Here is a 57671-nt window from a genome sequence, read left to right on the forward strand (position 1 = left end):
GCCGGAGCAATCATCTGCTCGCGCTTTGTCGAGCGGTCGTGTTAGCCGGTCTAAGTCATTCTTTTTGTAGCGTCTCGCAGTTCCATGAGCATGGAACTGCGACGGCCTTGGCGGCGCGCAGGTTCCTCAATGAGCCAATGCAAGGCCAAGGAGCTAGCCAACAACCCCCCCAGTGCTACTGATATGCCTGTAGGCAAGCCCCATTGTTTTGACCACGCCAGCGCTGGTGCGAGCCAAGCCATGTGCAGTAGGTACACGCAGTAGCTTAGCCGTCCACTCCACTGAGCCGCAGCCATTGTGACTCTGCCTGGCACTGGAATGTGCAGGCTACTTAATAACAATGCGGCAAAGCACGCTGCGGCGCCTAAGCCCAATTGACCGCTCACCCATGGTGGCACTGCTTCGGGTAATTGCACAAAAATTACTGCCAGTACGCACCAACCTACTCCCCCCGCTAAGCCCCAAGCCCAAGCGGCGGTGCACGTCATTGGCTGCTGAGCGCGCTGCCACACCCACGTACCTAACAAGAACTCTATGAGCAAGCCTGGTATATGATTCAGTAACACATAAGCGCGGTTCTGTGTTGCACCATCCGCAAAGACTAATAATACTATCCGTACAGTCATCGCCAGCATGCAAAGCAGCGGCCAGCGTACCGACGCTTCTGCTCTCCGGCCCTGCGCCAGCCAAGCGCCCAAGAATGGCAGTATTGCGTAAAACCCTACTTCTACTGGCAAGCTCCAGAAGGCGGGGTTGTAATAAAAAGCCATCTCTCGCGATTGAAGGTGAGCCATCAGCAAATGTTCTGGCAAGTAAGCTAGTGGCCGGCCGGTCATCCATGTCAGCGCTACATACAGCGCCAGTGCTGCAAGATATGCCGGGTAAATACGTAGCACACGCCGCAGTACATATGCCCTTAGCGAGGTCACCGGCCGCTTCATAAGCAACGGTGCAAACACAAATCCGCTCAGCACGAAGAACAAATCCACTCCAGTGAACGCAAAGGCTGTAAATCCCGTTGGCAATGCCAGTGGGATTGCCCAGTGCGCCCACAACACCAGAGCGGACGCCACGCCGCGCCATGCCTCCACTACCCACAGCATCAGCGTTCTTCTCCGCGGGCCAAATCGCTCAGAAGATCGCGGCGCTCGATTAGCCACAGATCGCCATCGCGACGCAAAACACCATCGGTGAGTAATCTCTGGAGTACGCGGGTCACTGTCTCTCGGGTGGTATTTAAACGCCAAGCAAGCTCTGCATGGGTCGGTATGCGCAGTGAAGAATCTGCCGCACTTTGGTGCTGAATCCACGCGCACACCCGCGCGCTCACAGGGTGCACTGCTTGTATTTTCTGCCAGCTCAGAAATGAACATACATCCTGCGCCAGAAGACGCGCCGCACCCAGTGCCATTTCTGGGAAGGTCATAAGCTCTTGCGCGGCTTGGCTGTTCATTACCGCCACTGAGGTGGCGGGGCTGGCGGCAACCCATGTTAGCGCTACCGGTTGGGCTGCTAGTAGGTTTGCGTGCCCAAACGCTTCGTGAAGAGTGGTCGTTAGCAGTGCCGCCTCACGTCCATCAAGCGTTAAGTCTATTGCCTGCAGGCTTCCATGCAAAACCACACCCAATCCATGAAAAGGCTGCTTCCCATCACCTAGGACCTCGCGGCGTTTTAAATGCACTAGTTGCATTTGGGAGGCCGCAAAATGCACGGCAGCAGGCGATGCATTCGTAAAAAAGCCACACGGTGCCAGTGCAAGGTGATGGATGGCCACCTCAATGGCCTCCGGCTGTCATGATGGGGGGCAAGGCTTTAAAATGCAAAAAAACCTCTGATTGTTCTTTTTTAGTTCCAAACTTGGGAGCAAACCATGCTGAAAAAAATCCCAAAAATACTACTGGCGACGACTTGCTGCTGGACTTTTGCGCTTCAGGCTGGGCCTCAGCCTGTTGCGCGGGTAGGCATGGCTGTAGGCGATGCTCAGCGAATTGGTGCAACCGGTCAGGTGACACCCCTGTCACTGGGGACCGAGCTGTCGGAGCAGGATCGCATTATCACCGGCAAGGATGCCATGGTAATCTTGATTTTCTCTGATCAGGCGCGCGTGGCATTGCGCCCTGATAGCGAGTTGCTAATCCGCCGCTACAAGGTGGATTCCAAGGGAGCGGACACTCAACTGCAGCTCGACCTTGTGCGAGGAACAGTGCGGCAGATTTCGGGGCATGCGGCCCAGAAGCAGCCCGAACGGTATCGGCTCAATACCCCGATTGCAGCGATTGGCGTGCGGGGGACAGACTTCCTTGCCAAGGCTGGCGAAGGGCTTGTCGAAGCTTATGTTCACGAAGGCGCTATCGTCGTATCTCCTCTGACTGGTGCGGGCACTTCAGGTGAAATCCCTTCGGCGAATCTCGGTGCGGGCTTTGGTGTGCAGTACTCCCGGGTGGGGCGCTCCCAAGACTTGGAGCGTCAGAATGTGAGTCAAAATGACGTGGAGCGACTTTTTGGTATGCGCATTGCTATGTCTTCTGGCGGTGAAAGGAGTACGGGACAGGCGGTGACGCAAGCTGAAAAAAAGGATAAGACGGATCAGGCGGTCGTGGCTAGTCTTGTGCCTTCTCGAGATAGGGATGCACTGGGGATCTCGGTTCAGCCCTCCCCTTCGGGATCCCTGGTTAGCGGCGTTATGTCGGTGCCCAACGCTCCCGGCCTACCCAATCTACCCTCTGTTGTGCCGCCCGTTCCAGAGACTCCGGTGATCCCGCCCGTTGCACTACCTACGCAACTGGTTTGGGGTAAATTCACCAACCCCCAAGCGCTGCCATTCACATTGCCCATAGCCTACGCAGACGTCAGTGAAGGGCGACACGCCACGGTAGGAGAGTTGGGGCAATACGCGCTTTGGCGCGAAGGCGTCAATGGCGTTCTCGATAAATCTTTGCGTGGTCAAGCGCAGTTTGCGCTGGCAGCGGGAGAGGCGTTCTACCAGCAGGCGAGTAAAACGCTCACCGTCAACCTTGTCGATCCTCGGCTGCACGTGGACTTTGATCGGCTCAGTTTTAGCACCCAGATCGGCCTATCGGGGATTGGCGTTCCGGCCCAGCAGCTCAGCGTGGGTGGCCGGGTGAACGACGAAGGCGTATTTCTCGGCACCGCACCCGGCCAGCGCGTTGCGGGTGCTCTGAGTCGTAATGGCACAGAAGCAGGTTACTTGTTCAAGATTGACAGCAGTGCAGGGCAATACCAGGGCATCACTCTCTGGAATGCCAAATGACTCTTTCTGACGAGGGAGGGCGGGGGCGGCGTATCGTTTGTTTGACAGTTTGGCTATTTTTCGTAGGTCTTGTGGCCAGCCTGTTGGCACAAACTCGTGTGCTGCGGGCGATGGATCAATACCTGCAAGACGGTTTGACGCGTATTCAGGCGCCTCTTGCGGCGCCCGAAGGCATTACCCTCATCGATATCGATGAACGCAGCCTGCAAGAGTTGGGGCCATGGCCTTGGCCAAGACCTGTACTTGCGCAGCTTTCCCGTGCACTTCGCGAGCGTGGTGCTCAATTGCAGGTGTGGGATCTTGTGTTGCCGGATCAAGCGCCTGGCAATGCCTTGCTCGCGCGCGAGCTTTCTCGCCCCGATGTTGTGATCGGCCAGATCGCGGTTCTTGACCCTCAGGTGGACTCACCTCCGCGGGAAGGGCGGCTGCAACACTCGTCGCAGGCGCCTGACCTTTGTAGTCGCCATGCTCCCATAACAGGCCACTTGGGGCTCTCGTCTGACTTCTCGGTAACTCACGTAGGTCACCTGAGTGCTACGCCAGACACTGATGGACTCCTGCACAGTATCCCGGCTGTCATCTGCAACCAAGCTGAACGCTACCCCCAGCTGGCGTTAGCCACAGCTATCGCGGCCGCGCCCGACCAAGAGTGGCACACAACGCGAGGTGCTTGGCCGTTCGGGCCGTACCAATGGCTATCGCGAGGGGCATGGCGCTTTGCGCTTGATGCGGATGGCTATCTGCCGATCCCATACCAGCGTCCACATTCGGCTTGGCCTGCCATAAGCGCTAGTCGTCTGCTCGATCCTTCTGCCTCTTTGCCCTCGTTGAATGGACATATTGTGCTGATTGGTGGGTCGGCTATGGGCTTGGGCGATGTGGTTAGTACTCCTTATCACCCCAGTGCCCCTGGTGTCAGCGTACACGCCGAGCTTTTGGCTGCAGCGCAAAATGCACAGAGTTGGCCCGGCTTCGTGCCGCGCGGCAATACTGCGATAGCAGCCCTGCTGGCGCTGCTGGTCGGGTGGTCTATGCTGCCTTTAGGCAAGACCCAGTTGCGCTTGCTGTGGCTTTGCTCGGGTATAGCACTCGGAATGTGTGTCCCGTGGGTGGCTGCGGTACTCATGCGTAGCTACGGATTTATGATGCCTGTGGCTGCTCCCAGCCTCACGCTGCTGGTGCACGGCCTTGCCTTACTTGCTTGGCAAACCCAGCAACAGCGCCTGAGCACCAAACGCCTTGCTCGTCACTTGGAGAGCTTCCTGCCGCCCACATTGGCCCAGCAGGTTGCCATGCAGACTCCCAGCGGCCAAAGCCTTGGACATCCCTGCGACGGCATCTTGGTGGCGGTTCGCATAGCTGGCATGGATCGCTGGGTCAGCCAAGTGGATACGCTACAAGCGCTAGCTATGATCCACGCACTGCACACTGCAGCCCAGCACAGCGCTACTCTTCATGGCGGCTCTCTTGAACATGCCCAGGGCAGCACTCTCTATCTAACCTGGCCGCAATCAACTCCCCAAGCCTTGGTCGCCTCTTTGCACAGCGTGCAGCACTTGCACGCACTGCTCATGCCCGCGCTGATACAAAACGAAACTCTCTCCCATCCTTTAAGCGCGTACGCCGCCATCGAAGCAGGTGCTTATCTGCTCGGTATTGTGGGTGAATCAGGCAGCCGACGCAGTGTACTGCTTGGGCCTGTGACCAATGACGTCATGGGCATGTTGAGCTTGGGTGAAGAATTAGCGAGCCCCATTCTCATAGGGCCGAAAGCTGCCCAGGCCTTTGCTGACGGTGCTCTGCAGCCGTTAGGGCGTTTCCTTTTGCCCGACCAACTCCAGGCAAAGCAGCTCTACCGCAGCGCCCCATGAGTCAGCGAGTTGCGAGAGTCGGGTGGGCTGCGGTCTGCGGAGCGTTGCTGGCTGGGCAAGTCTGCGCTGCGTCCGCCATCGTAGGCGACGAGGCGGACTGCGTTCAGACCGTCACCGCAGAGTCTAGTGAGGCGGTCGACAATGCCCAATCAGCTGAGCAGGCGCAGGCAGCCTACCGGCAAGCGTTGCAGGCCCTAGAGCAAAAGCAGTGGACGCAGGCAGAGCTTTTGCTTGAACGTGTCCTGATGTTTCAGCCTGAACACGCTGAGGCGCTGCTGCAATTGGCCACTTTGCTTGCCCAGCGTGACCGCCTGGAAACCGCACAGGCTCTTATCGGCATGCTGTTACATGACCCGCGAACTCCGCCTGCACACCGCCGCCATCTGCAGGCGCTCTTGGATGGCAGCTATCTCCACGCTGCAGCAGCTTTGGCAAGTGCCGCTGCGGCAGCAGCGCCAGTACCTACTGCGCGTACCCAGGTTCTGCTAAGCGCGGGGTACATCCGCAACCCCTTGGGTACCACCAGTGCGACCCAGCTCACACTCACCCTGCCAGACGGTAGCGTCAACTTGCCGCTAGCTGCACAGGCGCGAGGCAGCAGTATTTCAACCGTTGCCTTGCATCATCAGAAAGCAAGTGGACTAGAGCTGTTTGCTCAGGTTCAGTCTTCTACTCTGCCTCAGGCCCGTACTTCCTGGCGCATGGCTTTGGGGGCGCCGCTGGGTCTGGAAAGCCATAGCTGGAGCGCGAGCGCGCAGCGCGCACTTGACGGTAGCACGCGCTACAGCGTCGCCGTGTTGCGTGCGCTTGATAGTGACACCCAGCTAATGGCAAGTCTCTTTCATGACTCCACCTTTCAGCGCACCGACTGGCTTGTGCGCGCCCAGCGCAGCGGCGTGTTGGCTAACCGTTGGCCGATCACCACTTGGGGGGAGTACGAACATGGACGCGGCAACGCACCTGGCGCTGCACGTGGGGGCCTGCAGGCACTCATGCCCATAGCGCCGCGCTTGCAACTGCAGAGCTTGGTGTATGGGCAATGGGATACCAGTGGCTATAGCCCGTTGCTTGACGGCAATGCAGCCCGGCGACTGCTCACTGGTCAGCTCCAAATTGAGTACCGCTGGGGGGCGCCACATTTGGGCGGCCAGATCAGCGTCAGTGCCTACGCCGCTCGGCGCTGGGCCAACTTGGCATTGTTCGACTGGCGCGACAGTGGCGTTCGCTTGTCTTGGTTGCGCCAGTGGTAGGGCTGTCTTCGGTGGTTTGATGAATTGGTTGGCTTAGAGCGTTTGCATAAAGCAAGGCCTTAAGTTGGAGTCGTTGGCGGCATCTTTCGTAGCTGCAGGGCTGCAGGCCAAATCACTTTTTTTAACTCCTATATGAAATTCATATACGAAGATGCTATACTCACTCCGCTGAGCTGATTGCAGTGTTGTGGCCTGGCTGTAAGTGGTGCGGATGAGCAAGCAAATCGTGCGCAACTGCCTGCATGGTCTTTCGGCGCAGGATGGCTAAAAAAGGCTGGTGCTGTTGTGGTTGCGCAACGGGTGCGCTGTCATGTGTCGTTTGAGGTGATGCTCATCACATGGAGTTGTGGGGGGGGGGAGGGGTGTGCTTTAGAATGTGATTCAGCCGAAGCCCGAGTTGGGTTACGGTTCAATTCACCATTTGGAGTACTCAATGGCAATGACCAATCAGCAGCAAACTGAGGCATATCAGTTCTTCGCCATCGCTTTCGGCGCGGCCCCTGGCGTCGAATACATGACTCAGATCAGCGATGCTTACAATGCTGGTTTGACGACTAAGCAAATCGTCAACATCTACACGACCAAGGCGCAGTTCACTAACACGTACCCCACGTTCTTCACGAGCGCTCAGTTCGCTGCTGCGCTGGTTAACAATGTCGTGGGCTCCAGCGCATCGGCCGCAGCCAAGGCGGAAGCCCAAGCGGACATCATTGCCGCTCTGAACGCTGGTTTCTCGCGTGGTGACGTTGTGTATCAGATTTTCACCAATCTGGCCGCCAAGGATCCAGCAGACCCAACGTGGGGTGCTACTTCCAAGCTGCTGGCCAACAAGGTTACGGTGGCTAAGTACGTGACTGAAGTGCAGCTCAACAGCAGCACCGATGTGAACGTTCTGAAGGGTGTGCTGGCTGGTGTGACCGCTACGTCCGACGTCTCTACGCCTGCGAAGATTGAAGCCATTATTGGCGGTGGCACTTCCGCTGGTGCGGCTTTGACAGTGGGTGTGGATCACATCTCTGGCACGGCTGAAGGTCAAACCTACACGGCACCTATCGTGCAAAACCAGAACGGTGCTGTGACCAACACGCTGGAATCTGGCGACGTGATCGCAGCAGTGGGCACGGGCAACAAACTGGTTGCTGACCTGGCTCTGACCACCTCTGGTGGTATCCCTGTGGGTCCCGCCATCAGCGCTGCTACCAACAATATCCAAGTAGTTGAACTGCGTGCTCAGACCAGCAATACTGACATTCTGGGTGGCGTGCATCCCAACCTGTCTCACATTGATGCCGAAAACTTCAATGGTGTGCAGCAATGGTGGACTGTCAACAGCCGCAGCTCCATCCAGATCGAAGACGTGCGTTCGCGTCCCGAAGACACCACAATCGGTATGCGCAATACCGATCCGGAAGTCGGTTTCTTCGTGTATTTCGATCCCGAGCAGCTGACCAACGAAGCTCGCGCTAAGGATTCGGCGCTGACGCTGAAGCTTGACGACATCACCAAGCCCGGCGATCTGACTGACGTGCCGGTGGACGCTGTGTCCTTCAAGCTCGATGGCGTGCTGTACGCTCTGAAGTCTACTGCTATCGGCGCTGCCAAGACGCACGCTGAACTCGTTACTGCGCTGCAAGCGGCCATTGCTGCCCAGCCTGCTCTGGCTGGCTTGACTGTCAAGCTGAACGCTAACACCACCATCACTATCGAAGATCCTGCTGGCAAGACCTTCGAAAAGGGTGCATGGGGCTTTATCGATGGCGTCGTGCCCGCAGATGGCAACATCGTGTTCCAACAAACCGTTGGTAACCCTGCCTTGGTTGAACTGCCCATCACCACCAACGTGCTGTTGGATAACGTTGGTCGCACCAGCGCTGGCGGTGCCCTGGACATCGGTTCGCTCGGCGAAGGCGGTGTGGAACAGTTCAACGTGGCTGTTGACCGCACCAGCTGGGTGCAGTCGATGGAGTCCAGCTCGCACCTGGGACGTTTCGTTCCTGGCATCCAGCTGCAGCACCTCGAAATCGTCAACTTCACCAGCACCGGCGCTAAGGGTGATCTGAAGGTTGGTCAACGTGTTGAGTCCCTGGATGGCCGTGTTGCAAATGGCCTGACCGATGTTCGTCTCGTGAATGGCGCAGATTTTGCTGGCAAGCTCAACCTGGGTATTGTGCTGACTGCTGATAGCGTTGGTCGTTATCTGGATGGCGCTACTGCACCTGTGCAGTTCAAGTTCGAAGGCAGCGCACAAGCCGACATCTTCAATGTCGATGTGGATAGCGACGTGTCTGACGATCCAGATTTCCGTCTGGATGTGCTCATGGGCGCTGGCGACGACCGTCTGATCTTCGGTGGTGCCAACTTCCTCAAGAACATCAGTGTCGATGGTGGTACGGGCAACAACACTTTCGTCGTGTCTACTAGCGTTGGTGTGGGTGCTACTCCTACCGACATCGCTAACCACGAGTTCAAGAGCTTCAAGAACTTCCAGAACTACGAAATCGAAGGCGGCAGCACCAACCACGACTTCACCACCCTGAATGGCGTGACCAGCGTGGTGGTGGCTACCCAAGGTGGCGCCAGCAACAACCTGATCGACCTGGCTGTTAACAACGGCATCGTGATCTCTGGCAAAAACCAAACCATTGGTAATAACAGCAACGCTGCCCAAACCTTTGGCACGATCAATGCCCAAGGTGCTGACGGTGCAACGCTGGCTGTGAAGCTGGACAACACCGCTCGCATCAGCGGCAAGCTGACTGTAGATGAGTTGGCCGTGACGGACTTCAGCGCAACTAACCAAAGCGCTGTCCGCACGCTGAACATCGAGTCCGCTGGTCGCCGTGACACCACTAACGAAATCAGCTCCATCAATGCTGAGCGCGTCGAAACGTTCAACTTCAGCGGCACCCAAGCTCTGAAGGCCACCATCGATGCAGCAGCACACACGGCCGGTGCGCCTGCCGACATCACCAACCTGGTGGTGAACGGCGCCGCCCTGGCCGCCAAGCTGGACCTGACCATTGACTCCGCCATCGTGACGGCAGTTGACGGTACGAACCACAGCGCTGCCTTCACGGGCACGGCTGGCGCTACTGATGTGCTGACCTTTGACGGCGCTATCGTTGCCACGGGTCGTACCTCGGTGACAGGGTTTGAGACTATCCGCTTTGACCAAGTGCAAGGTTCCGACTTTGACGCCTCCGGTGTTACTGGCGCGACGGCATACGAGTTCCTGGAAACGGCTCATGCCGGCGGCACGTTCAGCCTGAACCATCTGCGCAGCACTGAAACGGTGCGCATCGATATCGACGACCGTGGCGGCCACAACCTTGCTTCCGACGTCGCTTTCGAATTCGCCACTTCGGCTGCTACTGTTGGCAGCAAGCTGAACCTCGAGTTCTTCGACACCAATGCAGCCAACCCAGGTACTGACGTTGCGTTTGCTACCAACGGCATCGAAGTTCGCGGCTTCCAAACCCTCGAACTGAAGCTGGGTGGCGGCACCGCTACGGCAGAGAACTACACCTTCGACTTTGGCTTCCAAGACAGCGAAGGCTTGGTGTTCGGTGATGTGGGCTTTGACTTCGCCAAGGTTGCTGCCAAGACGCTGGTGCTGACCGGTGGCCAAGCTACTGCTACGAACCTGGGTGACTCCGCTGACCTCGGCACGCTGAGCAGCACGCTCACGCTGGTGGACCTGTCGGGCTACAAGGGCGCTGTGACTGCTGCACTGGCTGAGCCGTTTGTTGCTGGCGATTCGCCAAGCGCACCTACGGCTGTTAGCGGCAACACGCTGGTGAAGGTGAATGGCTTTGCGCTGAACTTCACTGACGCTACTCATGGAGTGGGCGTGGAGACGATCACCTCGTTCGAATTCACCGCTGATGCCGTGAACGCAACGCAAGACTGGACCATCGCTAACTTCCAAGGCTTCAATGCTGGTGGTTCGCTGTCCAATCTGAGCATCCTGGACCTGAGTGCCTTGGGTGTGAACGGTCTGGTCGATGTGATCATTACAGACGTTGGTCCCGACGTGCACATCACCTCGAACGAAGGCAAGAACTTCGAAATCGTGCTGACGGGCGTGGCTGCGGCTGACCTGTCCAACGAAAACTTCAAGTTCGCTGTCTAAGCGGTCTTGGTTTTCAGGAACCTCGGTTCCATTTAGCAAAGGCTGCGCCCTCACGGGCGCGGCCTTTTTTCCATTTCAAAGGCTTTGTTTTGTCATGACCGCTACGTCTACTGTTTCTCTTTTCAAACAGCCCAAGCCCCTGGACAGCCAGGCCCATCGCAGTCTGCGGCTGCAAGCCCGCCAGCCTTACCACTTCGCCGCGCAGCAGTCGCTGGTTCCCGTGATGGCTGGCGAGATGGCCCAAGTGGCGCGTGAGTACGCTGTGGTGTTCTCTGATGCGCCTGGCTCTCTGCCTTTGGCTTTGCTGGGAATTCGCCAGGGACACAACGCCTATGTGCGTCCATCTGGGCATTGGCTTGCGCGCTACGTGCCGGCACATGTGCGCCGGTATCCATTTGTGTTGGCCGAGCACGTACCTGCGGATGGCCCTGTGGGGACGTCGAGCAGATTGGTGCTGGTCGATGCCGATGCGCCTCACCTGGTATCGGAAGGGGGGCTGCCTTTGTTTGATGACGACGGAGCTCCCTCCAAGGTGCTACAGCAGGTTCAGCAGGTCTTGGTGATGTTGGAGCGCGATAGCGAACGCACGTTGCAACAGATGGCACAAATCGAAAGTGCTGGGCTGTTGGTGGAGCGTGTGTTGCCGGTGACTCCTCGTGCTGGTAAACCGGTGGGTTTGCAGGGTCTGCGGGTGGTGGATGAGGCCCGTTTGGCCGCGTTGGAGCCTGCTGTATTGCATGCGCTACAGCAGTCTGGCGCCCTGAAGTTGGTATATGCACACCTGCTGTCTCTGGTCAATCTTCAGGATGGTCCGCTGGTCGAGGCTGCTTCGGACGCCTCGGGTGCAGCCACTTCGGAAGCCGGCAGTGCGGGTAGCATCAGCTTTGAAGGGATCGACTGGAGCAAGTTCTGATCATCTAAGGATGATGGGGACACCGCGATAGTGTGGTGAGATAAATTCTTATAATAGCTATCAATATAGTAGCATCCAACGCTTTTTCTATAAGCGTTGGATGCTATTTCTATATAGCGTTCGCACGCTCACGTTCATGCGCATGCTGTACGTGTGAAGGGGTGAATTGAATGGGGGCTGGGCATGAGATTGTCCGAATTGCTGAAGCGGGACAACAACAATCTGGACATATTTCGTCTGTTGGCCGCGGCGCTTGTCATTTACGGGCATGCCTACGCGATAGCGCCGCAAGAGGGGCGCAGTGATGTGTTTGGGCGCTGGTTGGGTTATGACTACTCGGGCTCGCTAGCGGTCAAGGTTTTCTTTTTCCTCAGCGGGCTGGTGGTTACCAACAGTTTGTTGAGCAAGCGCGACGTTGCTCAGTTTGTCATGGCACGTTTCTTTCGCATCTGGCCAGGTTTGCTAGTGGTCATAGTGCTGTGCGCTATGGTACTGGGTCCTCTGTTGACGGTCTTGCCCCCCGGGGCCTACTGGACTGAGCCACAGACGTGGCGATATGTGACGTACAACCTGCTACTGGTGCCGCAGTATGCGTTGCCAGGGGTTTTTGCGGGCAATCCTCATGCCAATGTCGTCAATGGCTCGCTTTGGACAATTGTGCTGGAGGTGGGGGCCTATCTGGGGCTGCTTGCCTTGTTCATGGTGGGGGCCTTGCGCTCGCGCTGGTTGGCGCTGGGCATTGGAGTGCTGATTCTGTTGGACCCTGTGATGGGCAATCGATTGTTGTTTACTTGGCGAGCGCCACACAGCGGCACGGACTTGCTGGCACCTTGTTTTGCTGCTGGCGCTCTGCTGGCCCTCTTCAAGGAGCAAGTGGAGGTGGGCTTGCGAGAAGCGATAGGGTTGGTGCTGCTTTTCTGGCTGTTTCGCGCCTCGTCCTATGCCTACTATTTTCTTTATGCAGCTCTGTTTGGTTGCATGTTGTATCTGGCGGGCCAGCCTTGGCTGGTGAGGTGGAAACCAAGTAGCGACGTGTCCTATGGGGTGTACTTGTGGGGCTTTCCTGTGCAGCAGACGCTTCAATATCTATGGCCTGAGCAGGGACTGCGCTTTAACCAACTGGCCTCGCTAACGCTGGCGTTGTTGCTGGGATACCTTTCTTGGCATGGCGTGGAAAAGCATGGCATTGCGCTGGGCCAAAAGGTCTATGCGCGGTGGATGCGCTGTTTGGGCATGCGCGAAACCTGACACGCAAAAGCGTTTAGTTTCGAAGAAAAATGCTTTGAGAGCCTGTTGCACTTACGTTAACTGCTCTCAGAAATGTAGCAGTCAGATTGCTGCAGCGTTGGTGAAGTGTGGTTTGTTGGGCACCAGTGCTTCTCTTATATGAAAATTCTGTAAGAAGCGACTACACTACCTCCTATATGAATACTGTGCTGCGCATTCCTCTGCACGTCGAACCCGAGCAAGTCAAGCGTTTGCAGGCTTTGCAGGTGGGGTTTGCTCGGGTGTGCAATGCATTGGCCCCGTTGGTGCAACAAACCCAGGTGTGGAATCGGGTTGCGCTGCACCATCTGGCGTACAGGCAATTGCGCGAGCAGTTTCCCGAAATGGGATCGCAAATGGTTTGCAACGCCATTTATTCCGTTTCTCGAACAGGGCGGCTGATTTTTCAGCACCCTCAAAGCCCGTTTCACCTGACGCGCTTGGCGGGCAGGCCATTGCCTTTGCTACGGTTCACGGATAGCTGCCCTGTGTATTTCGACAGGCATACGCTGAGCCTGAAGGGGGGGCAGTTGTCGATGTTCACCCTGGACGGGCGCATGCGTTTCCAGCTCGCGCTGGCTGCGCAGGATGAAGAACGTTTTCACGCACTGAAGCTGCGAGAGATTGTGCTGTCGCGTCGCAGGGATGGCGTTTATGAGCTGGCTTTTCTGCTGGTCGATGAGCAGGCGAAGGACGGAGGGGGAGCGCACGACGCCGATGCTGAGAGCGAGAGTGCAACCGGAGAAATCCCTGAATACATCATGGTCGAAGAAGTTCAATGAATCCGAAACAACAACATTCTGAGCTGCGCCAGGAAATCTTTTCGCTGCGGCCTTATTTCGTGCGCTCTGCCTGGTTCAGCCTGGTTTGCAGTCTGCTGGTACTGGCTCCATCGGGGTACATGCTTGAGGTGTATGACCGTGTGGTCAACAGTCGAAGTCACACCACGCTACTGATGCTGACCATTGTGGTGCTGGGGGCTTACGTGGTGATGGAACTGCTGGAATGGGCGCGCAGTGAGGTCATGCGTGCAGCCAGTGTAGAGCTGGACCGCAAGATGAGTGTGCGTATCTTCAATGCGATTTTTGAGGCCAACCTGCGCCGCCTGCCCGGCGGCACGCAGCAGCCGATGCACGATTTTCGTCAGGTGCGGGACTTTCTATATGCGCCGGTATTGTTGGCTGTGATGGAGGCGCCTGTCTCTCTGGTGATGATGGTGCTGTTGTTCGTGATCAGCCCGATGCTCGGGTGGTCGGCACTAGCGTTCGCTTTGGCGCAGACGTTGGTGGCGTGGTTGAACGAGCGCAGCACCAAGCCCCCACTGATGCAAGCCAACCGCGCAGCCATCGAAGCGCAGCAGTATGCAGACAACACACTGCGCAATGCCGAGGTGATCGAGTCGATGGGGATGCTGCGCGACACGCAGCGCCGCTGGCTCGGTAAGCAAAGGGACTTTCTAGGCTTGCAGGCGCTGGCCTCGGAGCGTGCCGGCGGGTTTCAGGCTATTTCAAAGCTCCTGCAGAATATCCTTAGTTCTATGCTTTTGGGCTTTGGCTGCTGGCTTTTCTTGCAGAACGAATTGCGTGGTGGTGGCGGCATGATCATTGTGGCCTCCATTTTGGGTGGCCGGATGCTTGCGCCACTGGTGCAGGTTGTTTCACAGTGGCAGAGCGTGGTCAATGTGCGCGATGCTTGGTCGCGGCTGGATCAGCTTTTGGTGGATGTGCCTGCGCAACAGCCAAGCATGGCTTTGCCAGCACCCCGCGGAGCGCTTTTAGTGGAGCAGCTGGTGGCAGGTGCTCCAGGTAATTCGACGCCTATTTTGCGTGGAGTGCAGTTTTCTCTTGAGCCTGGCGAGGTACTGGCGGTGATCGGCCCGTCTGCAGCGGGCAAGACAACGCTAGCGCGACTTCTTGTAGGGCTTTGGCCCGCGCAAGGCGGGAAGGTCCGCTTGGACGGCGCCGATATACACACATGGAACAAGTCTGAATTGGGCGCTTACGTGGGGTATTTGCCTCAAGGGGTAGAGCTTTTTGAAGGCTCGCTGGCCGAAAACATTGCCCGCTTTGCGAAAGTAGAGTCCGCCAAGGTTGAGGCAGCTGCGCGCGCAGTGGGTTTGCATGAGTTCATCCTATCGCTACCCGATGGTTATGAAAGTCAGGTGGGCCCTAGCGGGGCAAGACTGTCTGGCGGGCAGCGTCAACGTGTCGGTTTGGCGCGAGCTTTGTATGGTGACCCGGTTTTCGTTGTGCTGGATGAGCCGAATTCAAGTCTGGACGAAGAGGGTGATGCGGCGTTGGCACGCGCTATTCAGGAAGCGAAGCTGCGCGGTACGACGTTTGTGGTGATGACGCACCGCACCAGTGTGTTGAGTGTTGCTGACAAGATTTTGGTGCTACGTGATGGCATGCAACAGGCCTTTGGTCCGCGTGATGAGGTGCTTGCAGCAATGCAGCGCGCCATCACGCCAACGCCTACGACTATGGCAACCCATTCGGTTCGTGGCAATGCCATTGCCGCATCCTGATTTCCAAGAGGTGACCGTTCATGTCAAAACCTGGTTTTTTTCAACGCAGTGAGCTGACCCGGGCGCTGTGGGTGTTTCGTCGTGAGTTTCTGGTGGTGGGCGCTTTCAGCATGGTTGTCAATGTGCTCATGCTCTCGCCTACGCTCTACATGCTGCAAGTTTTTGATCGCGTAATGAGCAGTCGCAGTGAGCTGACGCTTTTAGCGATGTCGCTGATTACCCTATTTTTGTTTTGCGTGATGGCTTTCGCGGAATGGATGCGTTCGCGCGTGCTTGTGCGGTCTGGCGTGCGGCTTGATGCGTTGCTGAGCACTCGTGTTTTCAATGCCAGTTTCGAAGCAAATCTTGCACCTTCCGGTGTCAATCCGGCACGGGCATTTGGTGATTTGATCCAGATCCGCCAGTTTCTGACGGGGAGCGGGATCATGGCTTTCTTTGACACTCCGTGGACGCCTGTGTATATGGGGGTGCTGTTCATCCTCCACCCTGTGCTGGGATGTTTGGCGCTATTTTTCGCGGCAGTACAAGGTGCTTTGGCTTGGTTTGGACACAGGTACACCGTTGCGCCATCTGAGGATGCTGCGAAGGCGTCGAGCGAAACCAGTAGCTACCTACAAGGGAAACTGCGCAATGCAGAAGTGCTTGAGCCCATGGGGATGGTGCACAACTTGCGGCCGCACTGGGCCAAACGCCATGCGCAAGCGCAATTGCTGCAAGGCAAGGCGCAGGCGCTTACGCACCGCGTGACGTCGTGGAGCAAATTCATCCGCTACGCGCAACAGTCACTCGTTTTAGGCGCTGGAGCTCTGTTGGTCATTGATGGTCAGCTCTCTCCCGGTGGAATGATTGCTGCGAATGTGCTGATGTCGCGCGCTCTGGCGCCTATCGACATGCTGGTTGGCGCGTGGCGCGGGTTTATCGGAGCGCGTGGTGCTTTCGCTCGTCTTGAGGCATTGCTGGATGCGCATCCGGAGCGTGATCCCGCTTTGACCCGTGTTGCTCCAAAGGGGGCACTTACGTTGCGAGATGTGGTGGCGGTGGCTACCGGGCGTGCAGAGCCTATTCTCAAAGGCGTGAGTTTGTCGGTTGAGCCGGGTACGGTAACGGCGGTGCTCGGACCATCGGGCTCGGGAAAGTCTACGCTTGCGCGTTGCATGGTGGGCATTTGGCCAGGTGTCTCTGGAGAGGTACTGTTGGATGGACTCCCTATAGGAGGCTGGGACCGCAGCGATCTGGGGCCACATCTCGGTTATTTGCCCCAGGACATCGAGCTTTTCGAAGGATCCATTGCAGAGAACATTGCGCGCTTTGGTGATGTGGTGCCTGAGAAGGTCATTGCCGCGGCGCGCAGTGCAGGACTTCACGAAATGATCTTGCGCTTCCCCAAAGGCTACGACACGCCTATTGGAGAGGCGGGGCATTTGTTGTCTGGCGGTCAACGTCAACGCATTGGTCTGGCGCGTGCGATCTATGGGGACCCTGTGCTGCTGGTTCTGGATGAGCCCAACGCCAATCTAGACGATGTGGGCGAGGCGGCTTTGGTGCGAGCAGTGCAAGAGCTCAAAGCCAAGGGGCGCACTGTTTTTCTGATTACGCATCGCCCCGGCATCGTCGCAGCGGTAGATCGTGTCCTCATCTTGCGCAACGGCTCGCTACAAGCTGAAGGACCTCGAGAGGAAGTTCTGGCAGCGTTACGGTTGGCAAGAGCTGCACCGTCAGCCCCCCCTCTCCGTCCACAGGCTGCGTGATATGACGGTGCTTGCCAATACTGCTTTTTTATTGATGCCTCTTTCAGTCAGGTAATGACATGGTGAAATCTTTGATGCCCTTGAAGAAAACGGATACAGAGCTCGCAGCGTCGGCTTTGAATGCCCAAGGAAATGAATCGAAAACGGATCATGCTCGTCCGGGGCGCATTGGCCTCTGGGCCCTCGTGCTCGGTTTTGGGGGGTTTCTCGCATGGGCTGCGTTAGCGCCGCTGGACGAAGGTGTGCCAGCCGCCGGTATTGTTGCCATAGATACAAAGCGTAAGGTGGTGCAGCATTTGACCGGAGGAATCGTGCAAGAAGTTCTGATTCGCGAAGGCGACGAGGTTGAAGAAGGGCAGCTACTTATTCGTCTTGACGGAGCTGTAGCGCGCTTCAATTACGAGTCTGCGCGTCAGCGATACTTGGGACTTCGCGCGATGCAAGGTCGTCTGGTGGCTGAGCAAGAGGGGCGGAACTCCATCTCTTTTCATCCTGACTTGGTTGCTGCCGCTTCTGATCCATTGATTCGCCAGCAAATGCAGAATCAAGAGCAATTGTTCAACACACGTCGCAGCTTGCTGCGATCTGACCTGCAGTCCATTGAAGAAAGCATTCAAGGTCAGGAGGGGTCGCTCCAGGCGTACAGTGGCATGTTTGAGAATCGAACGAATCAGTTGCGCTTGTTGAACGAGGAACTTGGACATTTGCGCGAACTGGTCAAAGAGGGTTATGCGCCACGGAATCGACAGCTTGAAATGGAACGCATGGTTGCGGATACCAGTACCGCAATTGCCGACCTTCAGGGCAATACTATCCGTGCCCGCCGAACCATCGGCGAGTTGCGTCAGCGCTCGCTCTCTCGCCAGCAGGAGTATCGCAAGGAGGTCGAATCGCAGTTGGCCGATGTGAATCGCGATGTGTTATCTGAGCACGAAAAATTAAAGGCGGTTGCTGATGATTTGGCTCGGACGGAAATAAAAGCACCTGCTGCTGGGCAGGTCGTGGGATTGGCTATACAGACCGTAGGAGGTGTTGTTCAGCCTGGGCAAAAGCTCATGGATATCGTTCCGAAGGGCGCTCCACTACTCTTGGAGGCGCGTGTCGCACCACATTTGATTGATCGCGTACATGATGATTTACCCGTAGATGTGCGATTTTCATCTTTTGCGCATTCGCCTCAATTGGTAGTCGGAGGGCAAGTTGTTTCGGTATCTCGAGACCTGCTGACCGAGCCACAAACTAATGCGAGCTATTACCTTGCACGTGTGCAGGTTACCGAAGAGGGGCGCAAGCATCTTGGAAAGCGACAGTTGCAACCTGGTATGCCTGTGGAGGTTATTTTTAAAACCGGCGAGCGATCTATGTTGACTTATTTGCTGCATCCGCTAACCAAGCGACTCGCCGCATCGATGACAGAGGAGTGAGTGCGTTATGTATCGAATTGTCATTGCGAAACTTGATGTATTGCGGTATTTGGGGCTGTCATTTTTTATTGCGTCTGGTGTGGTTGGCCCAGCTTGGTCAATGGATTTGTTGCAAGTTTATGAAGCAGCAACCATTAACGATGCCACTATTAGGACCTCACGTGCTGGTGCGGAGGCCAGTCGTGAGCGCTTGCCGCAGGCGCGCGCTCAAAGATTGCCCAATGTGAGTTTTAGTGCGGGCCGCAATTACAACGATTTGACGAGTAAGACCAATAATGTCCTGGGTCAGCCAGTAACTACCGAAAATAGGTATTACAGCGATAACCAAGTACTACAGGTGCGTCAGCCGCTGTACCGTCCGTCTCTCAATGCTCTTGTGCGTCAAGCAGAAGCGTTGGTTGAAGATGCGGATGCGACGCTGGAGCGCGACGAGCAATCGCTGGTAACCAGAGTCGGTGAGGCTTATTTCGATGCCTTGTTGGCCCAGGATCAACTGGTTCTCATTGAAACGCAGAAAGCTGCATATAAAACGCAACTTGATGCGGCGCAGAAGACTTTTGCCGCCGGTAGCGGCACCCGCACTGACATTGACGACGCACAGGCACGACTTGATCTCACCTTGGCCCAAGAACTTGAAGGGCGACAGAACGTTGAGTTTACTCGTCGACGGCTGGAAGTGTTGGTGGGTGGTGATGTTGGTACCTTGGCTCGGCTTGACGTACAACGGTTTAACCCTACGGTACCCACGCCAGCTAATGTGGATGAATGGACGGAGCGCGCCGAGCAATCGAGTCCGGAGATGAGGTCGCTTCGAGCTCAATTGGAAGCTGCGCGCCTAGAGGTGGAGAAAGCAGAGGCGGGCCACAAGCCGACCTTGGATGCAGTAGCGCAGTGGTCCAAGAGCAACAGCGACAGCGTGACCAACGTTAATTCTCGGTATGATAATAAGAGCATTGGATTGCAACTGACGGTACCAATTTATTCTGGTGGCTACATCAGATCGACAGTACGTCAAGCAGTCGCTGCGCAGGAACGTGCGCGTGAGGCTTTGGAAGCAACGCGACGTGATTTGGGAGTGCGTGTGCATAGAGAGTTCCGTGGTATGACGGAGGGCGTGTTGCGTGTGAAGGCTCTGGAACAGGCTGTGCGCTCGGCGGAGCAAGCGCTCTCTTCAAGTGAACGCTCATTTTTAGGTGGCGTGCGCACATCCGTGGATGTGGCGAATGCGTTACAGCAGAGAACTCTTGCTCAACGGGATCTCGCCCAGGCAAGATACCTGTATTTAGTGTCTCGCCTTAGACTGCAGGCGCTCGCGGGTGAGGATCGGCGCGACAGCGTAACTGAGGTTAACAGCACCTTGATTCCATAAAAGCTTTTTTCTTTTATGTTGATCGTCAATTTGATTTGGGTGCAGCTCTGATGGGGAAAACAGGGTGAGCGCGTCACTCGTGATTTCTGTGGTTAGCCATGGCCATGCTGATAAGGTGCAGCAGCTGTTGAACGATATTGCCAGCTTTAGTTTTCAATCAGTCTCACGTGTGATTCTTACCATCAATCGCCCTGAGCCGGAACCGCAGGCTCCCGAGGGAGGATGGCCGTTTATTTTGCAAATTCAACATAATAAACGGCCCTTGGGTTTTGGGGCTAATCACAACCGTGCGTTATCTGATGCGACAGAGGCTTTTGTTTGCGTGCTTAATCCAGATGTGCGATGGAGCGGTGTTGACCCACTGCCATATCTTGTAAAGGCTTTGCAGATAACTGGAGCGGGTTGTTCATATCCTCTGCAGATCGACAATGCCGGTTTCTCACAAGAAAGCGAGCGCACTGTACCTACTCCATCGGCACTTTTGCGCCGGCGGTTGTTTGGCTTCAAGGAGTCGTCGCGAGTGGATTGGGTCAACGCCGCCTGTATTGCGCTGCCTTTGGCTGTATGGCGCCAACTGGATGGATTTGACGAGCGATACTTCATGTATTGCGAAGATGTGGACTTTTGCCTGCGCCTGCGCCTACTGGGTTTTAAATTGGTTCGAGCGCCGGTTCGCGTGATTCACGCTGGGGAACGCGCCAGTTCGTACAGCTTGGCACATTTTGCTTGGCATTTAAGAAGTCTACTGCGATTGTGGCGCTCGCCGGTTTATCGGAGAGCGATACAGTTCTTAACGTTAGCGTCAACTAGCAACGGTACCATTGGCACCCAATGATTTGGTTGTCTGTGGTGGGTTTTCTATCGTCGGCGGTCGCTGCAGCTTTCATCGTGCGGTGGGGGCGGGACCATGCAGCCGTCTACAGTGACGCGATGCCGCAGCGGTTTCATTTGGGGGACGTGCCTCGTTTGGGTGGAGCGGCTTTATTGGTCGGGATGTCCATTAGTTGGGTGTTGGGCATTCTTCAAACGGTCTATTGGGGCGACCCTGGCTCTCTTCGTATGGGCTTGTGGGTGGTTGGCTGGCTTGTCGTTTTGCTGCCTGCTGCTATGGGTGGAATCGCTGAAGATATGACACAGCGTCTTTCTGTACGGTATAGACTGGTTCTGACCGGTGCCTCTGGTTGCTTAGCAATAGTCTTGCTTGACCTCACCTTGTCCCGACTGGGCGGGCCTATGGCCGATTCCCTGCTGTTGGCAGCACCTTGGCTGGGCTTGGGAATCGTCGTGCTGGCAGTCGGCGGTCTGCCGCATGCTTTCAACATCATCGATGGTTACAACGGGCTTGCCGGCATGGTCGCCTTGATCATTTGCTTGGCCCTGGCTCACGTTGCGCTGCAGGTGGGCGATCGTGCGCTGGCGGCGCTACTCGTATCCACTGCCGCAGCCACCGGCGGCTTTCTGGTCTGGAACTACCCGCGAGGCATGTTGTTTGCCGGTGATGGCGGGGCCTATGTGTGGGGCGTGGTGATTGCCATGGCCAGCATTTCGCTGGTACAGCGCAATGCTGATGTATCTCCCTGGTTCCCGATGCTTCTGCTGATCTACCCGGTGTGGGAGACGATTTTTTCCATATACCGCAAGGCGGTGCGGGGGGTTTCTCCGGGGGTGGCCGATGCGCTGCACTTCCACCAGCTTATTTACCGCCGCATTGTGCGCGGGGTGTTTCACGATGATGAGTCCCGCCGGGTGCTCATGCGCAACAACCGCACGTCACCTTATCTGTGGGGTTTCACGCTCTTGACCGTGGTGCCGGCGGTGCTGTTCTGGAACAACACCCCCTTGCTCATGGCGTTTTGTGGGTTATTTGTAGTCAGCTACGTGATGGCCTATCTGGCCATCGTGCGGTTCAAAGTGCCGAACTGGCTGCGCCACTGAACTCTTCTTGTGTTCGCGTGCCCGGGGAATGCGGCACAATTTGCGCTTTACTGTTTTCTCCGGATGGCACGCCTCCATGACCGACCTTCTTTCGATTGCCCCGCGCGACAAGGCTGAAATCCTGGCCCAGGCGCTGCCTTACATCCGCAAGTTCCATGGCAAGACCATGGTCATCAAGTACGGCGGCAACGCCATGACCGACCCGGCCCTGCAGGCAGACTTTGCCGAGGATGTGGTGCTGCTCAAGCTGGTGGGCATGAACCCCGTGGTGGTGCACGGTGGCGGCCCGCAGATTGAGACGGCGCTCAACCGCCTGGGCAAGAAGGGCGAGTTCATCCAGGGCATGCGCGTGACCGATGCCGAGACCATGGAAGTGGTCGAATGGGTGCTGGCGGGCGAGGTGCAGCAGGACATCGTGGGTCTGATCAATCAGGCTGGTGGCAAGGCCGTGGGCTTGACCGGCCGGGACGGCGGCATGATCCGCGCGCAAAAGCTCAAGATGGTGGACAGCAAGGACCCCACCATCGAACACGACGTGGGGCAGGTGGGCGACATCGTCTCCATCGACCCCAGCGTGGTGAAGGCGCTGCAGGACGATGCGTTCATTCCCGTCATCAGCCCGATTGGTTTTGGCGAGAACAACGAGAGCTACAACATCAACGCGGATGTGGTGGCCAGCAAGCTGGCCACGGTGTTGCGGGCCGAAAAGCTGATGCTGCTGACCAACACGCCCGGTGTGCTCGATAAGGCCGGCAACCTGCTGACCGACCTGACGGCCCGCCGTATCGACGAACTGTTTGCCGACGGCACGATCTCGGGCGGCATGCTGCCCAAGATCGCCGGCGCGCTGGATGCTGCCAAAGCCGGCGTGAATGCCGTGCACATTATTGACGGACGTGTGCCCCATGCCATGCTGCTGGAGATCCTGACCGACCAGGCCTACGGCACCATGATCCGGTCCCACTGATCTCCCCGCGTGAGGGCACCATGCGCCTGCTGTTGGTCGAAGACGATGTGATGGTGGCCAGCGGCATCAAGCTGGGGCTCACCGACGCGGGTTACGCAGTGGACTGGGTGGGCAGCGGCGAGCGGGCCGAGGAGGTACTGCGCGCCGAGTCGTTTGATGCCGCCATCATCGACATCGGGCTGCCTGCCATGGACGGCCTGGAGCTCACACGCCGCCTGCGCCGCCCAGACATGGCGAGCCCTGCGATGCCTGTGTTGATCCTGACAGCGCGAGACGCGCTGCATGACCGAGTACAGGGGCTCGACCTGGGGGCTGACGACTACATGGTCAAGCCGTTTGAGCTGCCCGAGCTGCTGGCGCGCCTGCGGGCGCTGCTGCGCCGCTCCCAGGCTGCGACCACGGCCGTGCTGAGTTTTGGCCCGCTGGAGCTGGACACGGCCGGGCGCCGGGCCAGCATGCGCACGCCGGCGGGCGAACAGGTCATCGAACTGGGGCCCCGCGAGTGGACGGTGCTTGAATACCTGCTCATCAACGCGCCCAAGCCTGCGAGCAAAGACAAGCTGCTGCAGGCGCTGACGGGGTGGGACAAGGAGATCACCCCCAACGCGGTGGAGGTCTATGTCTCGCGCCTGCGGGGCAAGCTGGAGCCTCACGGAGTGGCGCTGCGGTCCATCCGAGGCTTTGGGTACCGCCTCGAACTGCAGGCCCCCTGAGCAGCAACTTCCCCACCCGCATCTTTCGGCCGCCTCGCCATGCTTTGGAAGAAGAACTCCTCCCGGCGGCCCGGCTTGCGTGCGATGACGTCGGATTTACGCACCCGGCTGCTGTTGATGCTGGTGATGCCCCTGTGCGTGCTGGCGCTGGTGGGGGTCTGGCTGGACTACCGTTCTGCTGACGAGGCGGCTGGCCAGCATGACCAGCGGCTGGTGCGGCTGCTGCCGGCACTGGCCGATTCGGTGCTTGCACCGCCCATTCACGATAACGACCCGCCGTTGCTCCTGCTTGCGCCGCCCATTGAAGACTTCCTGCGTCAGAACGCCGGTTTCGCTGCCTACAGCGTGCGTGATACCTCCGGCCGCCTGCTGCTGGGCGAGGGCTGGGTGCATGGCGCCGTGCCCACCACCCAGGCCCCGGAGTTCCACAGCGTGGAGTTCGGCGGGGTGACGTACCGGGTCGCGGCACAGCGCGGGCGCACCGGGGCGGGCGAGCTGGTGGTCGCCTTGGCAGACGGGTCGGACCCGCGCCAGAAATGGGCGCAGCAGCTGCTGCTGCGGGTGTTGCTGCCCAATCTGGTGCTGTTGATTGCGGCGGGTTTTGCGATCCACTGGGCGGTGCGGCAGGCCTTCAAGCCTCTGGTGGGTTTGGCCGAGGCGGTGGAGCGCCGCTCGCCGCGCGATCTGAGCCCCATCGACGAGGCCGCATCGCCCGACGAGGTGCGTCCTCTGGTGCACTCGCTCAACCGCCTGTTTGCGCTGGTCAACGCGCAGGCGGAGGGGCAGCGGCGCTTTGTGGCCGACGCGGCGCACCAGTTGCGCACGCCCCTCGCAGGCCTGCAGGCCCAGGTCGAGGCCTGGGCCATGATGGCCAAGGCGGCAGCGCCACCCCGCGCCTCTTTCCCGGATTTCGACCGAAAAATGCCGCTAGCGCATGAAGATCGTGCGCAGGGTGCTATTGTTTTAGGAGCTGATCAGATCGAGAAGCTGCGCAATGCCACGCGCCGGACCTCGCAGTTGGCGCACCAGTTGCTGGCCCTGTCCCGGGCCGATGCCCGCAGCCTGGATGCGCAACCGCCGCAGCGGGTGGACCTCAAGGACCTGTGCGAATCGCTGCTCGAGAACTTTCTGGACGCCGCCACCGGCAAGGGCCTGGATTTGGGGCTCGATGTGCAACTGGTGCATGTCACGGGCCACGGCTGGCTGCTGCGCGAGCTGTTGTCCAACCTGGTGGACAACGCCATCAAGTACACCCCGCCGGGGGGCGTGGTCACCATCCGCTGCGGACTGCGCCAGGGGCGTCTGGGCCCGCCGCGCCCCTACATGGAGGTGGAGGACGATGGCCCGGGGGTGCCGGAGAGTGAGCGCACCCGTGTGCTGCAGCGCTTCTACCGCGTGCCCGGTGCGGGCGGCGAGGGCACCGGCCTGGGGCTGGCGATTGCGGACGAGATTGCCCGCGTGCACCGCGCCGCGCTGACGCTGGGCACCGGCCCCCAGGGGCGGGGGCTTGTGGTGGCCGTGGTGTTCCCGCTGTAGTGGTGCGTGCCCTGAGGCCTGCCAGGGCCTGCGGGGATCGCTTTGGGGCCTGTGCGAGAATCATTTCCACACACGATTGACTTGTGCAAACAGGTGGCGCCCCGGCCCCTCCTGGCTGTGGCAAGACGTGACATCGTGATCCACGCCCTGCCGTGATCCGACCATGCCCGGTGGCATGTGTTCCGGGCGCAGGGCCCACCGGAGTCCCTGTCCTGCATGTCTGAAACCTCGCCCCTCCCCGAGTCCGCCAGTACCGCCGAAGCGGGTGATGTTGCGGCTGCCCGCAAGCGGCCCAAGCCCGGGGAGCGGCGCATCCAGATCCTGCAGGCCTTGGCCGCCATGCTGGAGCAGCCTGGGGCCGAACGCATCACCACCGCCGCGTTGGCCGCACGCCTGTCGGTCAGCGAGGCCGCGCTGTACCGCCACTTCGCCAGCAAGGCGCAGATGTTCGAGGGCTTGATCGATTTCATCGAGCAGTCGGTGTTCACGCTGGTGCAGCAGATCACCGGGCGCGACGTGCCTGACCCCGCGCAGCCAGCCGATGCGGGCGCGCGTCAGGCTGCCCGCATCGTGGCCTTGGTGCTGCAGTTTGGCGAGCGCAACCCGGGCATGGTGCGGGTGATGGTGGGCGATGCGCTGGTGTTTGAGCACGAGCGCCTGCAGCAGCGCATGAACCAGTTTTTTGACCGCATCGAATCCACCCTGCGCCAGTGCCTGCGCGCGACCACGGCCGCCTCTAGCACGCCCACGGTGGATGCCCAGGTGGCGGCCAGCGTGTTGACGGCCTTTGTGGTCGGGCGGCTGCAGGGCTATTCCCGCTCGGGGTTTCGGCGCCTGCCCACCGAGCACCTGGAAGCCAGTCTGGCACTGATGCTGTAGCCAGCAGACGCCTGAGGCAGCGTTACCCAGCAAGGGTGGCGCGGCTGCAACGGGTGGTTTGGGTGCGTCTCCCTATTTTTTCCGGGGGCTTGGGGTGCGCGGGGAATTTGCTGCAGAATAGAACGAACGTTCGTTTTTATTCGTGCCCATGTCCTCCACCCCCGAATCCCGCCAGGTCACCCGCATTCCGCGCGCTCGCAGCGGTACGGGCCGTGCACTGCAAAAGGGCCAACAGACCAAGGCGGCCATCGTCGAGGCAGCGCTGGGCCTGGCCACCCACATCGGGCTGGAGGGCCTCTCCATCGGGGCGCTGGCCGACGTCACGGGCATGAGCAAGTCGGGCGTGTTCGCCCACTTTGGCTCGCGCGAAGAGCTGCAGATCTCCGTGATCCGCGAATACCACACCCGCTTCGAGCAGGAAGTGTTCTACCCCGCCATGTCCGCCCCGCGCGGCGTGGCGCGTTTGTCGGCCCTGTTCGACAACTGGATGAAGCGCACCTCCATCGAAATCGACTCGGGCTGCATCTACATCAGCGGTGCGGTCGAGTTTGACGACCGCACCGGCCCTGTGCGCGACGCGCTGGCCAGCTCGGTGCTGACCTGGCATGCCGCCATGCGCCGCGCTATCGAGCAGTGCAAGGAGCTGGGCGAGCTGCGGGGCGACACCAAGGAAGAGCAGATGCTCTTCGAGATCCACGGCCTCATCCTCGCGCTGCACTACGAAGCGCGGTTCCTGCAGACCCCCGGCTCCATCGACCGGGCCGTCGTGGGCTTTCACAACATCCTGGCGCGTTACAGCGCGCCCGCGGCCGCCGCCAAGGCACCCACGGTGGTGCGCCGCAAAGTTTCCAACCAAACCACCCCATCCAAGGAGTAAACCCATGCCTACCTATACGCCGCCCCTGCGCGACATGCAATTCGTCATGCACGAAGTGCTCAAGGTGAGTGATGAATTCAAGGCGATGCCCCCCCACGCCGAAGTGGATGTGGACACCATCAACGCCGTGATCGAAGAGGCCGGCAAGTTTGCTGCCGAAGTCGCGTTCCCGCTCAACATCAGCGGCGACACCGAAGGCTGCGTGCTGAACAAGACCACGCACGAAGTGAAGACCCCCACCGGCTTCAAGGACGCGTACGCCAAGTACGTGGAAGGCGGCTGGGCGGCGCTGAGCTGCGATCCGGCCTATGGCGGCCAGGGCCTGCCCTTTGTGCTGAACCAGTGCCTGTACGAGATGCTGAACTCGGCCAACCAGGCCTGGACGATGTACCCCGGCCTGTCGCACGGCGCGTACGAAGCCCTGCACGCCCACGGCACCGACGCCCAGAAGGCCCTGTACCTGCCCAAGCTCACCAGCGGCGAATGGACCGGCACCATGTGCCTGACCGAACCCCACTGCGGTACCGACCTGGGCCTGATGCGCACCAAGGCCGAACCCCAGGCCGATGGCACCTACAAGATCACCGGCAACAAGATCTTCATCAGCGCTGGTGAGCACGACATGGCCGCCAACATCGTTCACCTGGTGCTGGCTCGCCTGCCCGATGCGCCCAAGGGCAGCAAGGGCATCAGCCTGTTTGTGGTGCCCAAGTTCAATGTCAATGCCGACGGCTCCCTGGGCGAGCGCAACCCGATCTTCTGCACGGGCCTGGAGCACAAGATGGGCATCCACGGCAACGCCACCGCGCAGATCGCGCTGGACGGCGCCATCGGCACCATGGTGGGCCAGCCCAACAAGGGCCTGGCCGCGATGTTTGTGATGATGAACGCCGCCCGCCTGGGTGTGGGCAACCAGTCGCTGGGCCTGACGGAAGTGGCTTACCAGAACGCTCTGGCCTATGCCAAGGACCGCATCCAGTCGCGCAGCCTGTCGGGCCCCAAGGCCAAGGACAAGGACGCCGACCCCATCATCGTGCACCCCGATGTGCGCAAGATGCTGCTCACCGCCAAGGCCTATGCCGAAGGTGGCCGCGCGCTGCAAATCTTCTGCACGCTGCTGCTGGACAAGGTGCACAGCCACCCCGATGAAAAGGTGCGCAAGGACTCCGAAGAACTCGTGGCCCTGCTGACCCCCATCGTCAAAGCCTTCATCACCGACAACGGCCACATCTCCACCAACGCGTGCATGCAGGTCTTCGGTGGCCACGGCTTCATCAAGGAATGGGGCATGGAGCAGTACGTGCGGGACAACCGCATCAACATGATCTATGAAGGCACCAACACCATCCAATCGCTGGACCTGCTGGGCCGCAAGGTGCTGGGCAACAACGGCGCCACGCTGAAAAAGCTGGGCAAGCTGATTGGCCAGCTGGTGGAGGAAGAGGGCGTGAACGAGCGCATGGCCGAGTTCATCAACCCCGTGGCCATGCTGGGTGACCAGATGACCAAGTTCACCACCGAGATCGGCTTCAAGGGCATGCAAAACCCCGACGAAGTGGGCGCTGCTGCGGTGGACTATCTGCGCGTGGCCGGACACATGGTGTTCGGCTACCTGTTCGCCCGCATGGCCCAAGTCGCCCTGCGCGAGATCGCCGCCGGCAACACCGACCCGTTCTACGGCGCCAAGCTGCAGACCGCACGTTTCTACTTCGCCAAGCTGTTCCCCGAGACCGCCACGCTGATGCGCACCGCTCGCGCCGGCAGCAAGGTGCTGATGGACACCGATCTGGCCCTGGCCTGATCGGTGCCGGATGCGGATTTCAAGCCTTTTTGCCAGGGAGCGCAGATGTTCAAAGCGGTAGCAGCTATTGTTTTGGTAGCGGGCGCGCTGCCGGCCTGGGCGCAGATGACGCCCGAAGGCCTGTGGCGCAACATCGATGACAAGACCGGCGAGGCCAAGGCCGAGATCCGCATCCGCGACATTGGCGGCGGCGTGCTGCACGGAGCGCTCGAAAAGCGCCTGTCCAAGGACGCCAAGCCCGATGAGGTCTGCGACGAATGCTCGGACGACCGCAAGGGCAAGCCCATTCTCGGGCTGGAGATCATCCGTGGCGCCAAGAAGGCCGACGGCAAAGAAGTGTGGGAGGGCGGCAAGATTCTCGACCCTGAGAACGGTCGCAACTACACCCTGCGCATGACCCCCATCGAGGGCGGCAAGAAGCTCGAAGTGCGCGGCTCGATCGGCCCGTTTGGTCGCACGCAAACCTGGATCCGCGTCCAGTAAACCCCATTCCCGTGGCCGCGCGCACCCCAGCGGTGTCGCGCAGCGCCCCAACCAGGAACCCAACCCATGTCCCGATTCCAAGTGAAAAAAGTCGCCGTGCTCGGCGCAGGCGTGATGGGCGCGCAGATCGCCGCCCACCTCGTCAACGTGAAGGTGCCCGTGGTGCTGTTCGACCTGCCCGCCAAGGAAGGCCCCAAGAACGGCATCGTCACCAAGGCCGTCGAAGGCCTGAAAAAGCTCAAGCCCTCGCCCCTGGGTGTGGCCGACGACGCGGCGCTGATCCAGCAGGCCAACTACGAAGAGCACATGCACCTGCTCAAGGAATGCGACCTCGTGATCGAGGCCATTGCAGAGCGCATGGACTGGAAGCTCGACCTGTACACCAAGATCGCCCCACACGTGGCCAAGCACGCCATCCTGGCGTCCAACACCTCGGGCCTGTCGATCACCAAATTGAGCGAAGTGCTGCCCGAGAGCATCAAGCCCCGTTTCTGCGGCATCCACTTCTTCAACCCCCCGCGCTACATGACGCTGGTGGAGCTGATCAACACGCCCACCACCCAGCCCGAAGTGCTGGACCAGCTCGAAGCCTTTGTCACCAGCGGCCTGGGCAAGGGCGTGGTGCGCGCGCACGACACCCCCAACTTCGTCGCCAACCGCGTGGGCATCGCCGGCATGCTGGCCACGATGAAGGAAGTCGAGAACTTCGGCCTGACCTATGACGTGGTGGACGACCTCACGGGCAAGAAGCTGGGCCGCGCGTCGAGCGGCACCTTCCGCACCGCCGACGTGGTGGGCCTGGATACCATGGCCCACGTCATCAAGACGCTGCAGGACAACCTGAGCATCGAGACCGACCCGTTCTACGAAAGCTTTGGCACGCCCGCCGTGCTGAAGAAGCTGCTGGAACTGGGCAACCTGGGCCAGAAGACCAAGGCCGGTTTCTTCAAGAAGGTCGGCCGCGACGTGATGCGCTTCGAGCTCGAAAGCGAAGAGTACGTGCCCGCCGGTCAGAAGGCCGACGAGGTGTATGCGCGCATGCTCAAGAAGCCCGCCGCCGAACGCCTGCGCCTGCTGCGCAACGCCGAAGGCGCGCCCGGCCAGTTCCTGTGGGCCATTTTGCGCAACAGCTTCCACTACGCCGCCGTGCACCTGGGCACCATCGCCGACAACGCCCGCGACGTGGACCAGGCCATGCGCTGGGGCTTTGGCATGAAGCAAGGCCCCTTCGAGCTGTGGCAAGAAGCCGGTTGGCTCGAAGTCGCGAAGATGATTCAGGAAGACATCGACGCTGGCAAGGCGCTGTGCAAGGCGCCGCTGCCCGAGTGGGTCTTCAGGGGCCCCGTGGCCGAAGCCGGTGGCGTGCACACCGCGCAAGGCTCGTGGAGCGCGTCGCAGGGCAAGTTCGTGCCACGCCGCCAGCTGCCTGTGTACGAGCGCCAGATCTTCCCCGAGGCGCTGTTGGGCGAGACCAGCCTGCCCGACTGGCGCACCGCTGGCACCACCATTGCCGAATCGAAGGCCCTGCGCACCTGGACGCTTGATGGCCAAGTGCTCATCGCCAGCATCAAGAACAAGATGCACGCCATCAGCCCCGAAGTGATGGAAGCGCTGATGGAAGCCCTGGAACTGGCCGAGGCCGAGTACCAGGGCATGGTGATCTGGTCTGGCGACGCGCCTTTCAGCGTAGGTGCAGATCTGGAAGCCACGATGCCCGCCTTCATGGTCGGCGGCGCCGATGCGGTCGAAAGCATCGAGCAAGAGCTGCAGAACCTGATGCTGCGCATCCGCTACGCGCAGGTGCCCGTGGTGGCTGCCATCCATGGCATGGCGCTGGGCGGTGGCTGCGAGCTGGCCGTGTATTCGGCCAAGCGCGTGGCGCACATGGAAAGCTACATCGGCCTGGTCGAAGTGGGCGTGGGCCTGGTGCCCGGCGCTGGTGGCCTGACCTACATCGCCCGCCGCGCGGCCGAGAACATGGCAGCTTCCACATCCAAGGACATCCTGCCCTTCCTGACCGAAGGCTTCACCGCCGCCGCCATGGCCAAGGTGGGCACTAGCGCGCTCGAATCGCGCAAGCTGGGCTACCTGCTGGACAGCGATGTCATCGTGCCGCACAAGGATGAGCTGCTGTTTGTCGCCATCAACGAAGCCAAGTCCATGGCCGCGAGCGGCTGGCGTGCGCCGCACAAGCGCCTGTTCCCCGTGGCGGGCCGCAGCGGTCTGGCCACCATCAAGGCGCAACTGGTGAACATGCGCGACGGCGGCTTCATCAGCGCCTACGACTTCAAGATCGGCGCCATGATCGCCGAGGTGGTCTGTGGCGGTGATGTGGATGCGGGTTCGATGGTGAGCGAGGAATACCTGCTCACGCTGGAGCGCAAGGTGTTCTGCCACCTGATCGCACAGCCCAAGACGCACGAGCGCATCCTCGGAATGCTCTCCACGGGCAAGCCTGTTCGTAACTGATCGGCGTCACCATGACGAGCCCAACCCCCAACAAACTCCAGCGCTCGCTGATGCGCCTGGACGAGGCGCCCGCCTTCATGCGCGGCTTCGTGCAGAACATCATCCTGCGCCGGGCCGTGCCCTTCACCGGCACGGCCGGGGTGAAGTTCGTGTCGCTCACGCCCGAGCGTGTCGAGGTGCACCTGGCCAACGAGCGCCGGGTGCAGAACCACATCGGCGGCGTGCACGCGTCTGCCATGAACCTGCTGGCCGAAACGGCCACCGGCATGGTGGTGGGCATGAACGTGCGCGACGACTGCCTGCCGCTGGCCAAGGAGCTTTCCATGGCGTTCAAGAAGCGCGCCACGGGCGGCCTCAAGGCCGTGGCCACGCTCACTGCCGAGCAGCGCGCCGCCATGTTGGCCAGTGACAAGGGCGAGGTGCAGGTGAAAGTCACCGTCACCGACGAAGCCGGTGTGGAGCCGGTCGAATGTGTATTTACGTGGGCCTGGGTTCCTTCCAGCCGCCCCCCCAAGAATTGAAGGAGTTTCACCATGGCTCAAAAACAAGTCCAGGACGCCTACATCGTCGCCGCCACGCGCACCCCTATCGGGCGCTCGGGCCGCGGCTATTTCAAGAACACCCGCCCCGACGACCTGCTGGTCGCCGCCATCAAGAGCGCCATGCTGCAGGTGCCCACGCTGGACCCCAAGGCGATTGAAGACGCCATCATTGGCTGCTCCTTCCCCGAAGGCGAGCAGGGCATGAACATGGCCCGCATTGCGATGGGCCTGGCGTTTGACCACCCCGTGGGCGGCGTGACGGTGAACCGTTTTTGTGCATCGGGCATCACCGCGCTGCAGATGGCCGCCGACCGCATCCGCGTGGGCGAAGCCGACGTGCTGATCGCCGGCGGCGCCGAGTCCATGAGCCTGGTGCCCATGGGCGGCAACAAGCCCTCGTTCAACGCCGAGATCTTTGCGAAGGACGAAAACGTGGGCATCGCCTACGGCATGGGCCTCACGGCCGAAAAGGTCGCCCAGCAGTGGAAGGTGAGCCGCGAAATGCAGGATGCGTTCGCCCTCGAATCCCACTTGCGCGCCATCAAGGCTCAAAAGGCCGGTGAGTTCACCGACGAAATCACGCCCTTCGAGATCGTGGAGCGGTCGCCCAACCTCGCTACCGGCGAAGTGGTGGAAAAGCGCCGCACCGTGAGCCTGGACGAAGGCCCACGCCCCGATACGTCTCTGGAAGGCCTGGCCAAGCTCAAGCCCGTGTTTGCAGCACGCGGCAGCGTCACGGCAGGCAACAGCTCGCAGACCAGCGATGGCGCCGGTGCGCTCATCGTGGCAAGCGAAAAGGCGGTCAAGCAGTTTGGCCTGACGCCTCTGGCGCGTTTCGTTAGCTACGCCGCGCGTGGCGTGCCGCCCGAGATCATGGGCATCGGCCCGATCGAGGCGATTCCGGCCGCGCTGCGCTATGCGGGCTTGAAGAGTGACGACATTGGCTGGTACGAGCTGAACGAAGCCTTTGCGGCGCAGTCGCTGGCCGTGATCAACACGCTGGGCCTGAACCCTGCGAACGTGAACCCGATGGGCGGCGCGATTGCGCTGGGGCATCCGCTGGGCGCGACCGGTGCGATTCGTGCAGCGACTGTGGTGCATGCGCTGCGTCGGCACAAGCTGAAGTACGGCATGGTCACGATGTGTGTAGGGACAGGCCAAGGCGCCGCCGGCATCATCGAAGCTCTTTGAGTTAGCTGGCTACTGCGCGGGCCATCTGCGTCGTTGGGCGGTGCTCGGAATCCTCACGTACCGCAAGTACCTTCCGGTTGCTGCGCTCCGTCCGCCTAGCAGCTGATCCCGCTCGCTACGCCTTTGAGGGCGGAGTGTGAAGGCAGGGGGAAGTGCACTGCCTGTTTTTGTTTTCCATTCAAGCCGGCGCAGATCGGCATTGAGCTAAGGAGACAGACATGAACAAGCAAACCTTGCAGGTCAACGGGGCAGTGTCTTTGGCGCTGCGTGTCTACGAACCCCAAGGCGCTCCGCGCGCCAGCGTCGTGATCGGCGGCGCGATGGGGGTGCGGCAGTCGTACTACGAGGCCTTTGCGTTGTGGATGGCGCAGCAGGGGTTTCGTGTCACCACCTTTGATTACCGGGGGCATGGCGATTCGCTGCAGGGCGCCATGCGCGATGTGAAGGCGGATCTGTTTGACTGGGCGCAGGACTACGAGGCGGTGATTACAGCCGCCAAGGCCGCGCTGCCGTCGCAGCCGCTGTATTTGCTGGGCCACAGCCTGGGCGCGCAATTGCCAGGGCTGCTCAAGAAGCCCGAGCAGGTGGCGGGCCTGCTGAGCGTGGCCGCAGGCAGCGGCTACTGGCGTGACAACGCGCCGCAGCTCAAGCGCATCGTTCCGTATTTCTGGTGGGTGCTGGTGCCGCTGGCCACGCGGCTGTGCGGGTACTTTCCGGGGCGCACGCTCAAGAAGGTGGGCGACCTGCCTGCGGGTGTGATCCTGCAGTGGCGGCGCTGGTGTCTGGACCCCGCTTACAGCGTGGGGGCTGAGGGGCCTGCGGTGGCGCGGAGTTATGGCGCGGTGCGGTTCCCGGTGCTGGCGCTGTCGATGGCGGACGACGAGCTGATGACCTTGCGCGGCACGCACAACCTCGTCAACCTGTACGTCAACACCGAACGCCGCGTGGAGAGCATCACGCCCGCCGATGTGAAGGTGCGGCGCATCGGGCACTTCGGTTTCTTTCGCGACCAGTTCCGCCAGAGCCTGTGGCCGCGTGCGGCGGCAGCGCTGGCGGCGTTGGGCGGCGGTGTATCGCACGCCGAAGTCTCCGGCACGACGGCCTGAGCGGTGGTTTCGCGGCACACTCGCAGCATGACTTCTTCCTCCCATTCTTCCACTGCGTCTGCTGCCCATCCGCTGGACGATGCGGTACAGCTGACAGCCTCGTCCTCTCCTGCGCCGGGCCAGTACGAAGGGCAAACCCACCCTGGCTACTGGAACATGGTCGGCCCGTTCGGCGGCGTCACCGCTGCCACGCTGCTGCAGGCCATCTTGCAGCACCCGGACCGGCTGGGCGATCCGCTGTCGCTCACCGTCAACTACGCGGGCGCTTTGACCGCTGGTGCGTTCACCGTGCAGGCCACGCCCGTGCGCACCAACCGCTCGACCCAGCACTGGACGCTGTCGATCCTGCAGGCGGGTGATGATGGCGCCCAGGTGGTCACCACCACGGCCACGGCCGTCACCGCCGTGCGGCGCGAGACCTGGAGCGTGGGCGATGTGCCCATGCCCGAAGTGCCTGCACCATCGGCACAGCCCGCAATTCCCCCGGGCTTTGGCGTGGAATGGCTCAACCGCTACGAGATGCGCCCCGTCACCGGCGCCATTCCGCGCGAGTGGGACGGCAGTGGCGACCACAGCCTGACCCAGCTGTGGATGCGCGATGCGCCACCCCGTCCGCTGGACTTTGTGGCGCTGGCGGCCCTGGCCGATGTGTTCTTTCCCCGCGTGTGGCTGCGCCGTGCGCGCCATGTGCCGGCAGGCACGGTGTCGATCACGGTCTACTTTCATGCGAGCGCCGCACAGCTGCAGGCCACGGGCACGGGTTATCTTCTCGGCCAGGCGCGCGGGCAGGAGTTCCGCAACGGCTTTTTTGACCAGACCGTGCAGCTGTGGAACGAAGCGGGCACCATGCTCGCCACCAGCCACCAGATCGTTTACTACAAGGAGTAGGGAGTCGGCCTGTTGCCCTGCGCCGTGCACCATTCCTCTCGTTCACATCCATCAGACCCCGGAACCTTCACCACCATGACCGAAGCCACCCAAGACATCCTCGTCCACTCCGAAGCGGGCGTGACCACCATCACCTTCAACCGCGTGGACAAGAAGAACTCCATCACGCGCAACATGTACGCCGCCATGGCTGATGCGCTCGATGCCGCCAAGGCGGATGCCAGCGTGCGCGTGGTGGTGTTCCAGGGCGACGTTGCCATCTTCAGCGCGGGCAATGACATTGGCGACTTCTTGCAGCAGCCACCCGCCACGCAGGACTCGCCCGTGTTCCGTTTTCTGCGCGGCATCGCCACCTTTCCCAAGCCTGTGATCGCTGCAGTCTGCGGCCCTGCCGTGGGCATCGGCACCACCATGCTGTTCCACTGCGACCTGGTCTATGCGGGCGACAACGCGGCGTTCTCCATGCCATTCGTGAACCTGGGCCTGTGCCCTGAGGCAGCATCGAGCCTGCTGGTGCCGCAGATGCTCGGGTACCACCGCGCGGCGGAGGCTTTGCTGTTGGGCGAGCCCTTCATGGCCGAGGCGGCCCTGGAAGTGGGACTGGTGAACCGCGTGGTGCCGCCCACCGAATGCAATGGGGTGGCACAGGCGCAGGCAAAGAAGCTGGCGGCCAAGCCGTTGTCGTCGCTCATCGAAACCAAGCGGTTGATGAAGGGCGGGCAGACAGCGAAGGTGCTCGAGGTGATGGCGGAAGAGGGTGAGAGCTTTGGGCGCATGTTGCGTGAGCCTGCAGCGCGGGAAGCGTTCTCGGCTTTTATGGAAAAACGCAAGCCAGATTTCAGCAAGAGCTGAAATCTGGGGAGCCGCGCAGCGGCGTGGACTGCGTAGCAGGCCAGCGTTTTCGCAAAAAGAGAAAGCCTGATTTCAGCGCGGTTTGAGTCGTTGGTTCTGATGTTTTTTTGGCTGCTGGCGCTTCTACACAAAGCGCTGGCAGCTATTGTTTTTATAGTTTTTTCTCGTCCCATCCGTTCGGGTTGGGCCTGTCGATGCTTTTGTGCGGCGGCTACCGCATGCCCGTTTTGAGTGCGGGAGCCGGGAGTCGCCCGGCGTGCGAGTAACTTTCTTTTGCTTCGCCAAAAGAAAGTCACCAAAGAAAAGGCGACCCCCAGTCTGCGACCCCTGCGCTTCGCTCCGGGGCAAACCTGCGTCGTGTCGGCTGCGGGGTGCGCCGTGGAACTCGCTTTGCGCTACGCGCGCCGCTCGGACAGCCACGGCGAGTCAGTTCACGAAGCATGGGCGCTTCGACGCCCATGCCCACCCCGCAACCGCCCCGCCGCAGGCGCAGCCAGCAGGGGTGGACAGCCGAACATCCAAACAACCGAACAGCCGGACATCCATTCGGGCCATTGCTGCGCTCGGCCTAGCCTGCGCAGCGCGTGGCGCGTGCGCCCGCGAGACGGGGCCGAGCGCAGCGCAGCGAAGCAATGGCCCGTGTGGATGTCCGTTTTGGGGTTCCCTTCTGCGCGTGCCGAGAAGCGCAGGGCAGGGGGTGCGTGCGTGTGCCGAAGGACACACGCACTTCGTGCACTGACTTGCCGCAGTTGTTTGAACGGAGCGCGTAGCGCGCAGTGAATTCTGCGGCGCACCCCCTGTCCGAGCATCGCAGGTTGCCCGTAGCGCAGCGAAGGGACGCGCGCAGTAGGGTCGCCCTTTCTTTGGTAACTTTCTTTCGGCGAGACGAAAGAAAGTTACTCGCACGCCGGGCGACTCCCGGCCTCCGCTCTTCGCATAGGCATGTCATCTGCTTTCAAATGAATAGCAAATCAGGCAATAGATACAAGCGCTTCACCTCGAATAGCACTTCATGGCAAGCTTGATGGAACAAGCCATCTATTTTTACAAAGCACTTGCTTGCTAAAAATAAACAGTTTTGCTATCGTGCCCGCATGGATTCACCCATGCCGCGCACCAGCGCCATCGCCCCCGCTCCCAAGAACCCCCCGGCCCGCCCCCGCAGCAAGGCCGCAGCCTCCTCCAGCGCCAATTCCGCACCCAACGCAACCCCTGCAGAGCCAACCCCCACCCGTCGCCCCCGCGGCCGCCCCCGCAAAACCGCCGAAGAACTCGACGACGGCAACCGCCGCCGCAAGCTCATGGACGGTGCCGCCAAGCTCTTCCGCACCCAGGGCTTTGCCGCCACCAGCACGCGCGACATTGCGGCGGCGGCAGGCATGCACAGTGGCTCGCCCTTCTACCATTTCGAAAGCAAAAGCGCGCTGCTCTACGCCGTGATGAGCGAGGGCATGACCATGGCCGCGCAAAGCCAGCAGCAGGCACTCGATGCACTGCCCGCCAAGGCCACACCACGCGAACAGCTGCACACACTCATTCGCCACCATTTCGAGATCCTGCTCGGCCCGCGCAGCAGCTTTATCCCCGTGATGTTGTACGAATGGCGCTCGCTCACGCCTGCGCAGCGCAAGGGCATTGCCCGCATCAAGGACAGCTACGAGGCCACCTGGATGCCCGTGCTGGAAGCGCTGGCACAGCAGGGCGCCCTGCAGGCCGAGCCCGGTGTGGCGCGGCTGTTGATCTTTGGGGCGCTCAACTGGGCGGTGCAGTGGTTCTCTCCCAAAAAGGGCAAGTCGCTTGACGCGCTCACCGATGAGGCCCTCGCCTTGTTCATCCGTTCATAACAAACAACCCCATCAAAGCAGAGTCACCATGGCCCCCACCGCGCGCATCGCCTACCAGTCTGTGTTTGCTCCGGGCCTGTTCCAGGGGCAGGTGGTGGTGGTCACCGGCGGCGGCTCGGGCATAGGCCGTTGCACGGCGCACGAACTGGCGCACCTGGGCGCGCATGTGGTGCTGGTGGGGCGCAAGCCTGAGAAGCTGCTGGCCGTGGCCGAAGAGATCACTACCGATGGCGGTCGCGTGTCCTGCCAGGTGTGCGACATCCGCTCGGAAGAAGGCGTGGTCGCGCTGGTGCAACAGATCCTTGCTGCGCAGGGCCGCATCGATGCGCTGGTCAACAACGCGGGTGGGCAGTTCATGGCGCCGCTCGAATCCATCAGCGCCAAGGGCTGGGAGGCCGTGTTGCACACCAACCTCACCGGCGGCTTTCTCATGGCGCGCGAGTGCTACCGGCAGTGGATGGCATCGCACGGTGGCTCCATCGTCAACATCGTGGCCGATATGTGGGGCTCCATGCCGGGCATGGGGCACAGCGGCGCGGCGCGTGCGGGCATGGTCAGCTTCACCGAAACCGCCGCGCTGGAATGGGCGCACAGCGGCGTGCGCGTGAATGCGGTTGCGCCGGGCTACATCGCCTCCAGCGGCATGGACAACTACCCGCCCGAGGCGGCAGACATGCTGCGTGCCATGCCGCGCACGGTGCCGCTCGGCCGCTTTGGCAACGAGGCCGAGGTGTCGGCGGCCATCACCTTTTTGCTCAGCCCGGCAGCCAGCTTCATCAGCGGCACCGCGTTGCGGGTGGACGGCGCACGGCCCCAGGTGCGCATGGGCTGGCCGCAGCGCCCGCCCGGTGCCACTGCCGCAGCACACCTGGCCGTGCGGCCGTTTGACGGCTTTCATCGCGCGCAGGTGCCGCAGGTGTTTGCACCTTCCCACACCCCCAAGACCGAGGCCGTATGACCGCCGTCTTCACCTCCCGATTCAACCCAGGCGGCTCCGAGGCCGCGCAGCGCCGCGCGGCGCTGCAGGCCCGCCTGGATGCCCTGCGCGCGCTGGAAGAGCGTGCCGCCGCCGCCTCGGCCCGGTCGCTGCCCCAGTTTGAAAAGCGCGGCCAGCTGTTGCCGCGCCAGCGTGTGGCCCTGCTGCTGGACGCGGGTGCACCCTGGTTGCCGCTGTGCACGCTGGCGGGCTACCTGCAGGACGTGAGAGACCCCGAGAAGTCCGTGCCCGGTGGCGGAATGATTGCTGGTATTGGTTTTGTCAGCGGTGTGCGCTGCATGGTGGTGGCCAGCGACTCGGGCATCGAGGCCGGTGCCATCCAGCCCATGGGCCTGGAAAAGATTCTGCGCGTGCAGGAAATCGCGCTGCAAAACCGCTTGCCGTTCATCCACTTGGTGGAGAGCGCAGGCGCCAACCTCATGCGCTACCGGGTGGAGGGCTTTGTGCACGGTGGCACGCTGTTCCGTAACCTCGCGCGGCTGTCGGCGGCGGGCATTCCGGTGATCACCGTACAGCACGGCTCGGGCACTGCAGGCGGCGCCTACATGCCCGGCCTGTCGGACGTGGTCATCATGGTGCAGGGCCGCTCGCGCGCGTTTCTGGCCGGGCCGCCGCTGCTCAAGGCGGCTACCGGCGAGATCGCAACGGAAGAAGAACTGGGCGGGGCCGAGATGCACACTGCCGTCTCGGGCCTGGGCGAATACCTGGCGCAGGACGACCGCGAGGCCATCGGCCTGGCACGCGATGTGGTCGCGCAGCTGGGGTGCAACATGCCCCCGCGAACCAGCGCACCCGGCCCCACCTTGCCTGCCGACGATCTGCTGTCCCTGATGTCCGCAGACCTGCGCCAACCTGTGGACATGCGCGAGGTGATGGCGCGGCTGGTGGACGGCTCCGAACTGCTCGAATTCAAGGCCCGCTACGGCATGGCAACCCTGTGCGCGCAGGGCCACATCCAGGGCCATGCGGTGGGCTTCATCAGCAACAACGGCCCCATCGATGTGGCGGGCGCCAACAAGGCAACTCACTTCATCCAGTGGATGTGCCAGCTGGGCCACCCCATCATCTATCTGCAGAACACCACGGGCTACATGGTGGGCAAGGACAGCGAGCAGGGCGGCATGATCAAGCACGGCAGCAAGATGATCCAGGCGGTGACCAACGCCACCGTGCCGCAGATCACCATCCAGTGCGGCGCCAGTTTTGGCGCGGGCAACTATGGCATGTGCGGGCGGGGCTATGCACCGCGCTTCCTGTTCAGCTGGCCCGGCGCCAAGACGGCGGTGATGGGCGGCGAGCAGGCCGCGCGCACCATGCAGATCGTGACCGAGGCGGCGCTCGTGCGCAAAGGCATCACGCCCGACCCGGCCGAATCGCAGGCCCAGTTCGACAAGATCGTCGCCATGTTCGAGGCCCAGGCCGATGCGTTCTACACCAGCGGCCTGCTGCTAGACGACGGCGTGATCGACCCGCGCGAAACGCGCGCCGTGCTGGCGTTTTGCCTGGACACCTGCGCCGAGGCCCAGGCCCGCACGCTGCGGCCCCTGAGCTTTGGCGTGGCGCGGATGTAGGCGCTTCGCACGCAATCTCCCCGATGGCCGAGCCTCTCAAATACCTGCTGAATGACACCGTGCCCCCGCGCATCGCGGCCATGGTGCGGCGCGCGTGGCGCAAGTTCGATACCACTGCGTTTCTGCAGCAGGTAGAGCCCGGCTACGAATCGCTGGAGCTGATGGCGCGCGGCCAGCGCATTGCGCAGGCCCTGCAGGCCCACCTGCCGCAAGACGTGCCGCGCGCGTTGGGTGTGCTGGTCGATTCGATGGACCCACCCATGGGCCTGGACGCGGCGGGCGAGCCTGATGCGGGTGACCGCCCTTACAGCGCCTTTTTGTACCTGCCCCACAGCATCTACATCGGCACACACGGCCTGCCGCATTTCGAGGCGGCCATGGCCGCGCAGCACGCGCTCACCCAGCGCTTTACGGCGGAGTTCTGCATTCGCCCCTACCTGCTGCACCGGCAGGGCGACACGCTCGCGCGGCTGCGCGACTGGGCGCAGGACGACAACGCCCATGTGCGCCGTCTGGTGAGCGAAGGCACGCGGCCCCGCCTGCCCTGGGCGCCGCGCCTGCCAGCATTCCAGGCCAACCCGCAGCTGGCCTTGCCGTTGCTCGGTGCGCTCAAGGACGACCCATCGTCTTACGTGCGCCGCTCGGTCGCCAACCACTTGGGCGACATCGCCAAGGACCACTCCGACCTGGCCGTGGGCACCGCGCGCACCTGGCTGCAGGGCGCACCCGCACCGCGTGAAGCCCTGGTGCGCCACGGCCTCCGCTTTCTCATCAAACGTGGCGACGCTGGCGCGCTCGATGCCCTGGGCGTGGGCCATGCCGCGGCGCTGGATGTGCGTGCCGCCCGCGTGGTGCCCGAGCGCGCGCGCATTGGCGACAAGGTGCGCATCGAGGCCGAGCTGCACAACCCCACACCCCAGGCCCAGCGCGTGCTGGCTGACCTCAAGGTGCACTACGTCAAGGCCCACGGCGGTGCGGCGCCCAAGGTGTTCAAGCTGCAGACGCTGGACATACCTCCCGGCGCCACCGTGGCCGTGGGCAAGACGCTGTCGCTGCAGCAGATGACCACACGCACCCACTACCCCGGCGCGCACCACGTGGAGCTGGTGCTCAACGGGCGGCCCCAGCCGCTGGGGCAGTTTCAGCTTTCGTGATCGAGGTTTGCAGGCACACCAACACACAAACGCAACAGCAGGAGACAAGCACCATGCAGTTCACGCACGAGCACCGCGAGATCCAGAAAACCCTTAAGCGCTTCATCGACGAAGAGATCAACCCCCATGTGGATGAGTGGGAGGCGGCCGAGATCTTCCCCGCGCACGAGGTCTTCAAGAAGATGGGCAACCTGGGCCTGCTGGGCCTGTGTAAGCCCGAGGAATATGGTGGCCAGGGGCTGGACTATTCATACAGCCTGGCCATGGCCGAGGCGCTGGGCCACATTCACTGCGGCGGCGTGCCCATGGCGATTGGCGTGCAGACCGACATGTGCACCCCGGCGCTTGCGCGCTACGGCAGCGAAGAGCTCAAGCGCCAGTTTCTGGCGCCAGCCATTGCGGGCGACATGGTGGGCTGCATCGGCGTGAGCGAACCGGCGGCGGGCAGCGATGTGTCGGGCATCAAGAGTGTGGCGCGCAAGGATGGGGACGACTACGTGATCACCGGCCAGAAGATGTGGATCACCAACAGCCTGCAGGCCGACTGGATGTGCATGCTGGTCAACACGGGCGACGGACCCGTGCACAAAAACAAAAGCCTGGTGATGGTGCCCATGCGCGATGGTCCTAACGGCAAGCTCACCAAGGGCATTGAAGTGGCGCAGAAGATCCGCAAGATCGGCATGCACAGCAGCGACACCGGGCTGATCTACTTTGACGAAGTGCGTGTGCCGCAGCGCTATCGCATCGGTGCCGAAGGCCAGGGATTCATCTACCAGATGCAGCAGTTCCAGGAAGAGCGTCTGTGGTGCGCCGCCAGCACGCTCGAATCGCTGAACCACTGCATCCAGTGGACCATCGACTACGCGCAGGAGCGCAAACTGTTTGGCAGCACGCTGGCCGACCAGCAGTGGGTGCAGTTCAAGCTGGCCGAGCTCAAGACCGAGGTCGAAGCCCTGCGCGCGCTGACCTACCGCGCCTGCGACCTGTACGTGAACGGCCAGGACGTGCTGGAGCTGGCCAGCATGGCCAAGCTCAAGGCTGGCCGCCTGAACCGCGAGGTGCCCGACACTTGCCTGCAGTTCTGGGGCGGCATGGGCTACACGCTGGAGAACAAGGTCTCGCGCATGTACCGCGACGGGCGGCTGGCGTCCATCGGCGGCGGGGCCGACGAGGTAATGCTCGGCATCCTGTCCAAGCTCATGGGCATCGCCAAGCGGCCCGTGCACTGACATGGCCGATTCGCTGTTGATCGACCGCGCGCCGCTGGCCAGCGGCTGTGTGGAAACCTGGACGCTCAACGACCCGGCCAGCCGCAATGCGCTGTCCGAGGCGGTGGTTGACGGTTTGATAGCCGCGTGTGAGCGGGCTGCAACCGATGCCGACCTGCGAGGCGTGGTGCTGCGCGGCGCGGGCGGCCACTTTTGCGCGGGTGGCAGCCTGGGCGGCTTTGCCAAGACCATTGGCCAGCCCCTGGCTGCCGGCGAAGCCGACCCGCTGGTGCCCCTGAACCGCCGCTTTGGCGCGCTGCTGCAGGCCCTGTGTGCGCTGCCGCAGTGGCTCATCGTGGCGGTGGAGGGCGCGGCGATGGGGGGCGGCTTTGGGCTCGTTTGCTGTGCCGACCATGTGCTGGCCCACACAAGCGCGCAGTTCGCCACGCCCGAGGTAACGCTGGGCATCGTGCCTGCGCAGATCGCGCCCTTTGTGGTGCGGCGCCTCGGCCCGTCTGCTGCGCGGCGTTGTCTGCTGACGGGCGAGCGCTGGGATGCCGCGAAAGCTCAAATCGCGGGGCTGGTCGATGAGGTGGTGAGTGGCGACATGGAGGCTGCTGTGCAAGCCGCCATCGGACGCCATGCCGTCGCTGCGCCGCAGGCCGTGGCCGCTACCAAACGTTTGTTGCTGGCACAGCCCGAGACGCCGTTGCCTGCGCTGCTGGATGAGGCCGCCATCGCCTTTGCGCAGGCGCTGCGCGGGTCCGAGGCGCCGCAAGGTCTGGCTGCGTTTGCGGCACGCAAGGCGCCGCCCTGGAGTGCGAAGCCATGAAAAAGATACTCGTAGCGAATCGATCAGAGATCGCCCGCCGCATCATCCACACCGCCCACCGCGTGGGCATCGAAACGGTCGCGGTCTATTCCGACCCCGATGCCAACGCCCTGCATGTGCGCGAAGCCACTCAGGCCGTCGCGCTGGGCGGCGCAGCCAGCGCGGACACCTACCTGCGCATCGACAAGCTGCTGGCCGTAGCGCGAGCCACCGGCGCCGATGCCGTGCACCCTGGCTATGGCTTCCTCAGCGAGAACGCCGACTTCGCCCAGGCGGTGGTGGATGCGGGCCTGGCGTGGATCGGCCCACCACCCGCGGCCATCCGCGCCCTGGGCAGCAAGGCCGGTGCCAAGGCGCTGGCCCAGGCGCATGGCGTGCCCTGCCTGCCCGGCTATGCAGGGGAGGATCAGAGCGACGAGCGTTTTGCCGCCGAGGCTGCGCGCATCGGCACGCCCCTCATGGTCAAGGCCGTGGCGGGTGGGGGAGGGCGTGGCATGCGCCTAGTCACCGACCTGGCGCAGTTGGCTGCCGCACTGGCCAGCGCACGGTCGGAGGCGCTGGCGGGTTTTGGCTGTAGCGACCTGCTCATCGAACGCGCACTGTTGCAGCCGCGCCATGTGGAGGTGCAGATCTTTGCCGACGCTCACGGCGGATGCATCCACCTGGGCGAGCGCGACTGCTCGGTACAGCGCCGCCACCAGAAGATCATCGAAGAGTCCCCCAGCCCCGCCGTGGACGCAGCGCTGCGTGAGCGCATGGGCGCCTGCGCCGTGGCGCTGGCTCAGGCGGCTGGCTACGTAGGCGCGGGCACGGTGGAGTTTCTGCTGGATGGTGAAGACTTCTACCTGATGGAGATGAACACCCGCCTGCAGGTGGAGCACCCGGTGACCGAAGCGCTCACGGGGCTGGACCTGATGGAATGGCAAATCCGCGTGGCTCGGGGTGAGCCGCTGCCGCTCACGCAAGATCAGGTGCATCTGCAAGGCCACGCCATTGAGGTGCGCCTGTGTGCCGAAGACGCGCACTTCCGCCCCCACACCGGCCGCGTGCTGCAGTTCAGCGCACCGCCCGCCACCGCGTTTGAACGGGCTGCGCCGGGCGCGCTGCGCTTTGACCACGCGCTGGAGGAGGGCGTCGAGGTCACCCCCCACTACGACGCCATGCTGGGCAAGCTCATCGTGCACGCCCCCACGCGGCCCGAGGCCATCGCCGCGCTGGTGCGCGCGCTGCACAGCACCCGCGTGCTGGGCCTGCCCACCAACCGCGCGTTTCTGGCGGCCTGCCTGCAGCACCCCGTGTTTGCCAGCGGCCGGGCGCTGGTGCCCTTCCTGGCGGAGCATGTCCAGGAGTTGCAGCAATTGCTATCAAATAATGAGCTGTCAGCGCATATTCCTTCTGCGCTATCGGCCATTTTTGCTTCAAATCCGACGTCGGACCTGCCTTGTTCCATGGCCAGGCCCCTGCGGCTGCGCCACCAGGGCGAGGTGCACACCATCGCCGTGCGCGAGCTGGGCGGTGGGCGGCTGCAAGTGGAGCAGGCCGGGGCAGAATCTGTGACCTTGCAACTGCCCCAGCGCGGTGTCTATTCCGTGGCGGTGGGCCCGAGGCGCTGGCACTGGCAAACCGGCGGCGTGGACGGCTGGGTGGAAGACGCCTCGTGGGAGCCGGCAGCCCGCGCGGGCGCCGCCGGTGGCGCCACCGAATTGCGCGCCCCCTTCAACGGCAAGGTGGTCGCGCTGCCCGTGGCCGCAGGCCAGGCGCTGGCGGCGGGCGATACGGTGGTGGTCATCGAATCCATGAAGCTCGAACACAGCCTGGCCAGCTCCGCAGCCGCCATCGTGGCCGAGCTGCTGGTGGCCCCCGGCCAGCAGGTGTCGCCCGGCCAGGTGCTGGCCCGCTTTGCACCCGCCACGCAAGGAGCGCCCGCATGACCGCCACATCCGACGCAACCCCTGTGAGCGACGAAGACCGCACCGCCCTCACCGACACCGTCACCCGCTTTGCCCGCACCGAGATCGCGCCGCATGTGGACGCGTGGGACGCGGTCGGTGAATTCCCTCGCAGCCTGTACCGCCGCGCAGCCGACCTGGGCCTGCTGGGCTTTGGCTACCCCGAGCAGTACGGCGGCACGCTCGCCAGCTACCAGCTGCGCCTGCCGCTGTGGCGAGCGCTCAGCCGCCACGGGGCCAGCGGCGGCGTGCTGGCCAGCCTGTTCTCGCACAACATCGGCCTGCCGCCCGTGCTGGCGCATGGCAGCGACGCGGTGCGTGCCGAGGTCATCCCGCCCGTGCTGACGGGCGAGCAGATTGCCGCACTGGCGATTACCGAACCCGGTGGCGGGTCCGACGTAGCCCAGCTCAAGACCACCGCGCGGCGCGAGGGCGATGACTACGTCGTCAACGGCGAAAAGGTATTCATCACCTCCGGCATGCGCGCGGATTGGATCACCGTGGCGGTGCGCACCGGCGATGCTGGAAGCAAGGGCGCTGGGGGAATCTCCATGCTGCTCATCCCCGGCCATAGCGCAGGCCTGTTGCGCAGCAAGCTCGACAAGATGGGCTGGCTCTGCTCCGACACTGCCCACCTGCGTTTTGACAACGTGCGCGTGCCCGCCCGCTACCTGCTGGGCGAGGAGGGCGCAGGCTTTCGCATCATCATGGCCAACTTCAACGGCGAACGCTTTGGCCTGGCCGCATCGGCCCTGGGCTTTGCCGAGGCCTGTTACGACGAGGCCCTAGCCTGGGCCCGCCAGCGCAAGACCTTTGGCGCGGCGCTGGTGGAGCACCAGGTCATTCGCCACAAGCTGGTGGACATGCAGATGCGCATCCAGTCCACCGCCGCGTGGTGCGAATCCGTGGCCGCCCAGGCCGACGCGGGGCGCACTGGCCCCGATTGGGTCGCGCAGGTGTGCATGTTGAAGAACCACGCCACCCAAACCATGCAGTTCTGCGCCGACCAGGCCGTGCAGATCCTGGGCGGCATGGGCTTCATGCGTGGCACCGTCAGCGAGCGCATCTACCGCGAGGTCAAGGTCATGATGATCGGCGGCGGTGCAGAAGAAATCATGAAAGACCTGGCTGCACGACAGCTGGGCATTTGAATGAAGGAGACAGGCCCCATGCACAGCACCGACCACGGCAACAAAGCCATCATCACCTGCGCCATCACCGGCGTGCTGACGGACCCCGGTCAGCACCACGTGCCCGTCACGCCCGAGCAACTGGCCAAAGAAGCCCGCCGCGCGTATGACGCAGGCGCGGCCGTGGTCCACGTGCACTTTCGCAACCAGGAGCCCGGCAAGGGCCACCTGCCCAGCTGGGACCCGCAGGTCGCACGCGACTGCGTGCAGGCCATGCGCGAGGCCTGCCCGGGTTTGATCATCAACCAGACCACCGGCGTGGTCGGCCCCCACTACCAAGGCCCGCTGGATTGCCTGCGCGCCACCCGCCCCGAGATGGCCGCGTGCAACGCCGGCTCGCTCAACTACCTGAAGGTGCGCAGCAACGGCACCTGGGCCTGGCCGCCCATGCTGTTCGACAACCAGCCCGCCAAGGTCAAGGACTTCATCGACGTGATGCTGGAGACCGGCACGCTGCCCGAATTTGAATGCTTCGACGTAGGCATCGTGCGCTGCGTGGAGATGTATGTGCAGACCGGCATGTACACCGAGCGCCTGCCCGAATACAACTTTGTGATGGGCGTCGAATCCGGCATGCCGGCCGACCCGGACCTGCTGCCCATCCTGCTCAAGCTAAAGATCAAGGACGCCCCCTGGCAGGCCACCGTCATCGGTCGCAGCGAGATCTGGCCGGTGCACCAGCGCGTGGCCGAGCTGGGCGGGCATTTGCGCACGGGGTTGGAAGACACGTTCTATCTGCCGGATGGGGCGAAGGCGGATTCGAACGGGCCGTTGATTGAGAAGCTGGCGGAATACGCGAGGAATGCGGGGCGGGAGGTGGCTTCGCCGCAGGAGGCGCGGGGGATGTTGGGGTTGAAAGAAGCGGGCGTCTAGGAGGAGGTTTCCGCGCTGGTGGTGCAGTGTCCAGATCAGCCGCTGCGCGGGAGGCAATGAGCGGTTGCGCTTAACCCGTGACTCTATAGAGGCGACTAAAGTGCACGCCTGCAGTTCTTTCAACGCGGCGCTGAATCAGAACTTCGGCAAATTGATTGAGGCATGACCAATTTGCACTGAGTGAAGTAGTCAGGCTCCTGTTCAAGGTTGCCGAGGTGGCATTATTTCCTTTTCCCGGTCATTGCTGTATTCCACGAGACCAGTCGGGGGCTCTTGTTGTTACACATCCAGCGCTCAACACTTGCTGCAATGCCTTCCGGATCATCGCCCAATGCAGCAAAGCCAGAGAGCGGAGGCCCCAGGCGTTCGATAGCGGCGCGCAGATCATGGCCGTTGATGCACCGGACTTCGGAATCAGTCACGCTCGCATTGCGCAGTTCGATTTCCAAGTGTCGCCAACATTGGCTATGAAAGAGTTGGTTTTCGATCTTCAACCCAGTCTCATAATCTATCGCCGGTGATTCTCGCCAGCGATCACGCATGCGATTCCGAGAAATTCCAACATAGCGAATGACGCCGTCATGACGGCCTGCTACTAGATAAAGGCATGGGACACGGTCTCCCCAAAGCCCGGAATTCAGAACTGTGTACTTCGCTTGGAGCCATGGACCATAGCGCCCATCGGTCGGGGGGACATTCCGTCGCCAGCGTTTCCCTCCAAGGTTGTGAATGTGAATGACCGGTGTCGCTTTGCGGTAGATCTCGTTCGCGAGCTGCTCTGCTCGCTCTTGCGTAAGTGTGTTCATCCTTCAAATGAGTCGTACGAAGGATGGCGATGATAGTGATGCTTCAGATGAGTTCCTTGTAGTTCAGTATGTCGGCCGGGAATTTTTTATAGTGTCTTTAACCTTCTCGCCTAGCTCAAACCCTTGCCCATACTTCTGCGCTAGCTCATCCGCGCGCTTGAAGAAATCCTCGATGCCTGTTCCATAGATGAACTGCATCGCCCCCCCCGTCCACGCCGGAAATCCAATCCCAAAAATCGACCCGATGTTCGCGTCATGGACGCTGGTCAGCACGCCCTCGGCCAGGCAGCGTGCGGTCTCGATGGCCTGGCGGTAGAGCAGGCGGTCCTGGATCTCCTGCACGCTCCATTCCACGCCGGGCTTTTCAAACAGCGTTTTCAGCTCCGGCCACAGGTGCTTCTTGGCGCCTGCGGGGTAGTCGTAAAACCCGCCGCCACCGGCGCGGCCGGGGCGCTTCAACTCCTTGACCATGCGCTCCACCAGCAGCTCGCCGGGCGTGGCGGTGTAGGTCTTGCCTTCGGCGGCGAAGTCGGCACGGGTCTGGTCCAGCACATGCACGCTCAGGGTCAGTGCGGTTTCGTCCAGCACGGCCAGCGGGCCCACGGGCAGGCCGGCCTGCATGGCGGCGTTTTCAATCGCGGCGGCGGGGATGCCTTCGCCCAGCATGGCGGCGCCTTCCATCACAAAGGTGCCGAAAGTGCGGCTGGTGTAGAAGCCGCGTGAGTCGTTGACCACGATGGGCACCTTGCCCAGGGCCTGTACGTAGTCGAACGCGCGGGCCACGGTCTCGTCGTCGGTGGCCTTGCCGCGGATGATCTCCACCAGCTTCATCTTGTCCACGGGGCTGAAGAAGTGGATGCCGACAAACTTCTCGGGCTGGCTGCTGGCTGTGGCCAGGCCGCTGATGGGCAGGGTGGAGGTGTTGCTGGCAAAGAAGCCGCCGGGCGCCAGTTGTGACTCGGCCTCTTGCGTGACCTTGGCTTTCAGGTCGCGGCTTTCGAACACGGCTTCGATGATGAGGTCGCAGCCCGCCAGGTCGGACGCGCTGGCGGTGGGCGTGATGCGCGAGAGCAGCGCCTGCTGCGCCTCGGCCGTCATGCGGCCCTTGTCCACGCGGGCCTGGGTGAGCTTGGCGCTGTAGGCCTTGCCCGCCTCGGCCTTCTCGGTGCTCACGTCCTTGAGCACGGTGGCAATGCCCCGGCTGGCCTGGGCCCAGGCGATGCCCGCGCCCATCATTCCCGCGCCCAGGATGCCGACCTTTTGGGGTTTGTAGCGTGGGGCCGAGCCGGGGCGCGACTTGCCGCTCTTGATCGCGTTCATGTCGAAGAAGAACGTGTTGATCATGTTGCGCGCCACGGGGCCGGTCATCAGGCGGGCGAGGTAGCGGCTTTCGATGCGCAGGGCGGTGTCGTAGTCCACCATGGCGCCTTCGACCATGGCGGCCAGCGCCGCCTCGGGCGCGGGGTAGCGGCCGCGCGTGGTCTTCTTGAGCATGGCGGGCGCGACGGTGAGGGCGCCTGCAATCTTGGGGTTGGCGGGCGTGCCGCCAGGCATTTTGTAGTTCTTGTCATCCCACGGCTGCACCGCGTGCGGGTGGGTGGCGATGTGGGCCAGGGCGGCGGGCAGCAGTTGCTCGCGCGTAGCCACCAGCTCGTGCACCAGTTGCAGCTCCAGCGCCTCTGCGGGGTTGAAGAGCTTGCCTTCCAGGATGTAGGGCTGCGCGCCCATCAGGCCCAGCAGGCGCGTCATCTTGGTCACGCCGGTGGCGCCCGGCATCAGGCCCAGCGTGACCTCGGGCAGGCCAAACTGGACCTTGGGGTCGGCCACGGCGATGCGGTAGTGGGCCACCAGGGCCACCTCCCAGCCTCCACCCAGCGCGGCGCCGTTGAGGCAGGCCACCACCGGGATGCCCAGGGTTTCGAGCGTGCGGAAATGCTTCTTCATGCGCTCGATTTCGCCAAACGCGTTGGGCGCATCGGCGGGCGTGAGGCGCATGGTGGCCTTGAGGTCGGCACCCGCAAAGAAGCTGGTCTTGGCGGATGCCAGCACGATGCCTTTAAGCGCAGCGCCCAGGCGTTCGCGGTCGCCCAGCACTTGGGCGGTGACCTCGCCCAGCTCTTGCTGCCACTGGCGGCACATGGTGTTGACGGGGGAGTTGGTTTCGTCAAACGTGATGACGGCCACTTCGCCGTCGGTGCCCTGGGCGGGGATGAGTTCGTAGCGGATGGTTTGCATGATGTTCTTGTCTCCTGCCCGTTCAGATACGTTCAACAATCGTTGCGATGCCCATGCCGCCGCCCACGCACAGCGTGGCCAGGCCGTAGCGCAGCTGGCGGCGGTGCAGCTCGTCAATCAGGGTGCCGAGGATCATGGCGCCCGTGGCGCCCAGCGGGTGGCCCATGGCGATGGCGCCGCCGTTCACATTGACCTTGTCGTGGGGCACGCCCAGCTCGCGCATGAAGCGCATGGGCACGGCAGCAAAGGCCTCGTTCACTTCAAACAGGTCGATCTGGTCGATGGTCATGCCCGCACGGGCCAGCGCCTTTTTGGCGGCGGGCACGGGGCCGGTGAGCATGATGGTGGGGTCGGCGCCGCTGAGCGCCGTGGCCACGATGCGCGCGCGGGGCGTAAGGCCGTGGGCCTTGGCGGCGGCCTCGTTACCGATCAGCACGGCGGCGGCGCCGTCCACAATGCCTGACGAGTTGCCCGCGTGGTGCACATGGTGGATGCGCTCTACCTGCGGGTAGCGCTGCAGCGCCACGGCGTCAAAGCCCATGCCGCCCAGTTGCTCGAACGATGGCTTGAGCGCGCCCAGGCCCTCCAGCGTGGTCTTGGGTTTGATGAATTCGTCTTCGGCCAGGATGGTCTGGCCGATGAAGTCGCGCACGGGAACGACGGAATTCTTGAAGTAGCCCGCCGCGCGCGCGGCGGTGGCGCGGCGCTGCGATTCGACGGCGAAGGCGTCCACATCGGCGCGGGTGTAGCCGTCCAGCGTGGCGATCAGGTCGGCGCCGATGCCCTGGGGTACGAACAGCGTCTCAGAATTGGTGGCGGGGTCTTGCGCCCAGGCGCCCCCGTCGGAGCCAATGGGCACGCGGCTCATGCTCTCCACGCCGCCCGCCACCACCAGATCCTCCCAGCCGCTGCGCACCTTTTGCGCGGCCAGGTTCACGGCTTCGAGGCCCGAGGCGCAGAAACGGTTGACCTGCACACCCGCACAGCGAAAGTCCCACCCTGCCTTGAGCGCGGCCACCTTCGGCAGCACCGAGCCCTGCTCGCCCACGGGCGAGACGATGCCCATGACCACGTCGTCCACCGCCGCCGTGTCAAAGCGGTGGCGCGCTTGCAGCTCGGTCAGCAGGCCCACCAGCAGGTCGATGGGCTTGACCTCGTGCAGGGTGCCGTCCTTCTTGCCCTTGCCGCGCGGGGTGCGCAGCGCGTCGAATACATAGGCTTCGGTCATGAATGGTCTCCGGTGGTTTCTCTAAACTTCAAGCGGGTATCGTGGTGAAGCAGCTGGGCTGGCCCACGCCGCTACAAGGTGCTTTCTGACGAGGGTGCAGTGGTTTTTGCACTATCTTTCGGCGGTTGCTATCTACATTTCTGGCTATGGAACGAAATACATCCCCTGCTTTGCAGCGCATCGCGCGCAGCGCCATCGAATACGACGACACGCGCGAAGGGTTTGCGCTGGAGCACCATGTCGTGCTGGCGGCGTCCAGCGCGCTGGCGGTGGCGGCCTTCATGGCCCCTAGCCGCAGCTCGGCGGCCATACGCGGCATTGGCGCAGGCTTGCTGCTGATGCGCGCGCTGAGCGGCAGCCAGGGTGTGCGCTCCTGGCTGAATGTGACCGACCGCCGCCCCGGTGCGCCACTCAGCCCTGAGGAAGCGCGCGCCGCCTGGTATCTGTAACGGCATTCGGCGCCCATTGGCGCGTTATGACGGGCGCTGTGCGGAGCATCGTGCACTGCGTGGCTCATGGCGCGGTGCATACGGCTATTTGCCCAGGCCCATGGCACGTGCAATCACTTCTTTCATGATCTCGTTGGTGCCGCCGTAAATGCGCTGCACCCGGGCGTCAGCATAGGCGCGGGTGATGGGGTATTCCCACATGTAGCCGTAGCCGCCAAACAGCTGCACGCATTCGTCCATCACCTTGCACTGCAGGTCCGTCGTCCAGTACTTGGCCATGCTGGCCGTCTCGGTGTCGAGCTGGTCCTTCACGATGAGTTCGCAGCACTTGTCCACAAACACGCGTGCCACCTGCACCTGCGTTTGCAGCTCGGCCAGTGTGTGGCGGGTGTTCTGAAATGACGCCACGCTTTGGCCAAAGACCTTGCGCTGCTTGACGTAGTCCAGCGTCCAGTCGATGGCCGCCTGGGCGGCAGCCACGGCGGTGATGGCAATCTGCAGGCGCTCCCAGGGCAGCTGCTCCATCAGGCAGATAAAGCCGCGCCCTTCCATCGCGGGGCCACCCAGCAGATTCTCTGCGGGCACCTTCACGTCGTTGAAGAACAGCTCGGACGTATCCTGCGCCTTCATGCCCATCTTCTTGAGGCGCTGGCCTTTCTCAAAGCCGGGCATGCCGCGCTCGACCAATAAGAGGCTGGTGCCCTTGGCTCCCGCCGCCGGGTCGGTCTTGGCGACCACGATGACCAGGTCGGCGTGCCAGCCGTTGGTGATGAACGTCTTGCTGCCATTCAGAACGTAGTGGCTGCCGTCGGCGCTCTTGATGGCCGTGGTCTTGATGCCCTGCAGGTCGCTGCCTGCAGCGGGCTCGCTCATGGCGATGGCGCCCACCATGGCGCCGCTGGCCATCTGGGGCAGATACTTTTGTTTTTGCGCCTCGGTGCCGTAGTGCAGGATGTACGGCGCCACGATCTCGCTGTGCAGGCCAAAGCCGATGCCGGTGGTGCCGGCACGCGCCAGCTCTTCCATCTGCGCCACCGAGTACAGCTTGTCGGCCCCGGCGCCGCCGTATTCCTCGGGCAGACTCATGCACAGAAAGCCATGAGCGCCGGCCTGGCTCCACACCTGGCGGGCCACGTAGCCCTGGTCTTCCCACTCGGCATGGTGGGGCGTTACCTCTTTCTCGATGAAGCGGCGGAAGCTGTCGGCAAAGGCCTGGTGGTCGGGCTGGAAGAGGGTGCGTTCGATCATGGTGGGGCAACCAGGTTATTTATGCAAAGTTACTGCTTGGTTAAATTCTGCCACTGACTGGGCCCGGATGCACCCCCTGAAACGCAAAAGCCGCCCGAAGGCGGCTTGAAGGAAGCGGATCAGGCGCTCATGGCTTGACGTAGTCGGAGACCACCTTCCACTTTCCGTCCTGGATCTGCGACAGGCGCGAGAGGTCGCTGCCCAGGCGCTTTTGCGGGCCAAAGGTGCCCTCGGCGCTGCCGAACATGTCGGGCGGGATCACCATGGTGTCCATGGCCTTGATGAAGCTGTCGGTGCTCAGGTTGGGGCCTGCCTTTTGGGCGGCCTTGATGAAGGCATCGATGGCGTTGTAGCCGTAGACCGAGAAGACGGTGGGGTCTTCATTGAACTTGGTCTTGTACTTGTTGGCCCAGAAGCGGATGGGCTGGCTGGCCTCGTCCAGGTAGGGGTGTTGCACCGTCATCGTGGCGTACAGGCCGTCCATCGGCTTGCCACCCAGCTTGTGGATGAGGTCGGTGTACGCCGCGCTGGAGCCCAGGAAGGTAGGGTTGAAGCCCGTCTTGCGCGCCTCGCCAATCGTACCGATGGTCTCGCGGATGATGGTGCCCAGGATCACGAAGTCGCATTCGGACGATTTCATCTTGGCAACCTGCGAGGAGAAGTCGGTGGCGCCACGCTTGTACGAGGTCTTCTCGGTGAAGTCCATGCCCATGGACTTGAGCGCCGCCTCGCCGCCGCGCATCACCTCCAGGCCAAACTCATCGTCCTGATAAATGGTGCAGATCTTCTTGGCGCCCTTTTCCTTGATGAGCTTGGGCGCGGCCAGGCGAATCTGGTCGTAGTAAGTGGCGGCAAACGAATATTTGAGCTTGTGGAAGGGCTCGTACATTTCCCGCGCGGCCGTCACGGGGAAGAAATTGATCACGTTCTTGCTGAACTGCACGGGCATGGCGGCCAGGTTCTGCGCGGTGCCGATGTGCGCGATCATCATGAAGATCTTGTCCTGGTTCACGAGCTTTTGCGCGGCCAGCACGGCCTTCTTGGGGTCGTAGCCCGAGTCTTCCACCTTCAGGTCCAGCTTGCGGCCGTTCACGCCGCCTTGCTCGTTGGCCTCGTCCACGCGCAGCATCATGCCCAGCCGCACCTGCTTGCCAAACCCGGCCAGCGGGCCCGACAGATCCTGGATGGAGCCCAGCGTGATGGTGTCCTTGCTCACGCCCTGGCTGGGCTGCGCCTGGGCGGAGGCACCGGCCATGGCCACGAGGGCCAGCGCGGCGATGTGATGAAACTTCATGGCACGTCTCCTTCGGTTGGATCGAAACAAAAACGATCGCTCGTTATAGAACGATGCCCGGGGTGGGGCACCAGCACTTTCCCTATCCTGATGGGCGTGGCCTGTGGTTGCTTGCCGCGCGCGCCTACAGGTACATGGCCTCGATCTGGGGGGCGTACTTCTGCTGCACCAGCTTGCGCTTGAGCTTCATGGTGGGCGTCAGCTCTTCATCCTCGGCCGTGAGCTGGGTGTCGAGCAGGAAGAACTTCTTGATCTGCTCCACGCGGGCGAACTTGGCGTTCACGCGGTCGATTTCGCTCTGGATCAGCTCCTGCACCTCGCGCGTGCGGGTCAGGCTGGCGTAGTTGGAGAACGGCACGTCGTTGTCCTGTGCATACTTTTCCACGTTCTCCTGGTCGATCATGATGATCACCGTGAGGTAGGGCAGCTTGTCGCCAATCACGACCGCGTCGGTGATGTAGGGGCTGAACTTGAGTTCGTTCTCCAGCTCGCTCGGCGTGATGTTCTTGCCGCCCGCCGTGATGATGATGTCCTTCATGCGGTCGGTGATGCGAAGGTAGCCATCGGCGTCGATCAGGCCCACATCCCCCGTGTGCAGCCAACCTTCGGGGTCGATGGTTTCAGCGGTTTTCTCGGGCTGGTTGAGGTAGCCCTTGAACACATTGGGGCCACGCACCAGAATTTCGCCCGTGGCGGGGTCGATGCGCACCTCGTTGTAGCTGGCGGCCGGGCCAATGGATCCGGGTTTGATGCGGCTGGCCGGCACACCGGTGGAGGCGCCGCAGGTCTCGGTCATACCCCACACCTCCAGCATGGGCACGCCCAGCGCCAGGTACCACTTCACCAGCTCGGGCGAGATGGGGGCTGCCCCCGTGACGAGGAAGCGGGCGCGGTGGATGCCGATGAGCTTGCGCACATTGTTCAGCGCCAGAAAGCGCGCGAGCATGAACTGCGCCTTCAGCAGGCCACCCACCGGCTGGCCCGCCAGCACGCGGTCTGCAATGCGCGTGCCCACACCAATCGACCAGGCATAGGCCGCCTGCTGCAGTCGCGTGGATTCCTTCAGGGCGATCATCACGCCGGAATAGAACTTCTCCCACACCCGCGGCACGGCAGTGAACACCGTGGGTGCGATCTCGCGCACGTTTTCGGGCACGGTGTCGGGGTTCTCCACAAAGTTCAGGCGCGCACCGGTGTAGAGCGAGAAGTATTCACCGCCCATGCGCTCGGCGATGTGGCACAGCGGCAGAAAACACATGGTCTCGTCCGCCTCGCTGCGCGAGATGAGGGTGTTGTAGCCTCGTACGGTGTAGGTCAGTGCGCCGTGTGTGTGCATGGCGCCCTTGGGCTTGCCGGTGGTGCCCGAGGTGTAGACCAGAATGGCCAGGTCTTCGGGGCGGCAGGCCTTGACGCGCTGCATCAGTGCGTCGGGGTGTTGTGTATTCCAGGCGCGGCCCAGATCGCGCAGGGCCGCAAGGCTCAGCACATCGGGGTCCTTCAGGCTGCGCAGGCCTTCCATGTCGAACACCACCACCTTGCGCAGGAGAGGCAACTGACCGCGCACTTCCAGCGCCTTGTCGAGCTGCTCGTCGTCTTCCACAAACAGCACGGTGGTGCGCGAGTCTTCACACAGGTAGTGCACCTGCGCCGCCGCATCGGTGGGGTAGATGCCATTGGCCACGCCGCCGCAGCTCAGCACGGCCACGTCGGCCAGCACCCATTCGATGTTGGTGTTGGACAGGATGGATGCACACTCACCCGGCGCAAACCCCAGCGACATCAGGCCGCCGGCAATCTCCCGCACGGCCTCGGCCGTCTGGTCCCAGGTCCAGCTCTTCCAGATGCCCAGCTCCTTCTGGCGCATCCACACGCGCGGGCCGCGCTCGGCCACGGCGTTCCAGAACATGGCGGCGATGGTGTCGCCCGCCAGCACGTCGGTGCCAGCGGGCTGGATGTGATCGAGGTCCCAAAGATTCGACATGTCAGTGGTCCACTCCGCATTGCTTCATTTGCAGCGTATGAAACTGGCGGGGCCAAGGCCAGTGCCCCCGCGCAAGGGCCGCCCCGCCGCGCTGGGGGCGTCTCCCTCCCGACTCGTGCAGCGAGTCGAGAGAGGGGGAAGGCGCGAAGCGACTCAGGGGGAGCTTCATGTCATCTCCAGGTCTTTTTCTTCTTCCACCGCCGCTCGCCCCGTACGCCTTCGTCCTTCATGCCGAGGTAGAACTCCTTGATGTCGTCCTTCTCGCGCAGGCGCTCGCAGCTGTCTTCCATCACGATGCGGCCGTTCTCCAGCACATAGCCGTAGTCCGATGCGTTGAGCGCCATGTTGGCGTTCTGCTCCACCAGCAGGATGGTGGTGCCGCGCTCGCGGTTGATGCGTACGACGATCTCGAAGATCTCCTTGGTGAGCTTGGGGGAGAGGCCCAGGCTGGGCTCGTCCAGCAGAATGAGTTCAGGGTTGGCCATGAGCGCGCGTGAGATGGCCAGCATTTGCTGCTGGCCGCCCGAGAGCAGGCCCGCATCCTGCGCGGCGCGCTCCTTCAGGATGGGGAAGTAGCCGAACACTGTCTCGATGTCGCGCGCTACTGCGTCCTTGTCGGCGCGGGTGTAGGCGCCCATCAGCAGGTTGTCGCGAACGGACAGCAGCGGAAACACCTCGCGCCCCTCGGGCACATGCATGAGTCCCCTGCGTACGATCGCGGCTGGGTCGTTGGCGGTGATGTCGGCGCCCTGGAATTCGATGGAGCCCTTGCGGGGGTCGATGATGCCGCTGATGGTCT

General features: G+C 62.1%; 45 protein-coding genes (1 of these 45 running past the window's edge). 36 read left to right on the forward strand and 9 right to left on the reverse strand.

The window, feature by feature from the left end:
* Positions 1-50 precede the first annotated feature (50 nt).
* On the reverse strand, positions 51-1103 hold the full coding sequence (locus ACODSM_RS12020) for an acyltransferase family protein (RefSeq protein WP_488805409.1): 1053 nt from the start codon (positions 1101-1103) through the stop codon (positions 51-53).
* Positions 1103-1774 carry a Crp/Fnr family transcriptional regulator gene (locus ACODSM_RS12025; protein WP_488805410.1) on the reverse strand — a complete coding sequence of 224 codons (672 nt, stop codon included), beginning with the start codon at positions 1772-1774 and terminating at the stop codon, positions 1103-1105. Before ACODSM_RS12025 ends, ACODSM_RS12020 begins: the two co-directional genes overlap by 1 nt.
* Positions 1775-1870: 96 nt before the next feature.
* Here ACODSM_RS12025 and ACODSM_RS12030 point away from each other — a divergent pair, with 96 nt between their 5' ends.
* The 35 genes from ACODSM_RS12030 (at position 1871) to ACODSM_RS12200 (ending at position 47631) form a co-directional block, all read left to right on the forward strand.
* A complete protein-coding gene (locus ACODSM_RS12030) occupies positions 1871-3271 on the forward strand; it encodes a FecR family protein (protein WP_488805411.1) in 1401 nt (466 codons plus the stop codon).
* Entirely contained in the window at positions 3268-5142 is a 1875-nt protein-coding gene (locus ACODSM_RS12035) for a CHASE2 domain-containing protein (RefSeq protein ID WP_488805412.1), read from the forward strand. The genes ACODSM_RS12030 and ACODSM_RS12035 overlap by 4 nt, the downstream gene beginning before the upstream one ends.
* Entirely contained in the window at positions 5139-6392 is a 1254-nt protein-coding gene (locus ACODSM_RS12040) for a tetratricopeptide repeat protein (RefSeq protein WP_488805413.1), read from the forward strand. Before ACODSM_RS12035 ends, ACODSM_RS12040 begins: the two co-directional genes overlap by 4 nt.
* Positions 6393-6825: 433 nt before the next feature.
* Positions 6826-10524: a hypothetical protein gene (locus ACODSM_RS12045; RefSeq protein WP_488805414.1), complete on the forward strand. Its 3699-nt coding sequence runs from the start codon at positions 6826-6828 to the stop codon at positions 10522-10524.
* 94 nt (positions 10525-10618) lie between these two features.
* Entirely contained in the window at positions 10619-11437 is an 819-nt protein-coding gene (locus ACODSM_RS12050) for a SapC family protein (RefSeq protein ID WP_488805415.1), read from the forward strand.
* A gap of 183 nt (positions 11438-11620) precedes the next feature.
* The gene (locus tag ACODSM_RS12055; RefSeq protein WP_488805416.1) at positions 11621-12685 is read left to right on the forward strand and encodes an acyltransferase family protein; all 1065 of its coding nucleotides are present in this window, start codon (positions 11621-11623) and stop codon (positions 12683-12685) included.
* Positions 12686-12861: 176 nt separating this feature from the next.
* Entirely contained in the window at positions 12862-13485 is a 624-nt protein-coding gene (locus tag ACODSM_RS12060) for a hypothetical protein (RefSeq protein ID WP_488805417.1), read from the forward strand.
* Positions 13482-15230, forward strand: coding sequence for a type I secretion system permease/ATPase (locus tag ACODSM_RS12065; RefSeq protein WP_488805418.1), 1749 nt, complete (start codon positions 13482-13484; stop codon positions 15228-15230). The genes ACODSM_RS12060 and ACODSM_RS12065 overlap by 4 nt, the downstream gene beginning before the upstream one ends.
* 20 nt (positions 15231-15250) lie before the next feature.
* The gene (locus tag ACODSM_RS12070; protein ID WP_488805419.1) at positions 15251-16978 is read left to right on the forward strand and encodes a type I secretion system permease/ATPase; all 1728 of its coding nucleotides are present in this window, start codon (positions 15251-15253) and stop codon (positions 16976-16978) included.
* 59 nt (positions 16979-17037) lie between these two features.
* The gene (locus ACODSM_RS12075) at positions 17038-18402 is read left to right on the forward strand and encodes an HlyD family type I secretion periplasmic adaptor subunit (protein ID WP_488805420.1); all 1365 of its coding nucleotides are present in this window, start codon (positions 17038-17040) and stop codon (positions 18400-18402) included.
* Between the two features lie 7 nt (positions 18403-18409).
* On the forward strand, positions 18410-19771 hold the full coding sequence (locus ACODSM_RS12080) for a TolC family outer membrane protein (RefSeq protein ID WP_488805421.1): 1362 nt from the start codon (positions 18410-18412) through the stop codon (positions 19769-19771).
* A gap of 127 nt (positions 19772-19898) precedes the next feature.
* Complete coding sequence (locus ACODSM_RS12085) at positions 19899-20606, forward strand: glycosyltransferase family 2 protein (protein ID WP_488805422.1); 708 nt, start codon at positions 19899-19901, stop codon at positions 20604-20606.
* Positions 20603-21706, forward strand: coding sequence for an MraY family glycosyltransferase (locus tag ACODSM_RS12090; protein ID WP_488805423.1), 1104 nt, complete (start codon positions 20603-20605; stop codon positions 21704-21706). The genes ACODSM_RS12085 and ACODSM_RS12090 overlap by 4 nt, the downstream gene beginning before the upstream one ends.
* Positions 21707-21782: 76 nt before the next feature.
* Positions 21783-22673 (forward strand): acetylglutamate kinase, encoded by an 891-nt coding sequence (argB, locus tag ACODSM_RS12095; RefSeq protein WP_015012455.1) that lies wholly within the window; start codon positions 21783-21785, stop codon positions 22671-22673.
* Between the two features lie 20 nt (positions 22674-22693).
* A complete protein-coding gene (locus tag ACODSM_RS12100; protein ID WP_015012456.1) occupies positions 22694-23386 on the forward strand; it encodes a response regulator transcription factor in 693 nt (230 codons plus the stop codon).
* Between the two features lie 84 nt (positions 23387-23470).
* Complete coding sequence (locus tag ACODSM_RS12105; RefSeq protein ID WP_488805505.1) at positions 23471-24922, forward strand: sensor histidine kinase; 1452 nt, start codon at positions 23471-23473, stop codon at positions 24920-24922.
* Positions 24923-25138: 216 nt separating this feature from the next.
* Complete coding sequence (slmA, locus tag ACODSM_RS12110) at positions 25139-25801, forward strand: nucleoid occlusion factor SlmA (RefSeq protein ID WP_488805424.1); 663 nt, start codon at positions 25139-25141, stop codon at positions 25799-25801.
* Between the two features lie 148 nt (positions 25802-25949).
* On the forward strand, positions 25950-26678 hold the full coding sequence (locus ACODSM_RS12115; protein WP_488805425.1) for a TetR/AcrR family transcriptional regulator: 729 nt from the start codon (positions 25950-25952) through the stop codon (positions 26676-26678).
* 4 nt (positions 26679-26682) lie between these two features.
* The gene (locus ACODSM_RS12120; RefSeq protein WP_488805426.1) at positions 26683-28479 is read left to right on the forward strand and encodes an acyl-CoA dehydrogenase C-terminal domain-containing protein; all 1797 of its coding nucleotides are present in this window, start codon (positions 26683-26685) and stop codon (positions 28477-28479) included.
* A gap of 45 nt (positions 28480-28524) precedes the next feature.
* Positions 28525-28962, forward strand: coding sequence for a DUF2147 domain-containing protein (locus ACODSM_RS12125; protein WP_110961461.1), 438 nt, complete (start codon positions 28525-28527; stop codon positions 28960-28962).
* Positions 28963-29028: 66 nt separating this feature from the next.
* Entirely contained in the window at positions 29029-31431 is a 2403-nt protein-coding gene (locus ACODSM_RS12130) for a 3-hydroxyacyl-CoA dehydrogenase/enoyl-CoA hydratase family protein (protein WP_488805427.1), read from the forward strand.
* A gap of 11 nt (positions 31432-31442) precedes the next feature.
* Complete coding sequence (locus tag ACODSM_RS12135) at positions 31443-31952, forward strand: DUF4442 domain-containing protein (RefSeq protein WP_291445196.1); 510 nt, start codon at positions 31443-31445, stop codon at positions 31950-31952.
* Between the two features lie 12 nt (positions 31953-31964).
* The gene (locus ACODSM_RS12140) at positions 31965-33164 is read left to right on the forward strand and encodes an acetyl-CoA C-acyltransferase (protein ID WP_488805428.1); all 1200 of its coding nucleotides are present in this window, start codon (positions 31965-31967) and stop codon (positions 33162-33164) included.
* A gap of 218 nt (positions 33165-33382) precedes the next feature.
* Entirely contained in the window at positions 33383-34270 is an 888-nt protein-coding gene (locus ACODSM_RS12145) for an alpha/beta hydrolase family protein (RefSeq protein WP_488805429.1), read from the forward strand.
* 27 nt (positions 34271-34297) lie between these two features.
* Positions 34298-35158: an acyl-CoA thioesterase gene (locus ACODSM_RS12150; RefSeq protein ID WP_476016131.1), complete on the forward strand. Its 861-nt coding sequence runs from the start codon at positions 34298-34300 to the stop codon at positions 35156-35158.
* A gap of 75 nt (positions 35159-35233) precedes the next feature.
* Complete coding sequence (locus ACODSM_RS12155) at positions 35234-36010, forward strand: enoyl-CoA hydratase (protein ID WP_488805430.1); 777 nt, start codon at positions 35234-35236, stop codon at positions 36008-36010.
* A 1094-nt stretch (positions 36011-37104) separates the two neighbouring features.
* On the forward strand, positions 37105-37854 hold the full coding sequence (locus ACODSM_RS12160; RefSeq protein WP_488805431.1) for a TetR/AcrR family transcriptional regulator: 750 nt from the start codon (positions 37105-37107) through the stop codon (positions 37852-37854).
* 28 nt (positions 37855-37882) lie between these two features.
* Positions 37883-38812 carry an SDR family oxidoreductase gene (locus ACODSM_RS12165; RefSeq protein ID WP_488805432.1) on the forward strand — a complete coding sequence of 310 codons (930 nt, stop codon included), beginning with the start codon at positions 37883-37885 and terminating at the stop codon, positions 38810-38812.
* Positions 38809-40422 (forward strand): acyl-CoA carboxylase subunit beta, encoded by a 1614-nt coding sequence (locus tag ACODSM_RS12170; RefSeq protein WP_488805433.1) that lies wholly within the window; start codon positions 38809-38811, stop codon positions 40420-40422. The genes ACODSM_RS12165 and ACODSM_RS12170 overlap by 4 nt, the downstream gene beginning before the upstream one ends.
* A gap of 23 nt (positions 40423-40445) precedes the next feature.
* Complete coding sequence (locus ACODSM_RS12175; protein ID WP_488805434.1) at positions 40446-41576, forward strand: DNA alkylation repair protein; 1131 nt, start codon at positions 40446-40448, stop codon at positions 41574-41576.
* A gap of 53 nt (positions 41577-41629) precedes the next feature.
* Positions 41630-42808 carry an acyl-CoA dehydrogenase family protein gene (locus tag ACODSM_RS12180; protein ID WP_488805435.1) on the forward strand — a complete coding sequence of 393 codons (1179 nt, stop codon included), beginning with the start codon at positions 41630-41632 and terminating at the stop codon, positions 42806-42808.
* Position 42809: 1 nt separating this feature from the next.
* Positions 42810-43619: an enoyl-CoA hydratase/isomerase family protein gene (locus ACODSM_RS12185; protein WP_488805436.1), complete on the forward strand. Its 810-nt coding sequence runs from the start codon at positions 42810-42812 to the stop codon at positions 43617-43619.
* Positions 43616-45550: an acetyl/propionyl/methylcrotonyl-CoA carboxylase subunit alpha gene (locus tag ACODSM_RS12190; protein ID WP_488805437.1), complete on the forward strand. Its 1935-nt coding sequence runs from the start codon at positions 43616-43618 to the stop codon at positions 45548-45550. The genes ACODSM_RS12185 and ACODSM_RS12190 overlap by 4 nt, the downstream gene beginning before the upstream one ends.
* On the forward strand, positions 45547-46719 hold the full coding sequence (locus ACODSM_RS12195) for an acyl-CoA dehydrogenase family protein (protein ID WP_488805438.1): 1173 nt from the start codon (positions 45547-45549) through the stop codon (positions 46717-46719). The genes ACODSM_RS12190 and ACODSM_RS12195 overlap by 4 nt, the downstream gene beginning before the upstream one ends.
* 18 nt (positions 46720-46737) lie before the next feature.
* Complete coding sequence (locus tag ACODSM_RS12200) at positions 46738-47631, forward strand: beta-keto acid cleavage family enzyme (protein ID WP_488805439.1); 894 nt, start codon at positions 46738-46740, stop codon at positions 47629-47631.
* Between the two features lie 221 nt (positions 47632-47852).
* On the opposite strand, the gene ACODSM_RS12205 is transcribed toward ACODSM_RS12200, so the two are convergent.
* The 3 genes from ACODSM_RS12205 to ACODSM_RS12215 all read right to left on the reverse strand — a co-directional run bounded on the left by ACODSM_RS12205 (position 47853) and on the right by ACODSM_RS12215 (position 51900).
* Entirely contained in the window at positions 47853-48125 is a 273-nt protein-coding gene (locus tag ACODSM_RS12205) for a hypothetical protein (protein ID WP_488805440.1), read from the reverse strand.
* A 375-nt stretch (positions 48126-48500) separates the two neighbouring features.
* A complete protein-coding gene (locus ACODSM_RS12210) occupies positions 48501-50672 on the reverse strand; it encodes a 3-hydroxyacyl-CoA dehydrogenase NAD-binding domain-containing protein (RefSeq protein WP_488805441.1) in 2172 nt (723 codons plus the stop codon).
* Between the two features lie 22 nt (positions 50673-50694).
* Positions 50695-51900: an acetyl-CoA C-acetyltransferase gene (locus ACODSM_RS12215; RefSeq protein WP_488805442.1), complete on the reverse strand. Its 1206-nt coding sequence runs from the start codon at positions 51898-51900 to the stop codon at positions 50695-50697.
* Positions 51901-52046: 146 nt separating this feature from the next.
* On the opposite strand from ACODSM_RS12215, the gene ACODSM_RS12220 reads away from it, so the two are divergent.
* Positions 52047-52349 carry a hypothetical protein gene (locus ACODSM_RS12220; RefSeq protein WP_225581100.1) on the forward strand — a complete coding sequence of 101 codons (303 nt, stop codon included), beginning with the start codon at positions 52047-52049 and terminating at the stop codon, positions 52347-52349.
* 84 nt (positions 52350-52433) lie between these two features.
* On the opposite strand, the gene ACODSM_RS12225 is transcribed toward ACODSM_RS12220, so the two are convergent.
* The 4 genes from ACODSM_RS12225 to ACODSM_RS12240 form a co-directional block, all read right to left on the reverse strand.
* A complete protein-coding gene (locus ACODSM_RS12225; RefSeq protein WP_488805443.1) occupies positions 52434-53597 on the reverse strand; it encodes an acyl-CoA dehydrogenase family protein in 1164 nt (387 codons plus the stop codon).
* A gap of 127 nt (positions 53598-53724) precedes the next feature.
* On the reverse strand, positions 53725-54891 hold the full coding sequence (locus ACODSM_RS12230) for an ABC transporter substrate-binding protein (protein ID WP_488805444.1): 1167 nt from the start codon (positions 54889-54891) through the stop codon (positions 53725-53727).
* A gap of 124 nt (positions 54892-55015) precedes the next feature.
* On the reverse strand, positions 55016-56872 hold the full coding sequence (locus tag ACODSM_RS12235) for an AMP-dependent synthetase/ligase (RefSeq protein ID WP_488805445.1): 1857 nt from the start codon (positions 56870-56872) through the stop codon (positions 55016-55018).
* Positions 56873-57042: 170 nt separating this feature from the next.
* Positions 57043-57671, reverse strand: partial view of an ABC transporter ATP-binding protein gene (locus ACODSM_RS12240; protein WP_295944423.1) — the 3' portion only. 193 nt of this gene lie beyond the right edge of the window; the window shows 629 of its 822 coding nt (coding positions 194-822); the start codon falls outside the window, past its right edge; the stop codon is at positions 57043-57045.

The sequence above is a fragment of the Acidovorax sp. FG42 genome (assembly GCF_057809195.1).

Bases quoted from the DNA above. Each gene is read 5' to 3' on its own strand.
- ACODSM_RS12120 (WP_488805426.1), top strand. From the start codon at position 26,683: ATGCCTACCTATACGCCGCCCCTGCGCGACATGCAATTCGTCATGCAC.
- ACODSM_RS12215 (WP_488805442.1), bottom strand. From the start codon at position 51,900: ATGACCGAAGCCTATGTATTCGACGCGCTGCGCACCCCGCGCGGCAAG.
- ACODSM_RS12090 (WP_488805423.1), top strand. From the start codon at position 20,603: ATGATTTGGTTGTCTGTGGTGGGTTTTCTATCGTCGGCGGTCGCTGCA.
- ACODSM_RS12060 (WP_488805417.1), top strand. From the start codon at position 12,862: ATGAATACTGTGCTGCGCATTCCTCTGCACGTCGAACCCGAGCAAGTC.
- ACODSM_RS12230 (WP_488805444.1), bottom strand. From the start codon at position 54,891: ATGAAGTTTCATCACATCGCCGCGCTGGCCCTCGTGGCCATGGCCGGT.
- ACODSM_RS12040 (WP_488805413.1), top strand. From the start codon at position 5,139: ATGAGTCAGCGAGTTGCGAGAGTCGGGTGGGCTGCGGTCTGCGGAGCG.
- ACODSM_RS12225 (WP_488805443.1), bottom strand. From the start codon at position 53,597: ATGATCGAACGCACCCTCTTCCAGCCCGACCACCAGGCCTTTGCCGAC.
- ACODSM_RS12070 (WP_488805419.1), top strand. From the start codon at position 15,251: ATGTCAAAACCTGGTTTTTTTCAACGCAGTGAGCTGACCCGGGCGCTG.
- ACODSM_RS12100 (WP_015012456.1), top strand. From the start codon at position 22,694: ATGCGCCTGCTGTTGGTCGAAGACGATGTGATGGTGGCCAGCGGCATC.
- ACODSM_RS12160 (WP_488805431.1), top strand. From the start codon at position 37,105: ATGGATTCACCCATGCCGCGCACCAGCGCCATCGCCCCCGCTCCCAAG.
- ACODSM_RS12020 (WP_488805409.1), bottom strand. From the start codon at position 1,103: ATGCTGTGGGTAGTGGAGGCATGGCGCGGCGTGGCGTCCGCTCTGGTG.
- ACODSM_RS12175 (WP_488805434.1), top strand. From the start codon at position 40,446: ATGGCCGAGCCTCTCAAATACCTGCTGAATGACACCGTGCCCCCGCGC.
- ACODSM_RS12190 (WP_488805437.1), top strand. From the start codon at position 43,616: ATGAAAAAGATACTCGTAGCGAATCGATCAGAGATCGCCCGCCGCATC.
- ACODSM_RS12105 (WP_488805505.1), top strand. From the start codon at position 23,471: ATGACGTCGGATTTACGCACCCGGCTGCTGTTGATGCTGGTGATGCCC.
- slmA (WP_488805424.1), top strand. From the start codon at position 25,139: ATGTCTGAAACCTCGCCCCTCCCCGAGTCCGCCAGTACCGCCGAAGCG.
- ACODSM_RS12185 (WP_488805436.1), top strand. From the start codon at position 42,810: ATGGCCGATTCGCTGTTGATCGACCGCGCGCCGCTGGCCAGCGGCTGT.
- ACODSM_RS12200 (WP_488805439.1), top strand. From the start codon at position 46,738: ATGCACAGCACCGACCACGGCAACAAAGCCATCATCACCTGCGCCATC.
- ACODSM_RS12045 (WP_488805414.1), top strand. From the start codon at position 6,826: ATGGCAATGACCAATCAGCAGCAAACTGAGGCATATCAGTTCTTCGCC.
- ACODSM_RS12075 (WP_488805420.1), top strand. From the start codon at position 17,038: ATGGTGAAATCTTTGATGCCCTTGAAGAAAACGGATACAGAGCTCGCA.
- ACODSM_RS12180 (WP_488805435.1), top strand. From the start codon at position 41,630: ATGCAGTTCACGCACGAGCACCGCGAGATCCAGAAAACCCTTAAGCGC.
- ACODSM_RS12165 (WP_488805432.1), top strand. From the start codon at position 37,883: ATGGCCCCCACCGCGCGCATCGCCTACCAGTCTGTGTTTGCTCCGGGC.
- ACODSM_RS12140 (WP_488805428.1), top strand. From the start codon at position 31,965: ATGGCTCAAAAACAAGTCCAGGACGCCTACATCGTCGCCGCCACGCGC.
- ACODSM_RS12125 (WP_110961461.1), top strand. From the start codon at position 28,525: ATGTTCAAAGCGGTAGCAGCTATTGTTTTGGTAGCGGGCGCGCTGCCG.
- ACODSM_RS12235 (WP_488805445.1), bottom strand. From the start codon at position 56,872: ATGTCGAATCTTTGGGACCTCGATCACATCCAGCCCGCTGGCACCGAC.
- ACODSM_RS12080 (WP_488805421.1), top strand. From the start codon at position 18,410: ATGTATCGAATTGTCATTGCGAAACTTGATGTATTGCGGTATTTGGGG.
- ACODSM_RS12130 (WP_488805427.1), top strand. From the start codon at position 29,029: ATGTCCCGATTCCAAGTGAAAAAAGTCGCCGTGCTCGGCGCAGGCGTG.
- ACODSM_RS12210 (WP_488805441.1), bottom strand. From the start codon at position 50,672: ATGCAAACCATCCGCTACGAACTCATCCCCGCCCAGGGCACCGACGGC.
- ACODSM_RS12030 (WP_488805411.1), top strand. From the start codon at position 1,871: ATGCTGAAAAAAATCCCAAAAATACTACTGGCGACGACTTGCTGCTGG.
- ACODSM_RS12115 (WP_488805425.1), top strand. From the start codon at position 25,950: ATGTCCTCCACCCCCGAATCCCGCCAGGTCACCCGCATTCCGCGCGCT.
- ACODSM_RS12035 (WP_488805412.1), top strand. From the start codon at position 3,268: ATGACTCTTTCTGACGAGGGAGGGCGGGGGCGGCGTATCGTTTGTTTG.
- ACODSM_RS12145 (WP_488805429.1), top strand. From the start codon at position 33,383: ATGAACAAGCAAACCTTGCAGGTCAACGGGGCAGTGTCTTTGGCGCTG.
- argB (WP_015012455.1), top strand. From the start codon at position 21,783: ATGACCGACCTTCTTTCGATTGCCCCGCGCGACAAGGCTGAAATCCTG.
- ACODSM_RS12155 (WP_488805430.1), top strand. From the start codon at position 35,234: ATGACCGAAGCCACCCAAGACATCCTCGTCCACTCCGAAGCGGGCGTG.
- ACODSM_RS12150 (WP_476016131.1), top strand. From the start codon at position 34,298: ATGACTTCTTCCTCCCATTCTTCCACTGCGTCTGCTGCCCATCCGCTG.
- ACODSM_RS12055 (WP_488805416.1), top strand. From the start codon at position 11,621: ATGAGATTGTCCGAATTGCTGAAGCGGGACAACAACAATCTGGACATA.
- ACODSM_RS12170 (WP_488805433.1), top strand. From the start codon at position 38,809: ATGACCGCCGTCTTCACCTCCCGATTCAACCCAGGCGGCTCCGAGGCC.
- ACODSM_RS12050 (WP_488805415.1), top strand. From the start codon at position 10,619: ATGACCGCTACGTCTACTGTTTCTCTTTTCAAACAGCCCAAGCCCCTG.
- ACODSM_RS12195 (WP_488805438.1), top strand. From the start codon at position 45,547: ATGACCGCCACATCCGACGCAACCCCTGTGAGCGACGAAGACCGCACC.
- ACODSM_RS12220 (WP_225581100.1), top strand. From the start codon at position 52,047: ATGGAACGAAATACATCCCCTGCTTTGCAGCGCATCGCGCGCAGCGCC.
- ACODSM_RS12135 (WP_291445196.1), top strand. From the start codon at position 31,443: ATGACGAGCCCAACCCCCAACAAACTCCAGCGCTCGCTGATGCGCCTG.
- ACODSM_RS12065 (WP_488805418.1), top strand. From the start codon at position 13,482: ATGAATCCGAAACAACAACATTCTGAGCTGCGCCAGGAAATCTTTTCG.